Consider the following 57,671-nt stretch of genomic DNA (forward strand, 5'->3'; position numbering starts at 1 on the left):
CAAGACCGCGCTCGACCGCCACCTGGCCGCGGTCGAACGCCGGTCGGGGGAGGACGACCCGGCCGTCTACGAGGCGTTCAACGAGCTGGCCGGGGCCGCTGAGGCGTACGACGAACTGCTCTACGACCGCTACGACGAGGTGACCCCCTTCGAGATCCCCGCGGCCGAGGACGCCCTGCCGCCCTACACCGGCCCCGAGGAGCCCAGCGCGCTCAGCGTGCTGATCCGTCGCGACTACGCCGTCGCGGAGCCGCGGCGGCTGCTGGCGCACGCCCAGCGGATCGAGGCGGCGGACGACGAGGGCTCCGGCACGTCCGGCGCCCCGGGCACCGTCCACGGCGCGCTCGGCCTCCTGTTCGGTGAGTACGAACCGGACGAGATCGCCTCCCGGCACAAGGAGTTCGGCCTCGAGGAGGGAGACTCCACACTCTGGGTGACGGCATCGGACGAACCGGCGGAAGCCGGTGAATGGCTCGAGGCACCCTTCGAGCAGGCGGACCCGGCACAGGTCGTGTGCCGCTTCGACGTCAGCGCCGTCTTCGACGAAGATCCCGACGACGAGGCGGACGTCCTCGACGACGACCTCGACCTCGAGGACGGGCCGGTACCGGCCCTCGACGCCGACCGCTGATCACGCCCCGAGCCGGGCCCACGGGACCGGTGACGGCGGCAGGAGCGACACCGCCACCGCGGTCACCGTGACGGGTGGTGTCCCCGGTCAGCCGGCCGGTGCCGGTACCTGTGGTGCCAGCAGGACCGGAAGCCGGGTCGTGCGGGGCTTCGCCGCCACCTCGGCCACGGCACGCGGCAGGGCCTGCTCCACGCCGTGCACCACGGACAGGTGGCGGTCCGCCCTGCTGAACGCCGTGTACACCCACGGCCGGCTCAGCGCCTGTACGGCATCGCCGGGCAGCACCACGACCACGGCCGGCCACCGGCCACCGGCCGCCTGGTGCGCCGTCAGCGCCCAGCCGTGCCGTACCGACTGCTCCACCCGTTCCTGCGGTACGACGACGGCCTCGCCCGCGCAGGACAGGTGCAGCCCGTCCGCGTCGGCCTTCACCACCCGGCCCGGCATCGTACGCCCCCGGACGGGGGAGTAGGCGATCCGGTCGCCCGGGTCGAACCCGCCGAAGCGTCCCGGTCCCGGGTTCAGCCGCTCCTTCAACGCCGCGTTCAGCGCGCGCGTACCCACCGAGCCCCCGTGCCCCGGCGTGATCACCTGCGTCTCCTCCGCCGCTACCCCGATCGCGCGCGGCACCGAGTCGACCACGAGCTGCACCGTCCGGTGCACGGCCTCGCCCGGGTCCCGCACCGGCACGATGACGACCTCCTTGCCGGGCGCCGCCACCTGGTTCAGCTCACCGACCCCGATCCCGGAGACCAGTTCACCCAGTGGCCCCGGATCCGGCCGCCGGGAGGCGACCTGCGGACACGCGCGCGCCGCCAGCAGATCGGCGAACACCCGACCGGGACCGGCGGACCAGAGCACCCCGGGGTCCCCGGCCAGCAGCAGCCGGGCGCCGTCCGGCAGCGACTCCGTGACCAGCGCGGCCGCCTCGACGTCCAGCCGGGGAGCGTCCAGCACGACGAGCAGGTCCAGCAGCAGCGCCCCGTCGGCGTCCCGCCCCGGCCCCTCGGCACCGGACAGCATCCCGGCGACGGTGGCGACTTCGGGGCCCTCGGGCCCGGCCTCTTCCGCCACGTCTGCTTCGGCATCCGCATCCCCTGTGCCCGTGCCTGTGCCCGTGCCTGTGCCTGTGCCTGTGCCTGTGCCTGTGCCTGTGCCTGTGCCTGTGCCTGTGCCTGTGCCTGTGCCCGTGCCTGTGCCCGTGCCCGTGCCTGTGCCCGTGCCTGTGCCTGTGCCTGTGCCTGTGCCTGTGCCCGTGCCCGTGCCTGTGCCCGTGCCCGTGCCTGTGCCCGTGCCTGTGCCTGTGTCCGTGCCTGTGCCCGTGCCTGTGCCTGTGTCCCCGGCCGTGGCGGCCTCGAGCAGGGCCGCGAACCGGGTACGCCCGACGGGGGTGTGGGCGGCGGCCCAGGCGCGCAGCCCGAGACCGTGCGCCGCCCGGAGCAGGGCCGCCGGCTCGGCGAGCGACGCCTCCCCGCCCGTGTGCAGCACCAGCCCGTGACCGGCGACCGCGCGGATCAACTCCCCCGCGGAGCCGCCCGCCGAGGCTGCGGCCCGCTCCCACTCCGTACCCGAACCGCCCTGTTCGGGAGCGGAGTTGACGAGCCGGGCCAACCCGTCGGCGAGGCTCTCCTCGGCCATCGCATACCGCTCGAGCCCCACGAGTACCCTGACGGGCCGCTCCTCGTCCGCGTCGTCCGTCCCCTCCGCGCCGTCCGCCCCGTCCTCGCCGTTCCCGGAGCCGGCTCGCTGCGGTGCCGGGGCACCCGCCTGGGGCAGCGGGTCCTGGAAGACGAGGACATCACCCTCAAAGACCGCGGCCCGCACGGCCTCCTCGGCATCCGGTACCCCCTGCCGTGCCAGCGCCGAGGTCAGCACGGACATCTCCAGGGCGGTGTGCCCCGCCTCCGCGGCCTGCTCCAGCAGCCACCCGGTGACCGCCCGCTCCCGCCGCCCGTCCTTTGGCCCCGCCTCGCCGCCGAGCAGCGTCCGGGCGAAACCATCCGCCTGTTCGGGCCGCACGCCCGTCACCCGCAACAGCAGCCAGGGATCGTCCCGCAGCGCCTGCGCGGCCCCCTCACCCAGCACACCGGCCGCCCGCACGGCGAGCCCTGCGGGCGCGCCGCCCCGGGCGAGCACCCCGCGCACGGCCGCGACCGCGTCGGGGGCGGGGGCCTGCCCGGCGGTCGCCGACGGCGCCGGCCGCACCGGTTCAGGAACGGGCCGCCGTGGCGCGGGCCGGGGCTCCTCGAACACCTCGGCCACCGGCTTCTCGCCGCTCTCCACGGCCCGTACGGCGGCGAGCAGATCGGCCGCCGTGCCGCTCAGCTTGCCGCCGGCCTCGACCGGCCCCTGCCGCTCCGCCTTCCGCCGCTCGATCCGCTCCCGTTCGGCCCGCTGCGCCAGCAACTCGGCCTCGGCCTCGGACACCTGCTGGGCCCCGGGCGCCTGCTCACCCTCCGCCGCCGCGTTCCCCGGCTCCGTCGGGGTCTCCGCAGAGGCGTCCGTGGTGTCCGCGGCCTCGCCCGGCGTACCCGGCTCGGCGTCCTCCGTGGCCTCGGGCGGCTCCGTGCTCACAGCGTGCTCCAGTCGTGATCGGGATAGCGGTGCACGGGCGCCGACACGTCGTCGAGCGCCCGGCAGATCTCGTCAGGAAGACTAAGCGCCTCCACCGACAACGCCGCCGCGAGCTGCTGTGCGTTGCGCGCGCCGACGACGGGGGCGGTCACGCCCGGCCGGTCCCGCACCCATGCGAGAGCCACCTGGAGCGCGGTCACGGCGAGCCCGTCCGCCGCCGTCGTCACCGCGTCCACGATCCTGCTCGCCGTGTCGTCCAGATACGGCTCCACGAACGGCGCCAGATGCTCGGAGGCTCCCCGCGAGTCCGGCGGCACGGCGCCGCCCCGGTACTTGCCGGTGAGCACGCCCCGCCCGAGCGGCGACGAGGGAATCAGCCCGATCCCGGTGTCGAGGGCGGCCGGCAGCACCTCCCGCTCCACGCCCCGCTGGAGCAGCGAGTACTCCATCTGGGTACTTGCGAGCCGGGACCGCGTGCCGGGCGCGGCGAGCTGCCAGGTCGCCGCCCTGGCCAGCTGCCAGCCGCAGAAGTTGGACACCCCGGCGTAGCGGGCCCGCCCGCTGGCGACGGCGATGTCGAGGGCCTGGAGCGTCTCCTCGAGCGGGGTGGCGGGATCATAGGAGTGGATGTGCCACACGTCGACGTGGTCGGTGCCCAGGCGCGCGAGCGAGGCGTCCAGCGCGGAGAGCAGATGACCGCGCGAGCCGTCGACCCTGCGGTCCGGATCCGGCACGCTCCCGGCCTTCGTCGAGATGACGAGGTCACGGCGCGACACCAGCCCGCCCATGAGCTGCCCGAGCAGGTACTCGGCCTCCCCGTCGCCGTACACGTCGGCGGTGTCGACGAGGTTCCCGCCCGCCTCCCGGAAGGTCTTCAGGAGGTCCGCGGCGTCGTGCTCGTCGGTGTCCCGACCCCAGGTCAGGGTCCCGAGGCCGATCCGGGACACGCGCAGGCCGGTACGGCCGAGATGCCTCTGCTCCATGGACGCCGAGATTACTGGCCAGACCTTGTGGTGTGGGTACCTGTGGACGACGGATTTCCCCAGGCACCGAACCGCCCCGGCCCCGCCCGGCCGAAGGCGGCGGGCGCCGCCGCCCGCCGCCTTCGGCCCTCGCGGTATAAGGTCTCCGCACAAGCGACGTTACTGATCGGTAAGGGGAGACGGCCATGCAGCTCGGGATCAACCTCGGCTACTGGGGTGCCGGAATGGACGCGGACAACCTCGCCGTGGCGCAGGAGGCCGACCGCCTCGGGTACGCGGTCTGCTGGGCGGCCGAGGCCTACGGCTCCGACGCCGCCACCGTGCTCACCTGGGTCGCCGCCCAGACCGAACGCATCGACGTGGGCTCGGCCATCTTCCAGATCCCGGCCCGCCAGCCCGCGATGACGGCGATGACGGCCGCCACCCTCGACTCCCTCTCCGGTGGCCGGTTCCGCCTCGGTCTCGGAGTCTCCGGCCCGCAGGTCTCCGAGGGCTGGTACGGCGTCAAGTTCGACAAGCCGCTCGCCCGGACCCGCGAGTACGTCGAGATCATCCGCAAGGCCATGACGCGCGAGCGCCTCACCCACGACGGTGAGCACTGGACGCTGCCCCTCCCCGGCGGCCCCGGCAAGCCCATCAAGCTCACCGTGCACCCGCAGCGCGAGCACATCCCCCTCTACATCGCCGCGATCGGCCCGAAGAACCTCGAACAGACCGGCGAGATCGCCGACGGCGCCCTGCTGATCTTCCCCTCCGCCGACCACCTCGAGGACACCGCCGTCACGTACCTGAGGGCAGGCCGTGAGAAGGCCGGCAAGACCCTCGAGGGCTTCGACATCTGTCCCACCCTGCCCCTCGCCGTCGGCGACGACAAGGACGTCACCACCCTCGCCGACACCTTCCGCCCCTACACCGCGCTGTACGTCGGCGGTATGGGCAGCCGCCGGCAGAACTTCTACCACCAGCTCGCCGGTCGCATGGGCTACGAGCGGGAGGCCGCCGAGATCCAGGACAAGTACCTGTCCGGAGACAAGCAGGGCGCCGCCGCGGCCGTACCGCACGACCTGATCGACTCCACCACGCTCCTCGGCTCCGTGGACCGCATCGCGGACCGGATGAAGGCCTACGCGGCGGCCGGGGTCACCACCCTCACCCTCGCCCCGGCGGGCTTCACCCTCGACGAGCGACTCGTGTCGCTGCGCGCCGGCACCGAGGCCCTGGAGCGCGCCGGTCTCGCGTAGTACCGCCGGTACAGCAGCGAAGGTGCCACGGCCGTGGTGGGGGCTCGGAGGTCTTCCCCGCCACGGCCGTCACCCACAACAACGCCCGGCGTCCCCCGCGGTTACGCCCCGGCGTCCCCTCGTCCCTCCCCTCTTCGGCGCAGTTGTCCGCCGCTCCGGTTGCCGTGCGCCCCTCCTCGCATTTGACTCTTTCTTTGCGGGCCGCTTCCGACCACCGCGGGCACCACGGAGCGCCACGGACCTCGGCCGGTGACCGCAGCACTGCGGAACGTGCGGAATCCCTGCGGAGAGGGGACCATGATGCTTTCGGCCAAGAGTCTGTTCCAGGAGATCCTCGGCAACGACGAGTCCTTCGCGCTGTTCTGCTCCATCGCCGCCAGCGGCGAGTCCCAGGGCGGCTGGGAGAACGCCCGGATCGCCGCGCTGGTCCCCGCGTCCCAGAGCGCGCTCGCCCCCAAGATCACCCGGCACGGCGCCGACGAGGACAAGCACGGCCGCATCTTCACCGCGCTGATGAAGAAGCGCGGTGTGCGGCCCGTCCCCGTCCCGCCCGAGACCGACTACACGATGCTCCTCGAGCGCGGCGGCATCGGCCTGGCGCACGACAGGCTCAGGCACGACGAGCCGCTCACCGTCGAGGACATCGTCACCTACCTCGTCCACAGCCGGGTCACCGAACAGCGTGCCTCCGAGCAGATGGAACTGCTCCGCAAGCACTTCTGTGACCACCCCGACCTCGGCCGCGCGGTCAGGATGATCTCCGACGACGAGGACAGCCACCTCGCCTACTGCCACGAGGAGCTGCTGCGCTTCGCCTCCGAGGGACACGGCCGCGCCATCCAGCGCACCCTGCGCGCGAGCGCGCTCGCGGAGATCCGTGTCCACCGGGACGTCAGCCTTGCCGTGACGGACCGGATGGGCCGCATCCTCGGCTGGTCCCGGGCCAGGGCGGCCCTCCTGGCGACCGGTATCCACGCGGTGTACGTCTACGAGCGCCTGGGCGGCTGGCGCCGCATGGTCTCGCTGAGGATGCCGGACCGCCGCAACGCCCTGGGCGGCCCTGCGAGCCCGGAACCCGGGTTCGCCTGAGCCACCGGCGAAGCGGGACGCGGCCGCACCGCCTGCCGCGTCCCGCCTGCCGCCCCCTGTTCCGGTCCGCGGCCCGCTACATCCAGCCTCGCCGCTTGAACAGCCGGTACAGCAGCACCTCCAGTACGGCCATCGCCACGATCACCGCCGGATAGGACCCCTCCCACCGCAGCTCCGGCATGTGCTCGAAGTTCATGCCGTAGATCCCCGTCGGCAGCGTGGGGATCGCGGCCATCGCCGCCCACGCGGAGATCTTCCGCATGTCGTCGTTCTGCCGGACGCTCACCTGGGCCAGATGCGCCGAGAGGATGTCCGACACCAGCCGGTCCAGGTTCTCCACGGACTCGTTCACGCGCGTGAGGTGATCGTGCACGTCACGGAAGAAGGGCCGTGCCTTCTTGGACACGAAGGGCACCGCCGCGCCGAACGCGCCCGGCCCCGCCAGCCGCGCCATCGGCTGCGTCAGCGGCCCGGTCGCCCGGCGGAACTCCAGGACCTGCCGCTTGAACGTGTAGATCCGGGACGCGGTGTGCCGCGCACCGGCACCGTCCGGGCTGAAGACCTCGTCCTCCAGCTCCTCGAGGTCGGTCTGCAGCTCGGTCGCCACGTCGAGATAGTGGTCGACGGCCGCGTCGGCGATCGCGTACACCACCGACGTCGGCCCCTTCCCCAGCAGCTCCGGCTCGTGCTCCAGCCGGCTCCGTACGGCGTTCAGCGGAGAGCCCTCGCCGTGCCGGACGGTCACCACGAAAGCGTCACCCAGGAAGATCATGACCTCGCCGCTGGAGACGGTGTCGCTGTCCGGCTCGTAGGCGACCGGTTTGAGGACCATGAACAGCGAGTCGTCGTACACCTCCAGCTTGGGCCGCTGATGCGCCTTGAGGGCGTCCTCGACCGCCAGCGGATGCAACCCGAACTCCTGGGAGACCAGGCCGAACTCGTCCTCCGTCGGCTCGTGCAGCCCGATCCACACGAAGCCGCCCGAGGCCCGGGCCTCCTCCAGTGCGCCGGAGAAGTCGCCGGGCCCCTCCGTCCGGTGCCCCTCCCGGTAGACGGCACAGTCGACGCTCACAGAGCACGCGCTCCCTTCACCGGCCGGCCGGCGCGTCCGGCCCCACCGCACCGGGCGGCGCACCTCGCGACGCGCCCGGCCACACACCCGCGCGTACGCCTACCCTGGGCCGCATGCCCACATTGCTCCTGGTCCGGCACGGACGATCCACCGCCAACACCGAGGGCCTGCTCGCCGGCTGGACGCCCGGCGTCGCCCTCGACGAACGCGGGGCCGCACAGGCCGCCGACCTGCCCGGACGGCTCGCCGCCCTGCCCCTCTCCGAGGTCGTCGCCAGCCCTCTCCAGCGCTGCCAGGAGACGATCCGGCCGCTCCTGGAGGCCCGGCCCGGCCTCACCGCCCACACCGACGACCGCATCGGGGAGTGCCACTACGGCGACTGGACGGGCCGCAAGCTCGCCGAGCTGAAGGACGAGCCCCTCATGGAGGTCGTCCAGGCCCATCCGTCGGCCGCCGCCTTCCCCGGCGGGGAGTCCATGCGCGCGATGCAGACACGTGCCGCCGAGGCGGTACGTGAGTGGGACGCGCGCGTGGAGCGCGACCACGGCGGTGACGCCGTCTATCTCATGTGTTCGCACGGGGACATCATCAAGTCCCTCGTCGCCGAAGCACTCGGACTTCATCTCGACCTCTTCCAGAGGATTTCCGTCGATCCCTGTTCCATCACCGCGATCCGGTACACACGACTGCGCCCCTACCTCGTCCGGCTCGGGGACACCGGCGACTTCGCCGCCCTGGCCCCCCAGGGCGAGCCGCCCGCCGCCGACGCCACGGTGGGCGGCGGCGCGGGCGCACCGTGATCGTGGGCCGCAGTAGGGTGAAGCCGTCGCGGCAGTGCCGCGGATACAGGTACCCACAACTCTCAATGGAGACAGGACGTGTCCCGTCAGGTGTTCCTCTACGACCAACCGGAACGTTTCGTGGCCGGTACGGTCGGACTGCCAGGGCGCCGTACGTTCTTCCTCCAGGCCTCAGCCGGCTCCCGGGTGACCAGCGTGGCCCTGGAGAAGACCCAGGTCGCCGCCCTGGCCGAGCGCATGGACGAACTCCTCGACGAGGTCGTACGCCGTAGCGGGGGCAACGCCGCCGTGCCCGCCGTGGCACCGACGGAGATCGCCGACACGGCCCCGCTGGACGCCCCGGTGGAGGAGGAGTTCCGCGTCGGCACCATGGCGCTCGCCTGGGACGGCGAGGAGGAGTGCATGGTCGTCGAGGCGCAGGCGCTCGTCGAACTGGATGCCGAATCCGAGGAGGACCTCGCCGACGCGGAGGAACGGCTGCTCCAGGACGAGGAGAACGGGCCCCCGATGCTCAGGGTCCGGCTCACCGGCGTCCAGGCCCGCGCGTTCGCCAAGCGTGCCCTCGAGGTCGTCCACGCGGGCCGGCCACCGTGCCCGCTGTGCAGCCTCCCCCTCGACCCGGAAGGGCACGTATGTCCACGGCAGAACGGATACCGACGCGGAGCGTGACCACCGACGACTCCGCCGACCCCATCGACCCTGCCGCCGCGGTGCTGCTGCTCGCCGAGGGCGAGCTGACCGTGCGCGGACGCATCCGTGAGGCGTCGAACGCGGCGCTGTACTGCACCGTGACCCACGAGGGCCGCGAGGTCGCCTGTGTCTACAAGCCCGTCGCGGGGGAGCGGCCCCTGTGGGACTTCCCGGACGGGACGCTCGCCGGGCGCGAGGTCGCGGCGTACCTGGTGTCCGAGGCGACCGGCTGGGGACTGGTGCCGCCCACCGTGCTGCGGGACGGGCCGCACGGCGAGGGCATGTGCCAGGTGTGGATCGAGACCGCCCCGGACGCGGAACTCCTCGCCCTGGTCGACCGGGAGGAACCCGGACCCGGCTGGAAGGCGATCGGGTTCGCCGAGGTGGGCGAGGGACGCACCGCGCTGCTCGTGCACGCCGACGACGCGCGACTGCGCCGGCTGGCCGTGCTCGACGCGGTGATCAACAACGCCGACCGCAAGGGTGGGCACCTCCTGCCCACCCGGGACGGCCGGCTCCACGGCATCGACCACGGAATCACCTTCAACGCCGAGGACAAGCTGCGCACCCTGCTGTGGGGCTGGGCGGGAGAGCCCTTGACCGAGGAGGCGCGCGAGGTCCTGGAGGCCCTCGGGAAGGCCCTCGCCGAGGGCGGCCCGCTGGCTGCCTCGCTGGCTCCGCACATCACCCCCGCCGAGATCGACGCCACACGCGCGCGCGTGGCATCCCTCCTCACCACCGGCACCCATCCGGTACCCGGTGGTGAGTGGCCGGCCATCCCCTGGCCGCCGGTGTGACCCGGGCTCACCGGTCTGCATCGAGCCCTCGGTCCGATCCGGGTCCGGTGGTTCGGATCCGGCCCGAGTCCGCCCGGACCGAGCCGGGGCAGCCCCCGCACTCTCCGCGCGTACGCCCCCTGCATCTTCGGCGGTGACGCGCAAGAGTGCCTTCCCGGTCGTCCGGCCTGCTCCGGTTCGTGTCCTGGACCATGGTCCGGTTACGCTCAGAACATGCATGCCTGGCCCGCTTCCGAGGTCCCCGCCCTGCCCGGTCAGGGACGCGACCTGAGGATTCACGACACCGCGACCGGGGGGCCGATCACACTCGACCCCGGCCCCGTAGCCCGTCTCTACGTCTGCGGCATCACCCCGTACGACGCCACCCACATCGGACACGCGGCGACGTACAACGCGTTCGACCTCGTGCAGCGCGTGTGGCTCGACACCAAGCGGCAGGTCCACTACGTCCAGAACGTCACCGACGTCGACGACCCGCTGCTGGAGCGGGCCGAGCGGGACGGCGTCGACTGGGCCGCGCTCGCCGAGCAGGAGACCCAGCTCTTCCGCGAGGACATGACGGCCCTGCGGATGCTGCCGCCGCGGCGGTACGTGGGTGCCGTGGAGGCGATACCCGGGATCGTCCCGCTCGTCGAACGGCTGTGCGACCTCGGTGCGGCGTACGAACTCGAGGGCGACACTTACTTCTCGGTCGAGGCCGACCCGCATTTCGGGCAGGTCTCGCATCTCGAGTCCGCCGCCATGCGGCTGCTGTCCGCGGAACGCGGCGGCGACCCGGACCGTCCGGGCAAGAAGAACCCCCTCGACCCGATGCTCTGGTCGGCCGCCCGTGAGGGCGAGCCCAGTTGGGACGGCGGGTCGCTGGGCCGGGGCCGTCCGGGCTGGCACATCGAGTGCGTGGCCATCGCCCTCGACCACCTGGGCATGGGCTTCGACGTCCAGGGCGGCGGCTCCGACCTGGTCTTCCCGCACCACGAGATGGGTGCCTCGCACGCCCAGGTGCTCACCGGCGAGTTCCCCATGGCCAAGGCGTACGTCCACGCCGGCATGGTCGCCCTGCACGGCGAGAAGATGTCCAAGTCCAAGGGCAACCTGGTCTTCGTGTCCCGGCTGAGGCAGGACGGCGTCGATCCGGCGTCGATCCGGCTGGCGCTGCTCTCCCATCACTACCGAGCCGACTGGGAATGGACCGACCAGGTCCTCCAGGACGCCGTGACCCGGCTCGGGCACTGGCGGGCCGCCGTCTCCCGCCCCGACGGCCCCTCCGTCGAGGTCCTCGTGGACGAGATCCGCGAAGCCCTGGCCAACGACCTGGACGCCCCGGCGGCCCTGACCGCCGTCGACCGCTGGGCCGTGACCCAGGAGCGGCAGGGAGGCACGGACGCCGGCGCGCCCGGGATCGTCTCCCGCGCGGTGGACGCGCTGCTCGGCGTGGCGCTGTAGGCGACAGGACCTGGCCGCCCGGAAACACAGTGGGGTGCCCCGTCCACCGACGGGGCACCCCACCACCGCACGCCGAGTTCTCTAGTCCTCCGAGGAATCCTCGCCGTCCGTGTCCGGTTTAGGGGGTTTGGGGGGGTTGGGGGGTTTCGGTGGGCGGGGTCGGCTGCCCGGGGTGTCCCGCCGGAACGACGCGCCGTCCCCGCCGTCGGCCGTGGCGTGGCCGCCGTGCTGCGGCGGGCCGGACGAGCCGTCACGGCGCCGCAGGTAGCGCTCGAACTCGCGGGCGATCGCTTCGCCCGACGCCTCCGGCAGCTCGGCCGTGTCCCGGGCCTCCTCCAGCGACTGGACGTACTCCGCGACCTCGCTGTCCTCCGCGGCCAGCTGGTCCACGCCCACCTGCCAGGCGCGCGCGTCCTCGGACAGTTCGCCCAGCGGGATACGCACGTCGATCAGGTCCTCCAGCCGGTTCAGGAGGGCCAGCGTCGCCTTCGGGTTGGGCGGCTGCGACACGTAGTGCGGGACCGCCGCCCACAGCGACACCGCCGGGACACCCGCGTGCGTGCACGCCTCCTGGAGGATGCCGACGATCCCCGTGGGTCCCTCGTACTTGGTCTCCTCGAGGTCCATGCGGCGGGCCAGGTCCGGATCGGACGTGGTCCCGCTGATCGGGACCGGACGGGTGTGCGGCGTGTCACCGAGCAGGGCGCCCAGGACGACCACCAGCTCCACCCCGAGTTCGTGGGCGAAACCCAGCAGCTCGTTGCAGAACGAGCGCCAGCGCATGGACGGTTCGATCCCGCGGACCAGCACCAGATCGCGTGGCTTGTCGCCACCGACCCGGACCACCGACAACCGCGTCGTCGGCCAGGTGATCCTCCGGACGCCGCCGTCCATGAACACCGTGGGCCGGTTGACCTGGAAGTCGTAGTAGTCCTCGGCGTCCAGCGCCGCGAACACCTCGCCCTTCCATTCCCTGTCCAGATGCGCGACCGCGGTGGAGGCGGCGTCGCCGGCGTCGTTCCAGCCCTCGAACGCGGCCACCATGACCGGGTCGACCAGCTCGGGAACCCCCTCGAGCTCGATCACCCAGTGCCTCCTTCCGACGTGCCCTCGCGTACCCCCCAACCTTACGGCGTGCCGGGGGAGTGCCCGCAGCCCCCTCACCGGGGGAATGCCCCAACTCTGCCCCGGCGGAGACCGGGAGACACCCCGCATCGATCCGAGCTGTCCCGCGAAACCACCCGCTCACGGGGCGGAACGGTCCGGCTCACGGCTCGGACGACGGGCTCTCACCGCGTGGACCGCAGCCACTGCTCGACGCTCGCGACGTGGACGGTGGCCCGTGACCGCGCCGCCTCCGTGTCCCGGTCCCGCAGCCCGGGGCTCGCGCAGGGTCCGGCCGACGGCGTCCTCCTGGGTGGGCCCTCGCCAGACGCGGGCCCGGGTGGTGGGACCTGACAGACCGTCGAGCAGGGAACGGAGCACGGAGTTGCCCGAACCCCGCACGATCCCCCGGTGGAAATCCAGATCGGCGGCCATCAGGGTCTCCACCGACGGTTCGGGACCCGGCCCGTCCAACTGCTCCGACAGCAGGCCCAGTTCCCGCTCGCTGATCAGGGTCGCCGCGGCGGCCGTCGCGGCCGGCTCCAGGATGCGGCGCACGGCGAGGAACTCCAGGACCGTGTCGTCCCGGTGGAAGGCCACGACGAAACTCGGCGCCTCCAACAGCAGTTGTGGATCCAGGCTGGTGACGTGCGTGCCGTCGCCCTGCCGCACGTCCAGGATCCGGGTCAGCGACAGCGCGTGCACCGCCTCCCGCAGGGAGTTGCGCGACAGCCCCAGTCCGGCCGCGAGTTCGCTCTCCTTGGGCAGCCGGTCGCCGGGACGCGGCGCGCCGGAGACGATCATCCCCCTGATCTTCCCTGTCGCTTCGTCGGTGACTGCCATCCCGGCCTCCCTGCGGATCCCCTACGGACCAGACGTCCGGTGTCTCCGGGGCAGCGGGCCCTCCGGCGCGAGCTCTCCGGGGCGGTCCCACCGCCGGGAAGGGGCGGCTTCGGACAGATCCGCAGGACCTGTCCGAAGCCGCCCCTTCCCGGCACCGTCTTCCGCGCGGGAGGACCGGTGACCGCGCGGTCACCTCTTGTCGAACAGGCCCTGGACCTCCGCGCGGATCTCATCCGTGGCAAGACCCCGGATCGTCAGCGTCGTACGGCGACGCAGCACGTCGTCCACCGTCTCGGCCCACTCGTGGTCCCGGGCCCAGACGACCTGCGCCCAGATCTCCGGGGCGTCCGGGTGGACGCGCCGGGCCAGCGCCGGGTCGTCGTTGGCCAGCCGGGCGATGTCGAAGGCCAGCGAACCGTAGTGGGTGGCCAGGTGCCGGGCGGTGTCCGCGCCCATGCGCGGGCCGGGCGCGGGGCCGTCCACCAGCAGCCGGTGGGCGACGGCGCGGGGGTTGGCGACCCCCGGCAGCGGCAGCTTGCTCGGCAGCGCCGCGACGGGCTCGAAGGCGTCGCCCAGCGGGTGGCCGGGCAGTTCCTGGAGCTTGCGCATCACCGTGCGGCCGATGTGGCGGAAGGTGGTCCACTTGCCGCCCGCGACGGACAGCATGCCGCCGCGCCCCTCACTGACGACCGTCTCGCGCTTGGCCTTCGAGGTGTCCCCGGGGCCGCCCGGCAGCACCCGCAGGCCCGCGAAGGAGTACGTGACCAGGTCACGGTCCAGCTGCTGGTCGCGGATGGAGAACGCGGCCTCGTCGAGTATCTGGGCGGTGTCCTTCTCGGTGACCGCGACGTCCGCCGGGTCGCCCTCGAACTCCTCGTCGGTCGTACCGAGCAGCAGCATGTCCTCCCAGGGGAGGGCGAAGGTGATGCGGTACTTGTCGATCGGCGTGGCCAGCGCGGCCCGCCACGGGGAGGTCCGCTTCAGGACCAGGTGCGCTCCCTTGGACAGACGGATGGACGGCGCCGCCTTCGGGTCCTCCATCCGGCGCAGGTGATCGACCCAGGGCCCGGTCGCGTTCAGCACCAGACGGGCGTCGACGCCGAACTCGTCGCCCGAGAGCCGGTCGCGCAGCTCGGCACCGGTCACCCGGCCCCTGGTGAACCGCAGACCGGTCACCTCGGCGTGGTTGAGGACGACGGTGCCCGACTCGGCCGCTGCGCGGACCGTCATCAGAGCCATCCGCGCGTCGTTCATCTGGTCGTCGCCGTACACGGCCACGGCCTTGAGGTTGTCCGTGCGCAGCTCCGGCACGTCCCGCGCGGCCTTGGCGGGGGAGAGCAGGTGGCCCACACCGTCACCGAAGGCCGACAGGGCCGAGTACGCGAAGACACCTGCTCCGAGCTTCGCCGCGCCGTGCGGCCCGCCCTTGTACACAGGGAGGTAGAACGTGAGCGGATTCGCCAGATGGGGTGCCACCTGACGGGAGACCGCACGGCGCTCGAAGTGGTTCTCCGCCACCAGCCTCACCGCGCCGGTCTGCAGATAGCGCAGACCGCCGTGGAGAAGCTTGGAGGAAGCGGAGGAGGTGGCGCCGGCGAAGTCGCCGGCGTCGACCAGAGCCACCCTGAGGCCGGACTGCGCGGCGTGCCAGGCGGTGGAGATGCCCAGGATGCCGCCGCCGATCACGAGGAGGTCGTACGACGCCTTGGAGAGCTGCTCCCGGGTCTCGGCCCGGCTCGGGTTCGAGCTGGAAGCCGGGTGCGTCCCCAGGGCAGGCACGGACTGCAGGGTGGACTGAGTGGTCATGGCGGGTCTTGCTCCTCGTCAGTCTTCGTCCTCGAGCCAGGCCATGGTCCGCTCGACGGCCTTGAGCCAGCTCTTGTACTCACGGGCGCGGATCTCCGCGTCCATGCGGGGGGTCCACTCGGCGGCCCGGCGCCAGTTGGCGCGCAGGTCGTCGGTGTTGTTCCAGAAGCCGACGGCGAGGCCGGCGGCGTAGGCGGCACCGAGGCAGGTGGTCTCGGCGACCATGGGGCGCACCACCGGCGCGTCCACGAAGTCGGCGAGGGTCTGCATCAGCAGGTTGTTGGAGGTCATGCCGCCGTCGACCTTGAGGGCGGTCAGCTCGACGCCGGAGTCCTTGGTCATGGCGTCGGCGATCTCCCGCGTCTGCCAGGCGGTGGCCTCCAGAACGGCACGCGCGATGTGCGCCTTGGTGACGTACCGGGTCAGGCCGGCGATCACACCGCGGGCGTCGGAGCGCCAGTACGGGGCGAACAGGCCGGAGAAGGCCGGTACGAAGTAGGCGCCGCCGTTGTCCTCGACCGAGAGCGCGAGGGTCTCGATCTCGGCGGCGGTGGAGATCAGACCCATCTGGTCGCGCATCCACTGCACCAGCGAACCGGTGACGGCGATGGAGCCCTCGAGGGCGTAGACCGGCTTCTGGTCGCCGATCTGGTAGCCGACGGTGGTCAGCAGCCCGCTGTAGGAGTTGATGAGCTTGTCGCCGGTGTTCATCACCATGAAGGTGCCGGTGCCGTACGTCGACTTGGTCTCGCCCTCGGCGAAACAGGTCTGGCCGAACAGGGCCGCCTGCTGGTCGCCGAGCGCGGAGGCGACCGGGATGCCGCCGAGCAGGTCGCCCAGGCTCCCGCCCTTGATCTCGCCGTAGACCTCGGCGGAGGAACGGATCTCGGGCAGCATTGCCGTCGGCACGCCGATGGACTCGGCGATCTTCTTGTCCCACTGCATGGTGTGCAGGTTCATCAGCATCGTGCGGGACGCGTTGGTGACGTCGGTGACGTGCTTGCCGCCGTCCACGCCGCCGGTCAGGTTCCAGATGACCCAGGTGTCCATGGTGCCGAAGAGGATGTCGCCGGCCTCGGCGCGCTCCTTGAGGCCCTCGACGTTGTCGAGCAGCCAGCGGGCCTTGGGGCCGGCGAAGTAGGAGGCGAGGGGCAGACCGGTCTCGCGGCGGAAACGGTCCTGCCCCACGTTGCGGCCGAGCTCGCGGCAGAGGGCGTCGGTACGCGTGTCCTGCCAGACGATGGCGTGGTGGACCGGCTCACCGGTGTTGCGGTCCCACAGCACGGTGGTCTCGCGCTGGTTGGTGATGCCGATGGCCTTGATGTCGTCCCGGGTGATGCCGGCCTTCTCGACGGCGCCGGCGACGACTTCCCGGACGTTGGTCCAGATCTCGGTGGCGTCGTGCTCGACCCAGCCCGGCTTGGGGAAGATCTGCTCGTGCTCCTTCTGGTCGACGGAGACGATGCGGCCGTCGCGGTCGAAGACGATGCAGCGTGACGAGGTCGTGCCCTGGTCGATGGCGGCGATGAACGGACCGTGGCCGTGGGAGGCGATGCCGGCGGTGTGGTCGTCGGTCACTGTGTGCTCCTGGAGGTTCCTTGGTTACGGGGCTGTGCGTACGGCGCTTCTACAAGACTGGGGGTTCTGCGGCGGCGGAGTCACCTTCAGGCGAAGGCGAGGTTGTAGACGCCCGCCGCGATCGCGCCGCCGATCAGCGGACCGACCACCGGGACCCAGGCGTAGGACCAGTCGGAGCCGCCCTTGTTGGGCAGCGGCAGGAGGGCGTGCACGATGCGCGGACCGAGGTCACGGGCCGGGTTGATCGCGTAACCGGTCGGCCCGCCCAGCGACAGACCGATGGAGACGACCACGAGGGCCGTGATCAGACCGCCCAGCACGCCGAGGCCGTTGCCCTCGTCGTTCAGGCCCTGGGCGAGCACCGCGATGATCAGCACGAAGGTGCCGATGATCTCCGTGGCGAGGTTCTGCACGGCGTTGCGGATCTCCGGGCCGGTGGAGAAGATGCCGAGCACCGGGCCTGCGCCCTTCTCCTGGGCCTCGACCGCCTTGACGTCGGCCTGCGTGCCCGGGTCGCCGACGATCTCCCTGTCGGTGAGATGTGCCTGGAACTGGCCGTAGTAGGCCAGCCAGACCAGGGCGGCGCCGAGCATCGCGCCGAGGAACTCTCCGGCGAAATAGACCGGAACGTTGCTCCAGTCGCCGTCCTTGATGGCGAGGGCCACGGTCACGGCCGGGTTGAGGTGGGCTCCGGAGAGTGGAGCCGAGATGTACACGGCCGTCATGACGGCGAAGCCCCACCCGAAGGCGATGGCGAGCCATCCGGCGTTACGGGCCTTGGAAGCTTTCAGGGTCACGGCGGCACACACGCCGCCGCCGAGCAGGATGAGTATGGCGGTACCGATGGTCTCGCCGATGAAGATGTCGGAGCTGGACACCCGCGACTCCTTTGTCCTTCGTCCAGGGAAGCCGACCCCCGGGTCCCGCCGGGGATTGGCGCCCTCAGAGATGAGAGCGATGTCGGCCTTTGGCGTTGTCACACTCTAACGCGTATTGCCGGTAAGTGTTCGACAATGCCGACCGATGGACGGGAGTCTTTCTCTGCTCTGCCTGCGCGTCAAGGGTCTGGTTGCCGGAAGCGCGATCGTTATCGATGGTCCCGGGATGTCGATCTATGGTATTCGATCCGCAGTGGTATGTCTCAATTGTCCGTCGGGGGTGCGACGACGGCCGGGACGCCCTGCGGCGCCCCGGCCCGGGGTCTCCTGCGTGCCGGTCGTGCCGGCCCTGTCCGCGCCGCGCTCAGAAGCGCCGGGCGCCCAGGTCCCGCGACACCGAGCGGGCGCAGTCGCGGACCGCCGCGATCAGTTCCGGCCGCAGCTCGCCGTCCTGCCGCAGCCGCTCCACCGCGCCCGTGACGCCGACCGCGCCGACCGGCATGCGCCGTCTGTCGTGGACGGGGGCCGCGACCGAGGCCACGCCCTCCCAGGTCTCCTCGACGTCCGCCGCGTATCCGCGCGCGCGGGTGAGGTCGAGGATCCGCTCGAAGGCCTCCGGGTCGCACGCCGTACGGTCGGTGAACGCCTTGCGGTCGGCCTCCAGCGCCTCGCTGTGGGCCACCGGGTCGTAGGCCGCCAGCACCTTGCCCAGGGCCGTGGAGTGCAGCGGCTGCATGGCCCCGATCTCCAGGACCTGTCGGCTGTCGTCGGGCCGGAACACGTGGTGCACGATCAGTACGCCCTGTTGGTGCAGCACACCCAGATAGACGCTCTCGCCGCTGGAGCGGGCCAGGTCGTCCGTCCACACCAGGGCGCGCGCCCGCAGTTCGTGCACGTCGAGATACGTGGTGCCCAGGCGCAGCAGTTCCGCGCCCAGCTGGTAGCGCCCGGAGGTGTCGTCCTGCTCGACGAAGCCCTCCTGCTGGAGGGTGCGCAGAATGCCGTGGGCGGTCCCCTTGGCGAGGCCCAGCGACGAGGCGATGTCCGACAGGCCGAGCCGCCGCTCGCCGCCCGCCAGCAGGCGCAGCATCGCTGCCGCCCGTTCGAGCGACTGGATGTTCCGTGCCATCCCCGTGCTGCCTCCGTCCCCTCCGACCGCCGCCCCGCGACGCTGCCACTGTTCGGCAATGCCGAACACTACCGTTCGGTGTCGGCCTCTCGCCAACGGTCCGCCGTCATCGGCCGTGATCCGTGGCCTGATCCGCTCCTTCACCCGTACGCGGGGCATTCCGGGCCCCGCCATCATGGTCCGCCCCGTGGACGCCCGGAACATCGGGGCGCAGTCCCCGATACCCTGGCGGCGTGCCCCTGCCCGGGAGGCTCCATCGGGGATCGTTCCGGGCAGCCGCAAAGCCGACAGCCGTCGCACCTGAGGGAGCCCTTTACATGGCCTCGTTGCCGCTGACCCCTTCCCCCGACAGCCGGGCCCGTGTGGCCGCGCTCCGAGAGGCCCTCGCCACCCGCGTGGTGGTCGCCGACGGAGCGATGGGCACCATGCTCCAGGCGCAGGACCCCACGCTCGAGGACTTCGAGAACCTCGAAGGCTGCAACGAGATCCTGAACCTGACCCGCCCGGACATCGTCCGCTCGGTCCACTCCGAGTACTTCGACGCCGGAGTCGACTGCGTCGAGACCAACACCTTCGGCGCCAACCACAGCGCCGCGTCCGAGTACGACATCGCCGACCGTGTGCACGAGCTCTCCGAGGCGGGCGCCCGCCTCGCCCGGGAGGCCGCCGACGAGCACGCCGCGCGCGACGGCCGCACCCGCTGGGTACTCGGCTCCATCGGACCCGGCACCAAGCTGCCGACCCTCGGTCACATCGGCTACGGCACGATCCGCGACGGCTACCAGGCCAACGCCGAGGGCCTGCTCGCGGGCGGTGCCGACGCGCTGATCGTCGAGACCACCCAGGACCTCCTGCAGACCAAGGCCTCGGTCCTCGGCGCCCGCCGCGCCATGGAGGTGACCGGCGTCGAGGTGCCGCTACTGGCCTCCATGGCGTTCGAGACCACCGGCACCATGCTCCTGGGCTCCGAGATCGGCGCAGCGCTCACCGCCCTGGAGCCGCTCGGCATCGACATGATCGGCCTGAACTGCTCCACGGGCCCCGCCGAGATGAGCGAGCACCTGCGCTACCTCACCCGGCACTCCCGTATCCCCCTGCTGTGCATGCCCAACGCCGGCCTGCCGGTCCTCACCAAGGACGGCGCCCACTTCCCGCTCGACCCCGAGGGCCTGGCCGACGCCCAGGACACCTTCGTCCGCGACTACGGCCTGTCCCTGGTCGGCGGCTGCTGCGGCACCACCCCCGAACACCTGCGCCAACTCGTGGAACGCGTGCGGGACGTCACCCCACCCCAGCGCACCCCCCAGCCGGAGCCGGGCGCCGCCTCCCTCTACCAGAGCGTGCCCTTCCGTCAGGACACCTCGTACCTCGCGATCGGCGAGCGCACCAACGCCAACGGCTCCAAGAAGTTCCGCGAGGCCATGCTCGAGGGCCGCTGGGACGACTGCGTGGAACTGGCCCGCGAACAGATCCGCGAGGGCGCGCACATGCTCGACCTGTGCGTCGACTACGTCGGCCGCGACGGTGTCGCCGACATGGAGGAACTCGCCGGCCGGTTCGCCACCGCCTCCACCCTGCCGATCGTGCTCGACTCCACCGAGGTCCCCGTCCTGCGGGCCGGCCTGGAGAAGCTCGGCGGCCGGGCGGTCGTCAACTCGGTGAACTACGAGGACGGCGACGGCCCCGAGTCCCGCTTCGCGCGCGTCGCGCAGCTGGCCGGGGAGCACGGAGCGGCGCTGATCGCGCTGACCATCGACGAGGAGGGCCAGGCCCGCACCGCCGGGAAGAAGGTCGAGATCGCCGAACGTCTCATCGACGACCTGACCGGCAACTGGGGCATCCACGAGGAGGACATCCTCATCGACTGCCTCACCTTCACCATCTGCACCGGCCAGGAGGAGTCCCGCAAGGACGGCATCGCCACCATCGAGGGCATCCGCGAGCTGAAGCGCCGCCACCCCAAGGTGCAGACCACCCTGGGACTGTCGAACATCTCCTTCGGCCTCAACCCGGCCGCCCGCATCCTGCTCAACTCCGTCTTCCTCGACGAATGCGTCAGGGCCGGACTGGACTCGGCGATCGTGCACGCGTCGAAGATCCTGCCCATCGCCCGCTTCAGCGAGGAGGAGGTCACCACCGCCCTCGACCTCATCCACGACCGGCGCCGCGAGGGCTACGACCCGCTGCAGAAGCTCATGCAGCTCTTCGAGGGCGCCACCGCCAAGTCCCTGAAGGCCGGCAAGGCCGAGGAACTGGCCGCGCTGCCGCTGGACGAGCGCCTCAAACGGCGGATCATCGACGGCGAGCGAAACGGCCTGGAGGCCGACCTCGACCAGGCGCTCGAGACCCGCAAGGCCCTCGACATCGTCAACGACACGCTGCTGGGCGGCATGAAGGTGGTCGGTGAGCTGTTCGGCTCCGGCCAGATGCAGCTCCCGTTCGTGCTCCAGTCCGCAGAGGTGATGAAGAACGCGGTCGCCCACCTGGAACCGCACATGGAGAAGACCGACGAGGACGGCAAGGGCACCATCGTGCTCGCCACCGTCCGCGGCGACGTCCACGACATCGGCAAGAACCTGGTCGACATCATCCTGTCGAACAACGGCTACAACGTGGTCAACCTCGGCATCAAGCAGCCCGTCTCGGCGATCCTGGACGCCGCCGCTCAGCACCGGGCCGATGTCATCGGCATGTCCGGACTGCTGGTGAAGTCCACAGTGATCATGAAGGAGAACCTGGAGGAGCTCAACCAGCGCGGCCTGGCCGCCGACTTCCCGGTGATCCTCGGCGGCGCCGCACTGACCCGCGCCTACGTCGAACAGGACCTGCACGAGATCTACCAGGGCGAGGTCCGCTACGCCCGCGACGCCTTCGAGGGCCTGCGCCTGATGGACGCACTCATCGGCATCAAGCGCGGCGTGCCCGGCGCCCAGCTGCCGGAGCGGAAGCAGCGCCGGGTCCGCGCGGCCACCGTGGAGATCGACGAGCGCCCCGAGGCCGGTCACCTCCGCTCGGACGTCTCCGTCGACAACCCGGTCCCCGAACCCCCGTTCTGGGGCACCCGTGTGATCAAGGGCATCCAGCTCAAGGAGTACGCGTCCTGGCTCGACGAGGGTGCCCTGTTCAAGGGCCAGTGGGGCCTGAAGCAGGCCCGCGCCGGCGACGGGCCGACGTACGGGGAACTCGTGGAGACCGAGGGCCGGCCCAGGCTGCGCGGCCTGCTGGACCGGCTCCAGACGGACAACCTGCTCGAGGCGGCCGTGGTGTACGGCTACTTCCCGTGCGTCTCCAAGGACGACGACCTGATCGTCCTGGACGACGCGGGCAACGAACGCACCCGCTTCACCTTCCCCCGCCAGCGTCGCGGCCGCCGGCTGTGCCTGGCCGACTTCTTCCGCCCGGAGGAGTCCGGCGAGACCGATGTCGTCGGCTTCCAGGTCGTCACCGTCGGTTCCCGCATCGGCGAGGAGACCGCGCGGATGTTCGAGGCCAACGCTTACCGTGACTACCTGGAGCTGCACGGGCTGTCCGTGCAACTGGCCGAGGCGCTCGCCGAGTACTGGCACGCGCGCGTGCGTTCCGAACTGGGGTTCGCCGGTGAGGACCCGGCCGTGATGGAGGACATGTTCGCCCTGAAGTACCGGGGCGCCCGCTTCTCACTGGGCTACGGCGCCTGCCCCGACCTGGAGGACCGCGCCAAGATCGCCGGGATGCTCCGGCCGGAGCGCATCGGCGTCCACCTGTCCGAGGAGTTCCAGCTGCATCCTGAACAGTCCACGGACGCCATTGTGATCCATCACCCGGAGGCCAAGTACTTCAACGCCCGCTGACCCTGCAGGCTCTGTCCGGCACGATCCGCCGGACGGGCCCGAGGGGGGCGGCCGACGCCCCCTGCGCCTGCTCCTGCACCGCCTCACGGCACGGCCCCACGCCGGGGGCCATGAGGCGCCGGAAGCGGTCGTGGCGCGCACGACGTACAATGGTCGGTCCACCGCAGGCCGGTTCCCCTTCAGGGGAACCGGCCTGATCGTCCCTTAGACGGAGGTATGTGGATGACCAGTACGGTTCCCGCGCCCGGCGCCCTTTCCCCGTCCCTCCGGTCCGGCAGACCGCGGGGGCCCCGCGCGGCCGGAGGATCCCCCCTCCAGGCCGTGTTCCTGGACATGGACGGCACCCTGGTCGACACCGAGGGTTTCTGGTGGGACGTCGAGGTCGAGGTGTTCGCCTCCCTCGGCCACACCCTCGACGACTCCTGGCGCCACGTCGTGGTCGGCGGCCCCATGACCCGCAGCGCGGGCTTCCTCATCGAGGCGACCGGGGCCGACATCCCCCTCGCCGAACTGGCGGTGCTGCTCAACGACGGCTTCGAGGAGCGTATCGCCGACACCCTGCCGCTCATGCCCGGCGCAGCCCGGCTGCTGGCAGAGCTGGCCGAGTACGACATCCCCACAGCCCTGGTCTCCGCCTCGCACCGGCGCATCATCGACCGGGTGCTCACCTCGCTGGGACCCCAGCACTTCGCACTGTCGGTCGCCGGCGACGAGGTCCCGCGCACCAAGCCGCACCCCGACCCGTATCTGGCCGCCGCCGTCGGACTCGGCGTGAACCCCCTGCGGTGCGCCGTCGTAGAGGACACGGCGACCGGTGTCGCCTCCGCCGAGGCCGCGGGCTGCCACGTCGTCGCGGTGCCCTCGGCGGCTCCGATCGAGGCGGCCGCCAGGCGAACCGTCGTCCCCTCGCTGGAAGCCGTCGACCTCACCTTTCTGCACGGCCTGATGACGGAAGTGCGCCAGGGGTTCACCGAGCGTGGAGCGACGTAAGCGCAGGAATTCCAAGGGCTCGTGCCCCGGCCGCCCCGGAGGGTGCCCCAAGGAATTCGGACGGCTACCGAACGTTGAATTCCGGTCCCGCCGGGCCGGATTTCGTGTGTGATGTTCACCACTTTTCAGAGTCTCGACAGGGAGGTCATCATGTGCTGTCCGCCCTATTTCGGCAAGCCTTCGCGTGCCCTTGTGTCCTGATTGGTGGATCACTGCACCAATCTTGCCGTGCCGACGTTCGCCGGTGCGTTCGCGCCCGGTTCCACTCCGTGATGAAGGCTCAACTCCGGCCGCGGCGCTCCTTCGCGCGGGTGCGGACTAATCTCGTCGCGAGAACATCGCCCCCATCCCCGTGATCGGTAGCACCACCCCCTGTATGCCGTATACACGGAGTCGACAGCTCTGGAGAAACTCGAGCATGAACCGCAAGACTTTGGTGCTGGCGGCCACGATCGGACTGCTCGCGCCGGTACTCGCCGGCTGCGGCGACACCGATGGCGGGAGCGGCGGCGACGCGATCGTCGTCGGCACCACGGACCGGTTCACCGCCACGGAGGACGCGCCCGCGCCGGTCGACCCCGCGTACGCCTACGACATCGGTACCTGGAACATCCTGCGCCAGACCCTGCAGACCCTGCTCATCCAGCCGCGCGGCGACGGTGAACCGGTGCCCGAGGCGGCCGAGACCTGCGGCTTCACCGACTCCGGCAACGAGCGGTACAGCTGCACCCTGCGCGAAGGCCTGAAGTTCTCGAACGGTGACTCCATCACCGCCGCCGATGTGAAGTACTCCATCGACCGTGCCCTCGCCGTGCAGTCCGACAGCGGTGTGTTCGCGCTGCTGTCCACCATCGACACCGTCGAGACGCAGGGCGACCGTGAGGTGATCTTCCACCTCAAGTCGGCGGACGCCACCTTCCCGTACAAGCTGTCCACCCCGGTCGCGGGCATCGTTCCCGAGGACTCCTACGACAGGGACAAGCTGCGCGAAGGGTTCGAGATCGACGGGTCGGGCCCGTACACCTTCGAGACCAAGGTTGAGGGCGGTGAACTGGTCAGTGTCACCTATGCCAAGAACCCCTTCTACAAGGGTTCCCTGAAGGTCGGCCACGACAAGATCGAGATGCGCTCCTACGAGAGCGCCGAAGCCATGGGCGAAGCACTCGAGGCCGATGACATCGACGTCATGACCCGCAGCATGTCGCCGGAGCAGATCCAGGAGCTTGCCAACGCCTCCGAGGGCGCCGTCGACCTGGTCGAGTCGCCGGGTCTGGAGATCCGCTACCTGGCCTTCAACACCAAGGCCCCCAGCGTGGAGACCAAGGCCGTCCGCCAGGCCATGGCCCAGACCGTCAACCGCAGCGAGCTGGTCGCCAAGGTCTACGGCTCCCAGGCCGAACCGCTGTACTCGCTGGTTCCCGCGTCCGTCACCGGTCACTCCAACGCGTTCTTCAACAAGTACGGCGACCCCGACGTCTCCAAGGCCCGCGAGCTGCTGGAGGAGGCCGGGATCACCACCCCGGTGAAGATGACGCTGCACTACACGACCGACCACTACGGTCCCGCCACCAAGGCGGAGTTCGAGCAGCTCAGCGAACAGCTCAACGACAGCGGCCTGTTCGACACCGACATCAAGGGCGCGGCCTGGGACACCTTCCGGCCGGACGGCCAGAAGGGCAAGTTCGACGTCTACGGCATGGGCTGGTTCCCCGACTTCCCGGACGCCGACGCGTTCATCGCGCCGTTCCTGGACGAGGACAACTTCCTCAATTCGCCGTACGCCAACTCCGAGATCCGCAAGGAACTGATCCCGGAGTCCCGCCGTCAGGCCGACCGGCTGTCCGCCGCCGACAGCCTGAACCAGATCCAGGACATCGTGGCCGAGGACGTGCCCGTGCTGCCCCTGTGGCAGGGCAAGCAGTACGTCGCCGCGCACGACGACATCATCGGGACCGCGTACCTGGTCAACTCCTCCTCCTCGCTCCAGCTGTGGGAGCTGGGACGCGGCGTGAGCGGCTGACACGACAAGGACCCGGACCGGGCCCGCGTACTCCGAGGGCGCCTGTGCCTCCCGCAAGCCGGGAGGCACAGGCGCCCTCGGAGTCTGTCGTACCGGCGGGTGGGCGCTACTGCGCCCCCGGACACACCAGCCCGCTCTCGTACGCGTACACCGCGGCCTGCACCCGGTCGCGCAGTCCGAGCTTCGTCAGGACATGACCGACGTGTGTCTTCACCGTCGTCTCGCTGACGAACAGGTCCGCGGCGATCTCCGCGTTGGACAGTCCCCGCGCCACCAGCTTCAGCACCTCGACCTCACGGTCGGTCAGCGTGTGCAGCGTGTCCGGCACCGGCTCGTCACCGGACGGCAGATGCGTGGCGTACTTGTCCAGCAGCCGGCGCGTGATGCTCGGGGCGAGCATCGCCTCACCGTCGGCCACCACACGGATCGCCTGCACCAGCTCGTTGGCCGGGGCGTCCTTCAGCAGAAAGCCGCTGGCGCCCGCGCGCAGCGCCTCCACCACGTACTCGTCGAGATCGAACGTCGTCAGAACCAGGACCTTCGCCGGGCCGTTCCGCTCGGGGCCGGTGATCTGCCGGGTCGCCTCCACACCGTCCATCCGCGGCATGCGGATGTCCATCAGCACCACATCGGGCTGCAGCGCCCGCACCTGATCCTGGGCCTGGAGGCCGTCCCCGGCCTCGCCGACGACCGCGATGTCCTGCTCGGCCTCCAGAATCATCCGGAAGCCGGTGCGCAGCAGCGGCTGGTCATCGACCAGTAGGACGCGGATGGCCACGTAAGTCTCCTTCGTTAGTCCACCCTCATTCTGCCCTGCGTCCCCTGTCCCGCCCGGGTCCGGGGGCATCTCAGCCCACGGCGGGCCCGGTCGTCCGCACCGGCAGCGGATAAGGCGGGGGAGTGCCGCCGAACTCCGGGCAGTGCGCCTGGTGGTCGCACCAGCCGCACAGTTTGGTGGGGCGAGGCCGCCAGTCACCCGTCTCCGTGGCCTGCCGGATCGCCTCCCAGAGCGCCAGCAGCTTGCGCTCGACGCGCTCCAGATCCGCGCGGACGGGGTCGTACGTCAGCACATCCCCGCTGCCCAGGTACACCAGCTGCAGCCGGCGCGGGATCACCTGCTTCAGCCGCCACACCACCAGGGCGTAGAACTTCATCTGGAACAGCGCGCCCTCCGCGTACTCCGGCCGCGGTGCCTTGCCCGTCTTGTAGTCGACGATCCGCACCTCGCCGGTGGGAGCCACATCCACCCGGTCGATGATGCCGCGCAGCCGCAGCCCGGAATCCAGCTCGGCCTCCACGAACAGCTCCCGCTCGGCGGGCTCCAGGCGGCTCGGATCCTCCAGGCTGAACCAGCGCTCCACCAGCTGCTCCGCCTCCGCCAGCCAGCGCGCCAGCCGCTCACCCTCCGGATCCTCGGCGAACAGCTCCACGACCTCCGGACGCGACTTCCGCAGCCGGTCCCACTGCCCCGGGACCAGAGCCTTCGCCCGCGGCACGGTGCGCTCGGCGGCCGGAGCGTCGAACAGACGCTCCAGCACCGCGTGCACCAGCGTGCCCCGCGTCGCCGCCTCGCTCGGCTTCTCCGGCAGCCGGTCGATGACCCGGAACCGGTACAGCAGCGGACACTGCATGAAGTCACCGGCGCGCGACGGGGACAGCGAGGCGGGCGGCGCGGGGGGCCGCGCGGCAGGCGCCGCGGTGGCTCCGGTCGCCATCGCCGTGTCCCCTCCCGTTGCCGCCTCCCCGGCCGTGACCGGCGCATCCGCAGCCACGACAGGCATGCTCTCGGACCGCCCCGCGGCCCCGGTGCTCGTCTCCATGTCCACGACCTTACGGCCCGGCACCGACAGTGACCGCACACGGCAGGGTGACCAAAGGGGGAGAAGGGGAAGGAGAGGGGGAGCAGGCGCGGTGACGGAGGGGAACGGCGAGGGGTGCCGAGGCGAAACGTGCGGCGAGGGCCGCATACCATCGACTCGAGACCCTCCCGTCCGGCAGGCGCGGGAGACGCAGCGACGAGGGGACACCGGTGGACGCAAGCGGCGGACGCGGGCAGCCGCGCTCCGGCAACGACGAGTCGACCGAGCGCCACGCGGGGTCCCCGGTGGGCGAACCCTCCACGGACGGAGACCGCCCCGGCCCGGCCGAGCCCACCCCGACCACCTCGGACACCTTCGACGATATGGGCAACACGGGCAACACGGGCAACACGGGCAACACGGGCAACACGGGTAATGCGGGTAATGCGGGCAACACGGGCAACACGGGTAATGCGGGTAATGCGGGCAACACGGGTAATGCGGGTAATGCGGGTAATGCGGGTAATGCGGGCAACGGGGGCAACGTGAACGGTGCGGACGGTGTGGACGGCCGGACTGCCGCGCCGCCCGCCGAGCACACTCCGGCGAGCTCCGGAAACGGTGTGTCACAGACCCGCAGCACCCCGGCGGAGACCGGGAGCACGGCTCGGAACGGAACACCCGGGCAGCACTCCGCCCCGGTGCGGCCTGCGGTGAACCGTGACCCGCGGAGCCCGGACGAGAGCGTCGCCCAGGGCGACGCGCCTGAGGGCCACGCCGGCCGCCGGACCGACCCCGGCCAGTCCCGCCGGCCCGACCCGTTCCACAAGCCTCAGCGGCACCCCGACCGCATCCACGCCCACGCGGCGCCCGGCAAGGAAGCCGTACCGCGGCGCCCGCCGGAGCAGCAGAGGCGCGGAGGACTGCTGATGGGGCGCCCGTTCGGTGTGCCCGTCTACGTCGCCCCCAGCTGGTTCCTCGTCGCCATCCTCATCACCTGGGTCTTCGGCGGTCAGATCGACCGAGTGCTGCCCGAACTCGGCGCCGCCAGCTACCTGGTCTCACTGTTCTTCGCCGTCGCCTTCTACGCCTCGGTCCTGGTCCACGAACTCGCCCACACACTGGCCGCCCTCCGCTTCAAGCTCCCGGTGCGCCGCATCCAGCTCCAGTTCTTCGGAGGCGTCTCCGAGATCGAGAAGGAGGCCGAGACACCCGGACGGGAGTTCGTGCTCGCCTTCGTGGGACCGCTGCTCTCCCTCGTCCTGTCCGGCCTGTTCTACCTCGGACTGCTCGCGGTGGACCCCGGCTCCGTGCCCGGCGTCCTGCTGGCCGGCCTGATGATCTCCAACCTCATCGTCGCCGTCTTCAACCTCCTGCCCGGCCTCCCCCTCGACGGCGGACGCATGCTCCGCGCGGTCGTCTGGAAGATCACCGGCAAGCCGATGAGCGGCACCGTCGCCGCCGCCTGGGTCGGCCGCGCCCTCGCCATCTCGGTCCTGATCGGCCTCCCCCTGCTCACCCAGTCCGGAGCCCTCGGCTCCGACGCCGCCGACAGCGTGGGCATGGACACCGTCCTCGACGCCCTGCTCGCCGCCATCCTCGCGGCGATCATCTGGACCGGCGCCGGCAACAGCCTGCGCATGGCCCGCCTGCGCGAGCACCTGCCGGAACTGCGCGCCCGCGCCCTGACCCGCCGCGCGGTGCCCGTCGAGACCGACACCCCCCTCTCCGAGGCGCTGCGCCGCGCCAACGTCGCCGGAGCCCGCGCTCTCGTCGTCGTCGACCTCGACGGCACCCCGCTGTCCCTGGTGCGCGAGGCCGCCATCGTCGGCGTACCCGAGCACCGTCGCCCCTGGGTCGCGGTCGGCGGGCTCGCCCAAGACCTCACCGACGGCATGCGCGTCTCCGCCGAACTCGCGGGGGAGGAGCTCCTCGAAGCCCTGCGGGCCGCTCCCGCCACCGAGTACCTGGTCGTCGAGGCGACCGGCGAGATCTACGGCGTCCTGTCCGCGGCCGACGTCGAGCGCGCCTTCGTCAAGGCCATGGCCCGCCCCGCCTGACGCCCCCCGCTGCCCTCCCCCGTACCCCCGGGGTGGTCAGCGGCCCGCGTCGGGACCGGTAGGCTGCTCACATGTCCGAACCGACCGGTGCCGCCCGCCGCCGCGGGCCCTTCAAGGTCGGGGACCAGGTACAGCTGACCGACCCCAAGGGCCGCCACTACACGTTCACGCTCGAGGCCGGGAAGAACTTCCACACCCACAAGGGTTCCTTCCCCCACGACGAGCTGATCGGCGCACCCGAGGGCAGCGTTGTCCGCACCACCGGGAACGTCGCCTACCTCGCGCTGCGCCCCCTGCTCCCCGACTACGTCCTGTCCATGCCCCGTGGGGCAGCCGTCGTCTACCCGAAGGACGCGGGACAGATCCTCGCCTTCGCCGACATCTTCCCCGGCGCCCGCGTGGTGGAGGCCGGGGTCGGCTCCGGCTCACTCAGCAGCTTCCTGCTGCGCGCCATCGGCGACCAGGGCATGCTGCACAGCTATGAACGCCGCGAGGACTTCGCCGAGATCGCCCGGGCGAACGTGGAGCGCTACTTCGGCGGCCCGCACCCCGCCTGGCAGCTCACCGTCGGCGACCTCCAGGACAACCTGTCCGACACCGAGGTCGACCGGGTCGTCCTCGACATGCTCGCCCCCTGGGAATGCCTGGAGGCCGTCTCCAAGGCCCTCGTCCCCGGCGGCATCCTCTGCTGCTACGTCGCGACCACCACCCAGCTCGCCCGGACCGTCGAGTCCATCCGCGAGATCGGCTCCTTCAACGAGCCGACCGCCTGGGAATCGATGATCCGCAACTGGCACGTCGAAGGTCTCGCCGTCCGCCCGGACCACCGGATGATCGGCCACACCGGTTTCCTGCTCACCGCCCGCCGCCTCGCCGACGGCGTGGAGCCCCCCATGCGCCGCCGCCGCCCCGCCAAGGGCGCCTACGGCGAGGACTACTCGGGGCCCAACGCCGACGCGGGCACCGCACGCTGACACGGCCCGCCGTCGCGTCAACGCACGAGCGCCGTGGCGCAGTTCCCCGCCCACACGGGGAACTGCGCCACGGCGCTCCCGTGTTGACGCGACGGCATCGGACGGTGCCTCCCCGTCACCACCGCACACCCCGCCGTTCCCCCGCACTGTGACGTGTGGCACGATGCTGGCCACCCCACCGGCACAGCTCTCACAGGAGACACTCCTCGTGCAGTCATCCGCCGTCCCGGAGCTCGCGCACACGCACACCCGCCCGATCCACTGGGTCGCCACCGCCACGGCCGTCGCAGGCGTGGTGGCGCTCTCCTCCCTGATGCAGCCCAGAGCCGCGACGGCGGCCCAGACGCCCGCCCCGGAGACGAAGAGCGCCCCCGCGCACACGGCACCGCCCGACCCGGCGGCCGTGGAGTTCCCGCTCAAGTGCGGTCCGGCGGACGTGGTGGTCAAGAAGCACGCGGCCGGCGACCTGGACGGCGACGGCCGCCCCGAGACGGTGGCGGCCGTCCACTGCGACGCCTCCATGGGTACCCCGCCCGACGGCATGTACGTGCTGACCCAGGCCGCCGGAGCCGCCACGCCCCGCGTCGTGGCCACCCTCGTCGACCCCCAGGACCGCACCAACGTCGACGACTTCGCCGTGCGTGACGGCGACATCACCGCGGCACTCCTCGGCTACTCGTCCCCCGACGTACCCCGTTGCTGCCCCGACGTGCGCACGAGCGTGAAGTGGCACTGGGACAACGGGGCGTTCGTCCAGTCCGAGCCCTCCGGCGCCCGGAGCGTCTGAACCGGGCACGGGCAGACCACGCGGAACCCGAAGAGCACGTCCCGGTGCACGCACATACGCGCTCCGGAGCACCGGAGCGCGTGTGAGGAAGCGGACAGGGTGACGAGTGGTACGGAACCGGTCACCAGGCGTCCGGGCCGTACACCTCCACGCCGTCCGCCACCCGACGCACGTGGATGCACTCGCCCGGGCACTCCTTCGCGGAATCGACCACATCCGTGACAATCGGCAGCGGCACGTGCGTCGCCGCCCCCGCGGCCTGCAACAACTCGTCGTCCGGACCCTTCACATACGCCAGCCCGTCGATGTCCAGCTCGAACACCTCGGGCGCGTACTGTGCGCAGATGCCGTCGCCGGTACACAGGTCCTGGTCGATCCAGACCTCCAGGTCCTCGCCCTCGGCTCCGGCCTCCTGCTGCACGCTCATCTCTCCTGACGTCTCCCGGTGTCCCGGTCCCATGTGTCGGGCCGCACGGGAATCCGGCCAGCTCCGACGGGTGTTGAACACATCGACCCTACCTTTGCCGGGGTTCCCGTCACCCTCGGTGGGTATTCCCCTGGCGTGAGGGAGAGCGCAAGGGTGAAGATCGGACACACCCCGACCGTCTTTGTGATCTAGGGGTTTCAATCGACACCCGCCCAGGTAGGGTCTGGAAGCGTCCAGCTCCCCTTGGAGGAGGTGAGGACCGTGGCAGCCCACGACGACGACATGAACCGCGGCATCCGCCCGGGACGCGGGTCCGAGGACCCGGCCGGGCAGATTGCCTATCTCGAGCAGGAGATCGCCGTCCTGCGCCGCAAGCTCGCCGACTCTCCGCGACACACGAGGATTCTCGAAGAGCGGATCGTCGAGCTGCAGACCAACCTGGCCGGCGTGTCCGCCCAGAACGAACGACTCGCCGGCACGCTCCGCGAGGCCCGCGACCAGATCGTGGCCCTCAAGGAGGAGGTCGACCGGCTCGCACAGCCCCCGGCCGGCTTCGGGGTCTTCCTCATGGCGAACGAGGACGGCACCGCCGACATCTTCACCGGCGGCAGAAAACTCCGGGTGAACGTGAGCCCCGGCGTCGACCTCGACGGGCTCCGGCGTGGCCAGGAAGTGATGCTCAACGAAGCGCTCAACGTGGTCGAGGCCATGGAGTTCGAGCGCGTCGGCGACATCGTCACCCTCAAGGAGATCCTCGAGGACGGCGAACGAGCACTCGTCCTCGGCCACACCGACGAGGAGCGTGTGGTCCGGCTCGCCGAGCCGCTGCTGGGCGTCACCATCCGCCCCGGCGACGCGCTCCTGCTCGAACCCCGCTCCGGGTACGTCTACGAGGTCGTCCCCAAGAGCGAGGTCGAGGAGCTCGTCCTCGAGGAAGTCCCCGACATCGGTTACGAGCAGATCGGCGGCCTCGGCAACCAGATCGAAGCCATCCGCGACGCCGTCGAGCTGCCCTACCTCTACCCGGACCTGTTCAAGGAGCACGAACTGCGTCCGCCCAAGGGTGTCCTGCTCTACGGGCCCCCGGGATGCGGCAAGACGCTCATCGCCAAGGCCGTGGCCAACTCGCTGGCCAAGAAGGTCGCCGAAGTGACCGGAGTGGCCGCCGGCAAGAGCTTCTTCCTCAACATCAAGGGCCCCGAGCTCCTCAACAAGTACGTCGGCGAGACCGAGCGGCAGATCCGCCTCGTCTTCCAGCGGGCCCGCGAGAAGGCCAGCGAGGGCACCCCCGTCATCGTCTTCTTCGACGAGATGGAATCCCTCTTCCGCACCCGCGGCTCCGGCGTCAGCTCCGACGTGGAGAACACGATCGTCCCGCAGCTCCTCGCCGAGATCGACGGCGTGGAGGGCCTGCAGAACGTGGTCGTGATCGGTGCCTCCAACCGTGAGGACATGATCGACCCCGCCATCCTGCGACCCGGCCGGCTCGACGTGAAGATCAAGATCGAACGTCCGGACGCCGAGGCGGCCAAGGACATCTTCGGCAAGTACCTCACCCAGCGACTCCCGCTGCACGGCGACGACCTCGCCGAGCACGGCAGCGATCGGGACGTCACGGTCCAGAGCATGATCCAGACCGCCGTGGAACACATGTACGCCGAAACCGAGGAGAACCGCTTCCTGGAAGTCACCTACGCCAACGGAGACAAGGAAGTCCTCTACTTCAAGGACTTCAACTCCGGCGCCATGATCGAGAACATCGTCGGCCGCGCCAAGAAGATGGCGATCAAGGACTTCCTCGAGAAGAGCCAGAAGGGCCTCCGCGTCTCCCACCTGCTCCAGGCCTGCGTGGACGAGTTCAAGGAGAACGAGGACCTGCCCAACACCACCAACCCCGACGACTGGGCCCGGATCTCCGGCAAGAAGGGCGAACGGATCGTGTACATCCGCACCCTCATCACCGGAAAGCAGGGCTCGGACACCGGACGCTCCATCGACACGGTGGCAAACACCGGTCAGTACCTGTAAAAAGCAGGGCGGCTGCGGGTGCCCTCGGTGGGTACCCGCAGCCGACTGTTTTCTGCAGTCGCCAGCGGAACGCAGCAATGACGCAAATGATCTCCCCACCAGCGCAAAGGCGTTCTAGGCTCTTCGGTACCGCCGAGTCGCACAGTGCGGGGACGGGCACCGCACACGCACCGGAGCGCCAGCGGTACTTCAGCAGTGCCCCCGACCGGGGACGCCGCCGAGCAAGGAGGGCCGCATGACCGTACGGCGAGTAATGGGCATCGAGACGGAGTACGGGATCTCCGTCCCCGGCCGCCCCAACGCCAATGCCATGCTCACCTCGTCCCAGATCGTGAACGCCTACGCGGCGGCGATGCACCGGGCCCGCCGAGCCCGCTGGGACTTCGAGGAGGAGAACCCGCTGCGGGACGCGCGAGGCTTCGACCTCGCCCGCGAGGCCGCCGACTCCAGCCAGCTCACCGACGAGGACATCGGCCTCGCCAACGTCATCCTCACCAACGGTGCGCGGCTCTACGTCGACCACGCACACCCCGAATACAGCGCCCCCGAGGTCACCAACCCCCGCGACGCCGTCCTCTGGGACAAGGCCGGCGAGCGGATCATGGCCGAGGCCGCCGAACGGGCCGCGGCGCTGCCGGGCGCGCAGCCCATCCACCTGTACAAGAACAACACCGACAACAAGGGCGCTTCCTACGGCACCCACGAGAACTACCTGATGAAGCGGGAGACGCCCTTCTCGGACATCGTCCGCCACCTCACCCCGTTCTTCGTCTCGCGCCAGGTGTTCACCGGCGCAGGACGCGTCGGCATCGGCCAGGACGGCCACGAACACGGCTTCCAGCTCAGCCAGCGCGCGGACTACTTCGAGGTCGAGGTCGGCCTCGAGACCACGCTCAAGCGGCCCATCATCAACACCCGCGACGAACCGCACGCCGACGCCGAGAAGCACCGCCGGCTCCATGTGATCATCGGCGACGCGAACCTGTCCGAGATCTCGACCTACCTGAAGCTCGGCACCACCGCGCTCGTCCTGTCGATGATCGAGGACGGCTTCATCGCCGTGGACCTCGCGGTCGACCAGCCCGTACGGACGCTGCACCAGGTCTCCCACGATCCCACCCTCAAGCGGCTGGTCACGCTCCGCAGCGGCCGCACGCTCACCGCCGTCCAGCTCCAGATGGAGTACTACGAACTCGCCCGCAAGTACGTCGAGGAACGGTACGGAGCCGACGCCGACGACCAGACCAAGGACGTCCTGACCCGCTGGGAGGACACCCTCAACCGTCTGGAGAACGACCCCATGAGCCTGGCCGGCGAGCTGGACTGGGTCGCCAAGCGGGAAGTCATGGAGGGCTACCGGCGCAGGGACGGCCTGGACTGGGACGCCGCCCGGCTGCACCTCGTCGACCTCCAGTACGCCGACGTACGCCCCGCCAAGGGGCTCTACAACCGTCTCGTCGCCCGCGGCCGCATGAAGCGGCTGCTGGACGAGACCGAGGTCGAGCGGGCCCGCACGAAGCCGCCGGAGGACACCCGCGCCTACTTCCGCGGACGCTGTCTGGAGCAGTACGCGGACGACGTCGCGGCGGCCTCCTGGGACTCGGTGATCTTCGACCTGCCGGGCCGGGACTCGCTCCAGAGGGTCCCAACCCTGGAACCGCTTCGCGGAACGCGTAATCACGTCAAGGAGCTCCTGGACCGCTGCCGCACGGCGGAAGACCTGGTCAGGGTGTTGTCGGGCAACTGAGCCGATTCACACGGCCGGGCCGCCGGACAGGGTGGAAAGTCCGGCGAAAGGGAATCATCGAAGTGGCCGCCGTACGTTGGAGGAACTGCGGGGCCCATGTCGGATCCTGCTTGTAGGGTCTGATCAAGAACGTCGAACCGAGCGGGGTGAGGGTTATGGCGACCAAGGACACCGGCGGCGGACAGCAGAAGGCGACGCGTTCCTCGGAGGAGGTCGAGGAGGCGCCCGAGGCGCAGGCATCGGAAGACCTCAAGGAGCGCCAGGAGAAGCTGAGCGACGACGTGGACGACGTCCTCGACGAAATCGATGATGTGCTCGAGGCCAATGCCGAGGATTTCGTGCGAAGCTTCGTGCAAAAAGGTGGGCAGTAAAGCCCTGCCTGGTCGCTTCTCCTTTGGACCAAAGGTGTCGGGGGGAAGGGTGGCTGGCGAGTCGAGGGTGAAGCGGTGCGGGAAGTGCACACGTGAGCTTCCCGCGGCTGTGTCCGCGCGCGACAGGAATCGACGTGATGGCCCCCCGGCGCCGCCGGGGGGCCATGGGGAAGACCGTGCGCGAGGAGGTGGACGTCCCGGCGGGACACAGGCTCTGCCGGACGTGCGGCGGGACCGGACCGCGCAGCGAGTGGCACCGTGACGCGAACGCGTCCGACGGTCTCCCGACGCGCTGCAAGGCGTGTGGGGCGGTCCGGGAATGGCAGGACCGCCTGAAGCACCGGTACGGCATCACCGAGGCCGAGCGCGACGAACCGATCGCCTCGCAAGGAGGCGCCCGCCGCACCTGCTTCGTCCGCCCCGGCCGCACAGGTGGATCACTGCCACGGGACGGGTAGGGTCCGTGGCGTACTGTGCTTCAGCTGCAATGCCGCGCTGGGGCAGTTCAAGGATCGGCCCGATGCCATAAGGCGGGCTGCTGCTTACGTGGAAGGAATCGCGTGGAAGCCAACACTCGTAGCACCGGGCGTCTACCAGCTGCCTTCCTGACGCCTGGTTCGTCGTCCTTCATGGACTTCCTCTCCGAGCACCAGCCCGAGATGCTCCCGGGGAAGCGGCAACTGCCGCCGCTCCAGGGTGTGATCGAGGCGCCGCACGGCACCACGATCGTGGCCGTGAGCTTCCCCGGCGGGGTGGTGCTCGCCGGTGACCGCCGGGCCACCATGGGCAATGTCATCGCGCAGCGGGACATCGAGAAGGTGTTCCCCGCGGACGAGTACTCGGCGGTGGGCATCGCCGGCACGGCGGGACTCGCCGTGGAGATGGTGAAGCTGTTCCAGCTGGAGCTGGAGCACTTCGAGAAGGTCGAGGGCGCGCAACTGTCTCTGGAGGGCAAGGCGAACCGGCTGTCGACCATGATCCGTTCCAACCTCGCGATGGCCATGCAGGGGCTGGCCGTGGTCCCGCTGTTCGCCGGGTACGACGTGGACAGGGAGAAGGGGCGGATCTTCTCCTACGACGTCACGGGCGGGCGTTCGGAGGAACAGGGGTACGCGGCCACCGGTTCCGGGTCGGTCTTCGCGCGCAATGCCATGAAGAAGCTCTTCCGGGGTGATCTGAGCGAGGCCGAGGCGACCACCCTGGTGGTGCAGGCCCTCTACGACGCCGCGGACGACGACTCGGCGACCGGCGGTCCCGATGTGGCCCGGCGGATCTACCCGATTGTCACGGTGATCACCGAGGACGGCTTCCGTCGGCTCTCCGAGGACGAGGCGTCCGAGGTCGCCCGGGCAGTGCTGGAGCGGCGGCTGGAGCAGCCCGACGGTCCGCGCGCCGCGCTGCTGTAGGCGCGGTTCGCCGGTGACGGCCCTCCATCCAGTGACTTCGACAGAAAGGGACGGTTGACCCGTGTCGACGCCGTTCTATGTCTCACCCCAGCAGGCGATGGCCGACCGGGCGGAGTACGCCCGCAAGGGCATCGCGCGTGGCCGCAGTCTGGTCGTGCTGCAGTATGCCGACGGCATCGTGTTCGTCGGTGAGAACCCGTCCCGTGCGCTGCACAAGTTCAGCGAGATCTACGACCGGATCGGCTTCGCGGCCGCCGGCAAGTACAACGAGTACGAGAACCTGCGGATCGGCGGTGTGCGCTACGCCGATCTGCGGGGTTACACCTACGACCGGGACGACGTGACGGCCCGGGGCCTGGCGAACGTGTACGCGCAGACGCTGGGCACGATCTTCTCGAGTGCGGCGGAGAAGCCGTACGAGGTGGAGCTGGTGGTGGCCGAGGTCGGTGAGACCCCGGAGGGCGACCAGATCTATCGGCTGCCGCACGATGGCTCCATCGTCGACGAGCACGGCTCGGTGGCGGTGGGGGGCAACGCGGAGCAGATCAGCGGCTATCTGGACCAGCGGCACCGGGACGGCATGACGCTGGCCGAGGCGCTGGCGCTGGCGGTGCAGTCGCTGTCGCGGGACACGAACGGCAGTGAGCGGGAGATTCCCGCGGAGCGGCTGGAAGTGGCCGTGCTGGACCGTACACGGCCGCAGCAGCGGAAGTTCAAGCGCATCACCGGCCGGCAGCTGGCGCGGCTGCTGGCGGCCGACGGCGCGGAGACGGCGTCCGAGGCGGAGGCCGATGTGCAGGCGGAGGACGAGGCCGGAGGCGCTCCGGAGGGCAAGGAGTAGAACCGGCCGATGCCCGGCTCGTTCGGGTGAGGTGGCGGGTCTGTGAGGCCCGGTGGGGGTGCGCGTCCGCGGCGCGGGCGGGCGTCCCCCTCCGGCCTGCTCGGCGGATCGTGCCGGAGGGCGGGGTCCGGCGCGTACTTCGTCCTCCGCCTTGCAGCTGCAAGCACCGGCCCCGGCCGGCCCCGGCTGGAAGGACACCGCCGGTCACCTCCGCCTCCGCTCCGCCGGGCAGGACCTGGTGCGTCAGGGGCGCGTGCCGGGCGGGGCCGTCGAGCCCCGGGTCACCAGGTGGACGGGGATGTCGCCGGCTTCGGGGGTGCGGTGGTCGAGGACCGCGAGGAGGGCTTGCATGCCGCGTTCGCCGAAGAGCTCCGCGTCGAGGCGGACCGTGGTCAGCTCCGGGTCGAGGGCCGTGGCCAGGGCCAGGTCGTCGAGGCCGGTGACGGAGAGGTCGTCGGGGACGCGCAGGCCGAGGCGGCGGGCCGCCTTGTAGGCGCCGGCCGCGAGCTGGTCGTCGTCGCAGACGACGGCGGTGGGCCGGCCCGGGGCGGCCAGGGCGGTGTGGGCGGCGGTGACGGCGCCCTGGATGGAGATGGGTGAGCGGGCGGTGCGCAGGGTGCTGCCGGGGACGGCGGCCAGGCGGGCGGCCAGTTCGCGGGCGCGGACGTCGAAGGTCCAGGAGGGGATGCCGGCCGCCAGGTGGAGGAAGTCGCGGTGGCCCAGGTCCAGGAGGTGGCGGGTGATCTGGCGGACGCCGTCGGCGATGTCGAGGTTGACGGTCGCGGCGTCCGGGTTGCTCGTGGGGTCACTGTCCAGCATGACCAGGGGGAGTTGGTCGCCGCGGATGGAGGTGAGGGCGTCGGCGGCCATGGAGGACGCGATGACGCCGTCGAGGGCGGCCTGCGCGGAGGCGAAGGGGTTGCGGGCGGGGCCGATGCCCTCGGGGGAGGGGTAGAGGACAACGCCGAAGCCGTGCCGGGCGGCGACGCGCGCAGCCCCGGTGTAGACGCCGGCGAAGAACTCGGTGGTGAGGGCGGGGACGACCAGGAGGACGGTACGGGTGTGGCCGAGGCGCAGGTTGCGGGCGGCCAGGTTCGGGCGGTAGCCGAGGGTGTGCGCCGCCTCGCGTACGCGCTGTGCGGTGGTCTCCGAGACGCGGCCGCGCCATTTGTCGCTCATGACGAGGGAGACGGCGGCCTGGGAGACGCCGGCTGCCTGCGCGACGTCCCGGCTCGTGGGGCGGGTCTGGGCTCGGGCCACCGTGGGACCGCTCCTTCGACTGGACTCCGTCTGGACTGGTGAACAGCGGACATGGTACGTATGAGGGCCGAGGTTATACGTACAACGTCTAGGTTCCGAGAGGCCTCGACGGGTGAATGGAGGGTGCCGCATGGCCACGGGATACCTGGAGATTCTCCGGGTGCGGCACGCGACCCGGCTCCTGGTGGGCACGCTGGTGGGCCGGCTGCCCAACGCGACCGCGGCCATCGCGATCGTGCTGTTCGTCCGCGCGGAGGGCGGTTCGTACAGTCTGGCAGGGGCTCTGGCGGCGGTGTACGGCGTGGCCAACGCGGTGGGGCAGCCGGTGCTGGGGCGGCTGGTGGACCTGCGGGGTCAGCCGCTGGTGCAGTTGCCGGCCGCGGTGCTGTCGGCGCTGGCGATGGCGGCCTTCGCGTTCGCGGGGATCGAGCCGAGGGCGGTGGCGTACGGGGCGGTGGCCGCCGCGGGGCTGTTCACGCCGCCGCTGGAGGGCGGCCTGCGGGCCCTGTGGTCCTCCGTGCTGCACCGTGAGGACCACGTGCACCGGGCCTACGCGATGGACGCGGTGGCCCAGGAGGTGATGTTCACCGTCGGGCCGCTGCTCGTCACGGTGTGCGCGTCGCTGTGGTCGCCGCAGGCCGCCCTGCTGGTGCTGAACGGGCTGGGAGTGCTGGGCGCCCTGTCCGTGGTGGTGTCGAAACCCTCGCGCGCGTGGCGGTCGGCGCCGCGCGCGGCGCACTGGCTGGGCGCGCTGCGCTCGCCGGGGCTGCTGGCTCTGCTGGGCGCCTTCCTGTTCGTCGGCATCGCGATGGGATCCATCACCGTGGCCGCGGTGCCCTACGGGGACGAGAACGGCGGTGCCCACGTGTACGGCTGGCTGATGGCGGGCCTGGGATTCGGCGCGCTCGCCGGCGGCACGGCCTACGGGGCGCGCCAGTGGGCGGGGGAGCCGACGCGGCGGCTGCAGGCGCTGGTGGCGTTCCTGGCGGTGTGTTATCTGCCGCTCACGCTGACGCCGGGTCCGGTGGCGATGACCCTGCTCGCGGTGGTCGCCGGTCTCTTCCTGGCTCCGGCGATCGCGTGTGCGTTCGTGCTGATCGACCGGCACGCGCCGGCGGGCACGGTCACGGAGGCGTTCTCGTGGCTGGTGACGACGTTCACAGTGGGCGCGTCGGTGGGAACGGGCCTGGCCGGGCCGGTGGTCGAGGCGGGCGGCGCGCAGGGGGGTTTCGCGATCCCGGCTGTCGCGGGTGGCGCGGCTCTGCTGGTTTTGATGTCGACCGGAAGGGTATTGGCGGTTCCCGCAGGCGGGGCCCTGGTTGCGGCAGGTTCGGAAAATGATCCGAACCGTGCCGTCGAACCCCGTTTGGGTTCGCGGGATCGGGCGTAATGTTCAGTCATGGACCGCCGCATTTTCGGGCTGGAGAACGAGTACGGCGTCACGTGCACGTTCAGGGGACAGCGCCGCCTGTCTCCTGACGAGGTGGCGCGGTACCTCTTCCGCCGTGTCGTGTCATGGGGCCGTAGCAGCAATGTCTTTCTGCGTAACGGTGCCCGCCTCTATCTCGATGTGGGTTCGCATCCGGAATACGCCACACCCGAATGCGACAACGTGACCGAGCTGGTCACCCACGACAAGGCCGGGGAGCGCATTCTCGAAGGACTCCTGGTGGACGCCGAACGACGCCTGCACGAGGAAGGAATCGCGGGCGACGTCTACCTGTTCAAGAACAACACCGACTCGGCGGGTAACTCGTACGGGTGTCATGAGAACTATCTGGTGGCCCGGCACGGGGAGTTCTCCCGGCTCGCGGACATCCTCATCCCGTTCCTGGTGACCCGCCAACTGCTGTGCGGCGCCGGAAAGGTGCTGCAGACGCCGCGTGGCGCGGTGTACTGCGTCAGCCAGAGGGCCGAGCACATCTGGGAGGGCGTCTCGTCGGCGACGACCCGGTCCCGGCCGATCATCAACACGCGTGACGAGCCGCACGCGGACGCCGAGCGGTACCGCCGGCTCCATGTCATCGTCGGCGACTCGAACATGTCCGAGACGACCATGCTGCTCAAGGTCGGTGCCACCGATCTGGTGCTGCGCATGATCGAGGCGGGCACGGTGATGCGTGACCTCACGCTGGAGAACCCGATCCGGGCGATCCGTGAGGTGAGCCACGACATCACGGGCCGCCGCAAGGTCCGCCTGGCGAGCGGCCGTGAGGCCTCCGCCCTCGAGGTGCAGCGGGAGTACTACGAGAAGGCGCTGGACTTCTGCGAGCGCCGCGGCACCCGCACCGGCACGGTCGAGCAGGTGCTCGAGCTGTGGGGCCGCACCCTGGACGCGATCGAGGCCGAGGACCTCGACCGTATCGGCACCGAGATCGACTGGGTGATGAAGTACAAGCTGCTCGAGCGGTACCGGGCCAAGCACAACATGACCATGTCGCATCCGCGGGTCGCGCAGATAGACCTCGCCTACCACGACATCCACCGCCGTCGTGGTCTGTACTACCTGCTCGAGAAGAAGGGGCAGGCCGCCCGGATCTGCAACGACATGAAGATCTTCGAAGGCAAGTCCGTTCCGCCGCAGACCACCCGGGCGCGGCTGCGGGGTGACTTCATCCGCCGCGCGCAGGAGCAGCGGCGGGACTTCACCGTCGACTGGGTGCACCTCAAGCTCAACGATCAGGCGCAGCGGACGGTGTTGTGCAAGGACCCGTTCCGTGCGGTGGACGAGCGGGTGGAGAAGCTGATCGCCGGTATGTGAGACGCGTCGTTCTGCGGTTCTCCCGAACAGCGGAACGCCACACGGGCGCCGTACGTTACTCAGTGCGGCGCCCTTCTCACGCCGTAGAGTTGCGCGGACGCCACCGACACGATCGATGATTACGAGGCCCCACCGTGCGCCGACGCTCACTTCTCATTGCCGTACCCGCTGGACTGGCCGCCCTCGCCGCGTGCGGCGACGGCGGGTCCGATTCGAGCAAGGCCAGCGAGAGTGCCTCACCGTCCGCGCCCGACGCGTCGGCCGCGCCCCCGCCGAAGATCGTCGACGGTCCGCTGCCGGCGATCACCGAGGGCGTGAAGTTCGGTGAGAAGCCCACCGTGGCCAAGGGCAGCGGTGACCCGTCCAAGGACCTCGCGGTGAAGACGGTCATCGCGGGCGGCGGCAAGGCCATCGCCGAGAACGACTTCGTGGTGGCCCACTATCTGGGCCAGGTGTGGAGCACCGCGAAGGTGTTCGACAACTCCTACGACCGCAAGGCCCCGCTGGCGATCCAGCTGGCGCAGGGCAGCATCATCGACGGCTGGCGGTACGGGCTGACGGGGAAGAAGGCCGGCAGTCGGGTCCAGATGGCGGTTCCGCCCACCTGGGGCTACGGCACGCAGGGCAACGAGCAGGCGGGGATCAAGGGCACCGACACGCTGGTGTTCGTGGTGGACGTGCAGGACACGTTCAACGCGAGGAGTTCCGCCGAGGGCAGCGAGGTCGCTCAGGACAACGTCGACCTGCCGAAGGTCGGCACGAACACGGACGGTGAGGCGCCCTCCATCGAGGTGCCCGACACGAAGGCCCCGACGAAGCTGGTGTCGAGCTACGTCCTCGAGGGCGACGGCGAGGAGGTCGGCGCCGACAACAGTGTGCTCGTGCAGTACAGGGGCGTCCTGTGGGACGGCGGCAAGGAGTTCGACTCGACGTACGAGCGGGGGCAGTTGACCTCGTTCTCGCTTCAGCAGGTCGTCAAGGGATGGGCGCAGGGGCTGACCGGCAAGAAGGTCGGCAGCCGGGTCCTCATCGTCATCCCGCCGGAGCTTGGGTACGGCGACACGCCGCCGCAGGGCAGTGACATCAAGAAGGACTCCACGCTGGTCTTCTCGGTCGACATCCTCGCCAAGTTGTGACCGCGTGTGATGTAAGACTGTGTGTGTTCGCCTTTCCGTAGACAAGCAGGAGCGTTAGACGTGAGCATCGACAAGCCCGAGATCGACTTCCCGGGCGGCGAGCCCCCGGCGGACCTCGAGATCAAGGACATCTGGGAAGGCGACGGAGAGGTGGCGCAGGCGGGTCAGACCGTCACCGTCCACTACGTCGGTGTCTCCTTCAGCACGGGTGAGGAGTTCGACGCCAGCTGGAACCGCGGTGCTCCGTTCCGCTTCCCGCTGGGCGGCGGCCGGGTCATCCAGGGCTGGGACCAGGGCGTGCAGGGCATGAAGGTCGGCGGCCGTCGCCAGCTGACCATCCCCGCACACCTGGCCTACGGCGACCAGAGCCCGACTCCGGCGATCAAGCCCGGCGAGACGCTGATCTTCGTGGTCGACCTGCTCGGGGTCTGATCACTCGCCCGACCGCAGATCGGCTGCCCGTGCGACGTCATGTCGCGGTTGTGACCGGACTCGATCACCTGGGGTCCATGCCTGTCCGGGCATGGGCCCTCGGCTTTTGCCGCGCCACCACGGGGCGGTACGGTCATCGGACTGAGCAGTATGAGGAGGCGAAGGGCGTCGATGGCCATTGCCAAGGCCGAGCGGCTGATGAACCTGGCGCTGTGCCTGCTGGGCACGCGGCGGCCACTGAGCAAGCGTGAGCTGCGCGAGTCCGTCGAGGCCTACCTCGAGGCGGCCTCGGACGACGCGTTCAACCGGATGTTCGAGCGCGACAAGGACGATCTGCGCGAACTCGGGCTCGTCATCGAGACGGTGGAGAACCTCGAGGGCGAGGTCGGCTATCTGGCCCGGAGGGACAGCAACCGTCTGCCGCCCATCACCCTCGACGCCGAGGAGGCCGCCGCCCTGGGGCTGGCGGCCAAGGTGTGGCAGCAGGCCAGACTGGCCGGAGCGGCCAGTGGCGCTCTGCAGAAGCTGCGCGCGGCGGGACTGCCCGAGGACGTCGACCCGTACGGGGCCCACAGCGCGCTCGAGCCGCGCATCCCGGTGCACGAGGCCGCCTTCGAACCGCTGATGCTGGCCTGCCGCGACCGCCGTTCCGTCGTCTTCCACTACCGCAAGGCCAACGCCGCGCAGCCCGAACCGCGCCATGTCGAGCCGTGGGCGCTGGAGTGCTGGCGCGGCCACTGGTACCTGGCGGGCTGGGACCGCGACCGGGGCGCCGAGCGGGTCTTCCGGCTGTCCCGGATCACCGGCAAGGTGCGCTCGCGCGGCACCCCCTGCACCGCCCCGGTGCCGGACGTCGTCACCGTGCGCGAGACGGTGGCGAGCTGGGCGGGGGAGAGCGCGGAGCGCACCGCGCGGATCCGGCTGCGCACCGACGCGGGGTACCCCCTTCGGGCGAAGGCCACGTCGGTGCGGGAACTCGGCGGAGGCTGGGAAGAGTTGGAGATTCCGTACGGGCACGGCCTGGACGCCTGGCTGGTGGAGTTCGGGGCGGACGTGGTGGTTCTGGAGCCCGCCGGGCTGCGGGCCGACGTGGTGGACCGGCTGCGCGCCGTGGCCAAGGGCTGAGGGGGACGGGACAAGAACGTGGCAGGCAAACCGGTCAGGCCAGTGAACGCCATCGACCAGACCCGGCGGATGCTCTCCCTGGTCACCTACCTGAGGGAGCGTCCCGGGGCCCGGATCGAGGACGTGGCGCGCGCCTTCGGCATCACCGAGGACGAGCTGGTCTCGGACCTCGACGTGCTGCCCATGTGCGGCACCAGTTTCCGCGGCGGCGACCTGCTGGACATCGACACCGACGGGGAGCGCATCTGGTGGCACAACCCGGCCGCGCTCGGCGCGGAGGCCGCGGAGCCGCTCCGTCTCGCCGCGGACGAGGCCACCGCGCTGCTGGTCGCCGCGCGCGCCGTGACCACCCTGCCCGGACTGCGCGAGAGCGACCGGCAGGCGCTGCTGCGGGCCACCGCCAAGGTGGAGGCCGCGGCCGGAGAGGCGGCGGGCGCCAGCGCCCGGCTGTCGGTGACCTTCGAGTCCGAGGGCGGTGTCTTCGCGGACGTCGACCGGGCCATCGCCGAGCGCCGCCGACTGTGGATCCGCTACTACTCGCCCGCCCGCGACGAACTCAGCGAGCGCGAGATCGACCCCATCCGCCTGGTCAGCGTCGGGCACACCTATGTGGAGGCCTGGTGCCGCCGCTCCGAGGCGCGCCGCACTTTCCGGCTCGACCGGGTCGCCGAGATCAGGATCCTCGACGAGCCGTCCGCGCCGCCCGAGGTCGAACTGCGGGACCTGTCGGAAGGACTGATGCAGCCGGCGGCGGAGGATCCGGAGGTCGTGGTTGAGGTCGGGCCGGGCGGCCGCTGGGTCGCCGAGTACTACCCGCACGACAGCGCGGATGAGCTGCCGGACGGCGGGCTGCGTATCACCTTGCGGACACCCGACCCGACGTCGCTCAAGCGGCTGGCGCTGCGGCTCGGGCGGGACGGCCGGATCGTCACACCGGACGACCTCGCGGACAGCGCCCGGCGGGCGGCCCGCGAGGCGCTGGCGGCGTACGACGGCGCCGGGACGGCCGGATGAGCGGGCCGCACACGGTGTGCGCGGTCCGGGGTGGGCAGGACGACAGGCAGGAGCGAGGACTGTGAGCAAGTCGGCGACCCCTGGAGCACCGACCCCTGAAGTACGCGGCATGACGGTGGCGTCCGCGTTCTCCGGGATGAGAGGCGTGGCGCCCGTCGTGTTCCGGGCGGGCTGCCCGGACTGCAGAGGGCGTTTCGAGCTGGGCGCGAGCGCGCTGCGCCTGGTCATAGGGGCCAGCAGCCGTACCACCTTCTACTCGTTCACCTGCCCCGCGTGCGAGACGGCGGTCCGTAAGCCGGCGGGGGAGCGGGTCGTCGAACTCCTCACCGGCGGCGGGGTCAGCACCCTGCGGCTGCACTCGACGGCGTAGAGGCCGCCCGGCTCGTGCCCCGGCGCCCCGCGGTTCCCTTCCCGGGTGCCGGGCGTTCCGCGCGGGTGGGGACCGTCTAGGCTCGCCCCATGTTCTGGGCGATGTTCGCGATTGCTGTGGGGTTTCTGGGGCTCGTGGTGCTCGGGGTGTTCGCCGTACGGGTCTTCGTCGAGGCGGAGCGGCTCGGCAGACAGGTCGCGGACTCGGCGGGCCGTATCGGCCGGGCCGCGGAGGACCTGGAGCGGGCGGCCGTCGGCGCGGCCCGCTCCGCACAAACGCTCTGACTCGATCCGGAACGGCCGCCCGGGTCCGCACGTCCTGTCGGGTTGCCGACCCGGGCGGGTACGCTGCTGACCGCGGCCCGGAGAAAGAGGCCCGGATCGCGGACGGGAGTACGCACGGGGATTGCCCTATGTTCACCCCTTAGCGTTACGATCGCTGACAGCGTGGTCATCGGACGCGTGTCCGAACGGCCGGACAGGACAGCACCCCAGCAGCCTCGGTGAGAAGGTAAAGAAATGTTCGGAAGGCTCGGAGCTCCCGAGATCATTCTCATCCTCGTCGTCATCATCCTGCTGTTCGGCGCGAAGAAGCTTCCGGACATGGCACGGTCGCTCGGCAAGTCCGCCCGCATCCTCAAGAGCGAGGCCAAGGCGATGAAGGAGGACAAGGACAAGTCCTCCGCCCCCGCCGACCCGCCGGCCCCCGGCGACGACTCCCCGGCGCAGCGCACCATCCAGGCCGCCCCCGGTGACGTGACCAGCTCCCGCCCGGTCACGGAGCCGACGGACACGACCAAGCGCTGACGCAGGGCCGGACGCCGTCCGGCCCGCCGCACGAGATGGGAACGTGGGTTGCTCAAGTCTGCCCGCAAGCAGGAGAGGGATCCCGATGGGCGGATGCCCCTCGCGGAGCACCTTCGTGAACTCCGCAACCGGCTCGCGAAGGCGCTGCTGGCCATCGTCCTGGTGACGATCGGCGCGGCCTTCTTCTACAACGAGATCATCAACTTCTTCACCGACCCGGTGCTCAAGTCGGTCGGCTGCGCGAAGTCCTTCGAGGAACTCGCCGCCTCGGCACGCGACGAGGACCCCTGCGCGCAGATCACCATCAACGGTCTGCTCACGCCGTTCACCCTGGCGCTGAAGGTCTCCCTGATGGCCGGTGTCGTCCTGGCCTCGCCGGTCTGGCTGTACCAGCTGTGGTCGTTCGTCGCGCCGGGCCTGCACAAGCACGAGAAGAAGTACGCCTACGCGTTCGTCGCGACGGGTTTCCCGCTCTTCCTCGCCGGTGGCTACTTCGCCTACCGGGTGCTGCCGACGACGGCGAAGGTGCTCATCGAGTTCACCCCGTTCGGCGTCGACAACCTGCTGCCGCTGGACGACCTGCTCGACCTCGTCACGCGCATGGTGATCGTCTTCGGGCTCTCCTTCGAGCTGCCGCTGCTGCTGATCATGCTCAACTTCACCGGGGCGCTGACGGGCAAGCGCATGCTCGGCTGGTGGCGCGGCATGATCATGAGCATCACGCTGTTCGCGGCCCTGGCCACGCCGAGCACCGACCCGCTGACCATGATGGCCCTCGCCGGACCGATCTGGATCCTGTACTTCCTGGCTGTCGGCGTCTCCCTGTTCAACGACCGCCGCAGGCGCCGTCTGGAGGCCATGGGCCCCGCCGACGACGAGGCCTCCGACCTGGACCTCACCCCCGAGGACATCGGCGAGGCCGAACCCGTGCCGGCCAGGCGTGCCCTGCCCGAGCAGGCGAGCACAGACCGGGTCAACGGTTATGACGACGTGACCTGAAGACCGGGCGGAGGCTCGTAGGGGCACGGAGTGACCAGCGAGATCACCCTCTTCGCCAACCCCACCGCGGGTCGCGGCCGGGGCGTCCGAGCGGCGCGGCCGGCCGCTTGCGCGTTGCGCGCGGCCGTGCGCGCCGTGCCGTCGAGGAGAGCACCGGAGCCCTGGTCGCCGTCGGCGGCGACGGCATGGCGAACCTGGCCCTGCAGGTCGTGGTCGGCACCGGCACCCCGCTCGGCCTGATCGCCGTCGGCACGGGCACCCCGCTCGGCCTGATCGCCGTCGGCACGGGCACCCCGCTCGGCCTGATCGCCGTCGGCACGGGCACCCCGCTCGGCCTGATCGCCGTCGGCACGGGCACCCCGCTCGGCCTGATCGCCGTCGGCACGGGCACCCCGCTCGGCCTGATCGCCGTCGGCACGGGCACCCCGCTCGGCCTGATCGCCGTCGGCACGGGCACCCCGCTCGGCCTGATCGCCGTCGGCACCGGCAACGACTTCGCCCGCTCACTCGCCATGCCACTGAAGGAGTCGGCCGCGGCCGGCCGGATGATCGCCGACGCCCTCAAGTGCGGACGGGTACGCGACATCGACCTCGGTCGGGCCGGCGGCCGCCGGTTCGGTACCGTCCTCGCCTCCGGCTTCGACTCCCGCGTCAACGACCGCGGCAACCGGATGCGCCTGCCCGCGGGGCGTTTCACGTACGACCTCGCCGTGGTCGCCGCACTCGCGGCCCTGCGCCCGATCCCGTACCGGATCACCCTCGACGACGGCGACGTCCGCGAGGCCGAGGCGACGCTGGCCGCCGTCGGCAACGGAGCCTCGTACGGGGGCGGCATGCGGATCTGTCCGGGTGCCGACCTCACCGACGGGCTGTTCGACGTCACGGCGGTCGGCGACTGCGGCCGGGCCGCGCTGCGGATCTTTCCCACCGTGTACCGCGGAACACACGTCGGCCGGCCCGAGGTGAGCGTGTTCCGGGCGTCGCGGGTGGAGCCGACCGCCGAACAGGTCACCGGTTACGCGGACGGCGAACCGCTCGGGCCCCTGCCGCTGACCGCGAGCTGCGTACGCGGCGCGGTGCGGGTCGTGGGCCCCCGAGGGGCCGCGTCCGCTCCCGGATCCGGATAATGATCGTCCTGTTGTCAGCGCGGCCCGGTACGCTCGAAAGCACGATGACAGAGCACCTCTCACCGGCCGAGCGGTACGCGGCAGCACGCAGGCGCGCTGCCGAGCAGGCCACCGCACTCGCCTCCTTCCGCGAGATGTATGACTTCGGCCTCGACCCCTTCCAGATCGAGGCCTGCCAGGCGCTCGAAGCGGGGAAGGGCGTGCTGGTGGCCGCGCCCACCGGCTCGGGCAAGACGATCGTCGGCGAGTTCGCCGTCCACCTGGCCCTCCAACAGGGCAAGAAGTGCTTCTACACGACGCCCATCAAGGCGCTGTCGAACCAGAAGTACGCCGACCTGTGCCGCCGCTACGGCGCCGACAAGGTCGGCCTGCTCACCGGCGACAACAGTGTCAACTCCGGTGCCCCCGTGGTCGTGATGACCACCGAGGTGCTGCGGAACATGCTGTACGCGGGCTCGCAGACGCTCCTCGGCCTCGGGTACGTGGTGATGGACGAGGTGCACTACCTCTCCGACCGCTTCCGGGGCGCCGTCTGGGAGGAAGTGATCATCCACCTCCCCGAGTCGGTGACCCTGGTGTCCCTCTCGGCGACGGTGTCGAACGCGGAGGAGTTCGGCGACTGGCTGGACACCGTCCGCGGCCACACCGAGGTCATCGTCTCCGAGCACCGGCCCGTGCCGCTGTTCCAGCACGTACTCGCCGGGCGCCGGATCTACGACCTGTTCGAGGAGGGCGAGGGCCAGAAGAAGGCCGTCAACCCCGACCTCACGCGGATGGCCCGGATGGAGGCGACCCGCCCGGCGTGGGGCGACCGGCGCCGCGGCCGGAACATGCGCGAGGCGGACCGGGAGCGGGAACGCAGACAGCGCACGCGGGTCTGGACGCCGGGCCGGCCCGAGGTGATCGAGCGGCTCGACGCCCAGGGCCTGCTGCCCGCCATCACCTTCATCTTCAGCCGCGCAGCCTGCGAGGCCGCCGTCCAGCAGTGCCTGTACGCGGGGCTGCGGCTCAACGACGACCGGGCGAGGGAGCAGGTCCGCTCCCTCGTCGAGGAGCGCACCGCCTCCATCCCCACCGAGGACCTGCACGTCCTCGGCTACTACGAGTGGCTGGAGGGTCTGGAGCGCGGCATAGCGGCCCACCACGCGGGCATGCTGCCGACGTTCAAGGAGGTCGTCGAGGAGCTGTTCGTCCGCGGTCTGGTCAAGGCGGTCTTCGCGACCGAGACCCTCGCCCTGGGCATCAACATGCCCGCCCGCTCGGTGGTGCTGGAGAAGCTTGTCAAGTGGAACGGCGAGCAGCACGCCGACATCACCCCCGGCGAGTACACCCAGCTGACCGGCCGGGCCGGCCGGCGCGGCATCGATGTCGAGGGCCATGCGGTCGTGCTGTGGCAGCGCGGCATGAACCCCGAGCACCTCGCGGGGCTGGCCGGCACCCGCACCTACCCGTTGCGCTCCAGCTTCAGGCCGTCGTACAACATGGCGGTCAACCTGGTCGAGCAGTTCGGCCGGCACCGCTCGCGCGAGCTGCTGGAGACGTCGTTCGCCCAGTTCCAGGCGGACCGTTCGGTGGTCGGCATCTCGCGGCAGGTGCAGCGCAACGAGGAGGGCCTCGAGGGCTACCAGGCCTCCATGACGTGCCACCTCGGCGACTTCGAGGAGTATGCGCGGCTGCGCCGCGACCTGAAGGACCGGGAGACGGAGCTGGCCCGCCAGGGCGCGGCCCAGCGGCGCGCGGAGGCGGCCGTCGCCCTGGAGAAGCTCAAGCCCGGCGACATCATCCACGTACCCGCAGGCAAGTACGCCGGGCTGGCGCTGGTCCTCGACCCGGGCCTGCCCGCGGGCCGTGCGGGCGGCCACCGCGGCGTCGAGTACCACGACGGGCCGCGCCCCCTGGTGCTGACCGCGGAGCGGCAGGTCAAGCGGCTGGCGTCGATCGACTTCCCGGCGCCCGTCGAGGCGCTGGAGCGGATGCGGATCCCGAAGTCGTTCAACGCGCGCTCGCCGCAGTCCCGCCGCGACCTGGCCTCCGCGCTGCGGACCAAGGCCGGGCACATCGAGCCGGAGCGGCACCGCAAGCGGCGCTCCCAGGCGGCCGACGACCGGGAGATCGACCGGCTGCGCAAGGCGATCCGTGCCCACCCGTGCCACGGCTGCGACGACCGGGAGGACCACGCCCGCTGGGCCGAGCGCTACCACCGGTTGCGGCGGGACACCAAGCAGCTGGAGCGGCGCATCGAGGGCCGGACGAACACCATCGCCCGTACCTTCGACCGTATCGTCGCCCTGCTGACCGAGCTGGACTACCTGCGCGGCGACGAGGTCACCGAGCACGGCAAGCGGCTCGCCCGGCTGTACGGCGAACTCGACCTACTGGCCAGCGAATGCCTGCGGGAGGGCGTCTGGGAGCAGCTCGGCCCGGCCGAACTCGCCGCCTGTGTCTCGGCCCTGGTGTACGAGGCCCGGGTCAGCGACGACGCGGTGGTGCCCAAGGTGCCCTCCGGCGGGGCGAAGGCCGCGCTCGGTGAGACGGTCCGCATCTGGGGGCGGCTGGACGCCCTGGAGGAGGACTTCCGGATCACCCAGACCGAGGGTGTGGGCCAGCGTGAACCCGACCTCGGCTTCGCCTGGGCCGCCTACATGTGGGCATCCGGCAAGGGCCTCGACGAGGTGCTGCGCGAGGTGGAGATGCCGGCGGGGGACTTCGTGCGCTGGTGCAAGCAGGTCATCGACGTCCTCGGCCAGATCTCGGCCGCGGCTCCGGCGGTGGAGGGCTCCACGGTCGCGAAGAACGCCCGCAAGGCGGTCGACGGACTGCTGCGCGGAGTGGTGGCCTACTCGTCCGTGGGGTGACGGCGGACGGGTCCGGCCCGTCCCCCACCGGTGAAGCCCGGCGCGCTCGGTGCGCGCCGGGCTTCCGCGCCCCCCCCAGCGCCCCGCCGGCAACAGGACCGGATGATTCCGCGGCCGTCGGCCGCGTACTTCACCCTTCACAGTGAGTGAGTTTCGCACATCCATGCGCCGTCACCGATTGTGTGCGAATGGACTCCGCGCGTGCAAAAGGGCTCGAGCGCACTCCCTGCCCCAGGGGTCGTTTCCGGCACTTGCCGAAGATGGCACGACGTTGATCCTGTCGGCCTAAGCCCGCCCGCAGCGCACCGTTTTGGGGTGAATTCGTGCGCCTGTTCCCTGTTGTGCGGATGGGTCCCGCGATTTCCCGGTCCGTCCCCACCCGCACGTCCCCGACCACCAGCCGATTCGTTTTCAGAGGCCTACAGGGTGAGTGTCCAGTCCCCACCCGGTCGACGTGAACTTCCCTCCGCGTGCGTGCTGTTGCTGCCGGCCATGCTGATATGACCATGGTGCTCTCTGCCGACGGCCTGCGCATCGCCCGCTTCGGCGGCGAGCCGGTCGCCGCCGACCGGGTCGCCGCCACCTGTGCCGGCGTGCAGAGCCTTGCCGGTGCCGTCGCCGGGGAACTTCCGCGCAGCGACGGCGAAATGAAAATGGTGGTCATCGAGATCAACGGCGGCTACTTCTACCTGATGGCCGCCGGCGCCAACGCCTATCTCGCGGTGCTCTCCGACATGACCTGTGAACCCGGGCGGACGGGGGCCATGATGCGCGACCTCGTCGTCCGTATCGGCGCCCACCTCACCAGCCCGCCCCGCCGGAACGGGACGACCGTATGACTCCTCCGCAACGTCAGAGGCGCTCTCCGCAGGAGGCCCCTCCTCCGCCACCGGCCACGGACAAGACGGAGGACGAACGGCCCAACCCGGAGCGGCTGTACGTCGTCACCGGCGCGGACGGGAACCGCGCGGACCTCGACCCCGTGACGCTGATCGTGGCGCGCGTCGAGGATCCCCCGCGCTCCGCCACGCCGGAGCAGGCGGCACTGCTCCGGCTCTGTGCCGCCCCCCTGTCCGTGGCCGAACTCTCGGCCTGCCTCAGCCTGCCGTTCGGCGTGGTGACCGTACTGCTCACCGAGATGCTGGCGGCGGAACTGGTGCAGGCGCGCTCCCCGATCGTCCGGAAGGCGCTCCCCGACCGTTCCCTTCTCGAAACGGTGATGCATGGACTCCAAAGGCTCTGAGACAGTCCCGGGCCCACGGACCGAGGGCCGGCTGCCGCACACGGCCGAGGCCGCGGCGAAGATCGTGATCGTGGGTGGCTTCGGGGTCGGCAAGACGACCATGGCCGGGTCGGTCAGTGAGATCAAACCGCTGACCACCGAGGAGACCATGCCCCAGGCCGGCGTCGGAGTCGACGACAACTTCGGTTCCGCGTCGAAGACGGCCACCACGGTGGCCATGGACTTCAGCCACGTCAAGATCACCGAACGGCTGGTGCTCTACCTGGGGCCGGCTCACCGCCCGTCGCCGGCTGGAACCGCAGGACGACTTCGCCAGCCATCTCATCACCCACCCACCCACCCACCCACCCACCCACCCACCCACCCACCCACCCACCCACCCACCCGGCCGGACTGACCGACGACGAGGTCAGGGAGCACCTGCGGGTGGTGCTCATCGCCGCCTACGAGTCGACCGCCAACCTCCTCGCCAACGTGCTGCGGACGGTGCTCGTCGCTCCGCGCTTCCGGGCCCAGCTCAACGCCGGCCAGATGACCGTGCCGGAGGCCGTGGAGCAACTGCTGTGGTGCGAGCCGCCGTTCAGCACCATCTTCGCCTACTTCGCCAAACAGGAGACGGAACTCGGCGGCCGGCGCATCCGCCGGGGCGACGGACTGCTGCTCGCCCCGGCCCGGTCAACGTGGACCTGCGGGTACGCCCGGACCCGACCGCCCACCTGCAGGGCAACCGCTCCCACCTGGCCTTCAGCGGCGGTCCGCGCGAGTGCCCCGGGCAGGACATCGGGCGTGCCATCGCCGAGACCGGCGTCGACGTGCTGCTGATGCGGCTGTCCGACCTCGAACTCGACGTCGACGCCGAGGATCTGCGCCACACCGAGCCGATCGCCTCACGTCATCTGGGCGAGCTGCCGGTCGGTTCACGCCCAGGCCGCCGCAGGACATCACCGAGCGGCCGAACCACGACGCCCAGCCGACGGCCCCGCGCCGCGACTGGCACGTCGGCAGCTCCGCACCGGGGGAGCCGGCACCGCCGTCCACCACCCGCCCCGATCCGTTCGGGCACCACGACGTCCCCGCCCCGCGGCCCGTGGAGCCGGACGGGACACCGGAGTCACGGCCGGGTCCAGAGTCGGCAACCCGGTCGGCCGAACCACCGGCCGCCGCCGGCCCTGCGGAACCGGCCCGCGCCGGGCGTCTGGCAGCGCTTCCTGCGCTGGTGGCGCGGCTACTGGCCAGAGGCGAGGGGGGCTGAGGGCGGCCCGTGAGCAGCGGACCGGGCCGTGGTGGTCCGCGCCTCGGCGGTCCGGCCGTCTGGAGCGCGGTCGCCGTCGGCACGGTCGTCCGCGGCCCAGTCCTCGTACGACGTCCACGCCGTGAGCGTCCGGCCACTGCGCAACCGGTGCCGTGCCCCCGTCACCGGGTCGGTGAACTCCAATGCCCGCGCGAGCAGTTGCAAAGGGTGCCGGAAGTCACCGGCCGGGACGGGGCCGGTCACCTCCGGATACAGGGGGTCGCCGAGGATCGGCACGCCCAGGGCGTTCATGTGTACCCGCAGCTGATGGGTCTGCCCGGTGCCGGGCACCAGCCGGTACCGGGCGAGGCCGTCGGCCCGGTGGACCAGGAGCTCGACCCGGCTGAGCGCGTTCGGCTCGCCCTCGACCTCGCGGGCGGCCAGCACTCCATGCTCCTTCACGATCCGGCTGCGCACGGTCCGGGGCAGGGTGAGCGCCGGATCGTGGGGCGCGACGGCCTCGTACTCCTTGTGGATCAGCCGGTCGCGGAACAGCGTCTGGTACGCGCCCCGCTCCTCCGGCCGCACGGTGAACAGCACCAGCCCGGCGGTGAGCCGGTCGAGACGGTGCGCGGCGCCCAGCAGCGGGATATCCAGCTCGCGGCGCAGCCGGGCCAGCGCGGTCTCGGCGACATGGCTGCCGCGCGGGGTGGTGGCCAGGAAGTGGGGCTTGTCGGCGACGACGATGTGCTCGTCCCGGTACACGATCTCCAGCGGGAACGGCACCGGCACCTCGGCCGGCAGCTCCCGGTGGAACCACACGAACAGTCCTGGCACACAGGGGGCGTCGGCCGGCACGGGCCGCCCGTCCGCGCCCACGATCAGTCCCGCGTCGAACATGGCGTCGACGACACCGGAGCCGGCCGGGAGCCGGGCCACGAGATGGTCCCGCACGGTGGCCCACGCCCCCGCGCCGGGCAGCCGCACCCGCACCGGGTCCACACCGTCGCGCTGCGGCAGCGGGGAGGGCGGGACGGTCCTGCGTCTGCGGGTCACGAAGGTCGAGGCTACGCTTCCGCCCCGCCCTGTTCCTCATGCCGCACCACCCGCCTGACCTCGGCCTCGACCGCATGGCGCGTTTTTCCCTCGGCCCGCGCGAACTCGCTCACCGCCACCTGGACGTCACGGGCGAGGTCGCGCCAGGCCCGCCAGGCCGTCTCCCATGTGGTGGTCTGCCTGCTGCTCCACTTGGTGCCCGTGGGAGATCCGTACGTCTTCCGCAGATGGCGCACGCGCACATGCGCCTCGTCCGCCGCACGCTGCTTGGCCACGAGTTCTTCGAAGGTGACTGTCACGCGCCCGGATCCTCGGGCAACGGGCGGGGGCGGGACACCGCGCCACGCCGCCCGCCGCGGCGCGGGGGCCGGGGTTCACCCGACCGGCGCCGTCACGTGTGCCGGCCGGGATGCCGGCTCGGGCGGGGCAGCGGATCAGTGGTGGTCCGAGGACGACTCAGATGCGGTCCAGGGGTGACTCGGTGGCTGCCCGGCGACGGCTCATCCGGCCGCGGCCGCCGACTCCGGCTGCTCCTGCTCCGCCTCGACCCGTGCGTTCCACTCCTGCTTCGAGGCCTGCCAGCCGTCCTCGTTGTGGCCGCGCCTCAGATGCGGTCCAGGGGTGACTCGGTGGCTGCCCGGCGACGGCTCATCCGGCCGCGGCCGCCGACTCCGGCTGCTCCTGCTCCGCCTCGACCCGTGCGTTCCACTCCTGCTTCGAGGCCTGCCAGCCGTCCTCGTTGTGGCCGCGCCGCCAGTAGCCGGAGACCGAGAGGTCCTCGCGCGCGATCTGCCGCTCGACCCGCAGCAGATGGCGCAGCTCCTTGACGAAGTGCGCCTCGCCGTGGACGAAGGCATGCACCCGGCCCTCGGGGAACTCCAGGTCCTGCACGGCCTCCACCAGAGCCTCGCCGACCGGACGATCCCCCCGGTGCAGCCAGGTGACCGCCACCTCGGAGTCGATCTTCTGCTCCTCCCGGGACCCCTCGACCTCCACGAAGGCATACGCCCTGGCCCCGCTCGGCAGGGCCTCCAGCGACCGGGCGATCGCGGGCAGCGCGCTCTCGTCGCCCACCAGCAGATGCCAGTCGGCGCCAGGGTCGGGGGCGTAGGCGCCGCCGGGGCCGAGGAAGAACACGGTCTCGCCCGGCAGGACCCGCCGGGCCCAGGGGCCTGCCAGCCCTTCGTCACCGTGGATCACGAAGTCCAGCGTCAGCTCGAGCTGCCCGGCGTCCCAGTGGCGCACGGTGTACGTCCGGGTCACCGGCCACTGGTCGCGCGGGAACTCCTCGCGGATCCGCTGCATGTCGAACGGCTCGGGGTAGGTGACGCCCTCGGCGGGGAACAGCAGCTTCACATAGTGATCGGTGCAGGTGTCCGCCGTGAAGTCGGCCAGGCCCTCACCGCCCAGCACCACCCGCTGCATGTGCGGGGTCAGCCGCTCGGTGCGGAGCACCTGCCCGGAGTGGGGCTTGCGCGGCTGGCGTCCCGGTCGCTGTGCCATGGGGTCTCCCTGTCACTCGGTTAGGTATACCTAAGTTAACACTCCCGTTCCCTGATCACCCGGCGCACCGGCGGTGTTCCTCCCGTGCGAGGGTGGTCAGCAGCCGCTCCAGGGAGCCGCCCAGACCCCAGCGGGCCGCCAGTTCCCGTACGGCCTCCGGGTCGCGCGGCATCCGCGGCAGAGCCGTGTCGACCTCCGGGATCGGGACGTCGTCCGCGACCCGCACGACCTTCGGGGCGACCGCCAGATACGGGCCCGCCTCGGTGAGGCGCCTTCGCTGGGTCGGGGTGAGCCTGGCCTGCGGATCGTCGACCGCCGCCAGAATCCCGGCCAGGTCGCCGAACTCGGCCAGCAGCTTGGCGGCCGTCTTCTCACCCACTCCCGGTACGCCCGGCAGGCCGTCGCTCGGGTCGCCCCGCAGCAGGGCCAGATCCACGTACCCCGGGCCGCCCACCCCGTACCTCTCGCGCAGCACGGCCTCGTCGGTGATCTGGAGCGTGCCGACGCCCCTGAGCGGATACAGCACCCGCACCCCGCGCGCGTCGTCCACCAGTTGGTACAGGTCACGGTCCCCGGTGACGATGTCCACCGGGCCGCGCGCCCGCGCCGTGAACGTGCCGATCACGTCGTCCGCCTCGTACGCGGCGACGCCCACGCGCGCGATACCGACGGCGTCCAGCACGGCCTCGATGACCGGCACCTGCGGAGACAGAGTGTCGGGCACCTTCTCCTCGTCGGGGCCCGACGGGCGCTCCCCGGCCACGCGGTGCGCCTTGTAGGAGGGGATCAGTTCCACCCGCCACGCCGGGCGCCAG

The 57,671-nt window shown here is 71.0% G+C and carries 49 protein-coding genes and 3 pseudogenes (2 of these 52 running past the window's edge); 35 read left to right on the plus strand and 17 right to left on the minus strand.

Annotated features, from left to right (window positions below; translation table 11 throughout):
• Nucleotides 1-631: the 3' portion of a hypothetical protein gene (locus tag HUV60_RS27535; protein ID WP_257849877.1), read on the plus strand. The gene continues 56 nt to the left of window position 1, outside the view; the window shows 631 of its 687 coding nt (coding positions 57-687); its start codon lies beyond the left edge, outside the window; the stop codon is at nucleotides 629-631.
• Between the two features lie 87 nt (nucleotides 632-718).
• Here the strand turns inward: HUV60_RS27535 and HUV60_RS27540 are convergent, their stop codons facing one another.
• Together HUV60_RS27540 and HUV60_RS27545 are read right to left on the minus strand one after the other, a co-directional pair.
• Nucleotides 719-3,205: an ATP-binding domain-containing protein gene (locus tag HUV60_RS27540; RefSeq protein ID WP_269441242.1), complete on the minus strand. Its 2,487-nt coding sequence runs from the start codon at nucleotides 3,203-3,205 to the stop codon at nucleotides 719-721.
• A complete protein-coding gene (locus tag HUV60_RS27545; RefSeq protein WP_257849879.1) occupies nucleotides 3,202-4,188 on the minus strand; it encodes an aldo/keto reductase in 987 nt (328 codons plus the stop codon). The genes HUV60_RS27540 and HUV60_RS27545 overlap by 4 nt, the downstream gene beginning before the upstream one ends.
• 185 nt (nucleotides 4,189-4,373) lie before the next feature.
• Here HUV60_RS27545 and HUV60_RS27550 point away from each other — a divergent pair, with 185 nt between their 5' ends.
• Both HUV60_RS27550 and HUV60_RS27555 read left to right on the plus strand, forming a co-directional pair.
• Complete coding sequence (locus tag HUV60_RS27550; RefSeq protein WP_257849880.1) at nucleotides 4,374-5,429, plus strand: LLM class F420-dependent oxidoreductase; 1,056 nt, start codon at nucleotides 4,374-4,376, stop codon at nucleotides 5,427-5,429.
• A gap of 300 nt (nucleotides 5,430-5,729) precedes the next feature.
• Entirely contained in the window at nucleotides 5,730-6,518 is a 789-nt protein-coding gene (locus HUV60_RS27555) for a ferritin-like domain-containing protein (RefSeq protein WP_257850284.1), read from the plus strand.
• 76 nt (nucleotides 6,519-6,594) lie between these two features.
• Here HUV60_RS27555 and corA read toward each other — a convergent pair whose 3' ends face one another.
• A complete protein-coding gene (corA, locus tag HUV60_RS27560; RefSeq protein WP_257849881.1) occupies nucleotides 6,595-7,590 on the minus strand; it encodes a magnesium/cobalt transporter CorA in 996 nt (331 codons plus the stop codon).
• A gap of 113 nt (nucleotides 7,591-7,703) precedes the next feature.
• Here corA and HUV60_RS27565 point away from each other — a divergent pair, with 113 nt between their 5' ends.
• The 4 genes from HUV60_RS27565 (at nucleotide 7,704) to mshC (ending at nucleotide 11,320) form a co-directional block, all read left to right on the plus strand.
• Complete coding sequence (locus HUV60_RS27565; RefSeq protein ID WP_257849882.1) at nucleotides 7,704-8,390, plus strand: histidine phosphatase family protein; 687 nt, start codon at nucleotides 7,704-7,706, stop codon at nucleotides 8,388-8,390.
• A 78-nt stretch (nucleotides 8,391-8,468) separates the two neighbouring features.
• Nucleotides 8,469-9,059, plus strand: coding sequence for a DUF3090 domain-containing protein (locus tag HUV60_RS27570; RefSeq protein WP_257849883.1), 591 nt, complete (start codon nucleotides 8,469-8,471; stop codon nucleotides 9,057-9,059).
• Nucleotides 9,023-9,877 carry an SCO1664 family protein gene (locus tag HUV60_RS27575; protein ID WP_257849884.1) on the plus strand — a complete coding sequence of 285 codons (855 nt, stop codon included), beginning with the start codon at nucleotides 9,023-9,025 and terminating at the stop codon, nucleotides 9,875-9,877. The genes HUV60_RS27570 and HUV60_RS27575 overlap by 37 nt, the downstream gene beginning before the upstream one ends.
• A 213-nt stretch (nucleotides 9,878-10,090) precedes the next feature.
• Nucleotides 10,091-11,320 (plus strand): cysteine--1-D-myo-inosityl 2-amino-2-deoxy-alpha-D-glucopyranoside ligase, encoded by a 1,230-nt coding sequence (gene mshC / locus HUV60_RS27580; RefSeq protein ID WP_257849885.1) that lies wholly within the window; start codon nucleotides 10,091-10,093, stop codon nucleotides 11,318-11,320.
• A gap of 81 nt (nucleotides 11,321-11,401) precedes the next feature.
• Here mshC and HUV60_RS27585 read toward each other — a convergent pair whose 3' ends face one another.
• From HUV60_RS27585 to HUV60_RS27610, 6 genes and pseudogenes are all read right to left on the minus strand, one after another.
• Nucleotides 11,402-12,406, minus strand: coding sequence for a PAC2 family protein (locus HUV60_RS27585; RefSeq protein ID WP_257849886.1), 1,005 nt, complete (start codon nucleotides 12,404-12,406; stop codon nucleotides 11,402-11,404).
• 203 nt (nucleotides 12,407-12,609) lie between these two features.
• Nucleotides 12,610-13,267 (minus strand): annotated as a pseudogene (locus tag HUV60_RS27590) (FadR/GntR family transcriptional regulator).
• Between the two features lie 189 nt (nucleotides 13,268-13,456).
• Nucleotides 13,457-15,073, minus strand: a complete 1,617-nt coding sequence (locus tag HUV60_RS27595) for a glycerol-3-phosphate dehydrogenase/oxidase (RefSeq protein ID WP_257849887.1) — start codon at nucleotides 15,071-15,073, stop codon at nucleotides 13,457-13,459.
• A gap of 18 nt (nucleotides 15,074-15,091) precedes the next feature.
• A complete protein-coding gene (gene glpK, locus HUV60_RS27600) occupies nucleotides 15,092-16,651 on the minus strand; it encodes a glycerol kinase GlpK (protein ID WP_443047434.1) in 1,560 nt (519 codons plus the stop codon).
• 86 nt (nucleotides 16,652-16,737) lie between these two features.
• Entirely contained in the window at nucleotides 16,738-17,529 is a 792-nt protein-coding gene (locus tag HUV60_RS27605) for an MIP/aquaporin family protein (protein ID WP_257849888.1), read from the minus strand.
• Between the two features lie 364 nt (nucleotides 17,530-17,893).
• Nucleotides 17,894-18,658 carry an IclR family transcriptional regulator gene (locus tag HUV60_RS27610; protein ID WP_257849889.1) on the minus strand — a complete coding sequence of 255 codons (765 nt, stop codon included), beginning with the start codon at nucleotides 18,656-18,658 and terminating at the stop codon, nucleotides 17,894-17,896.
• A gap of 317 nt (nucleotides 18,659-18,975) precedes the next feature.
• On the opposite strand from HUV60_RS27610, the gene metH reads away from it, so the two are divergent.
• The 3 genes from metH to HUV60_RS27625 all read left to right on the plus strand — a co-directional run bounded on the left by metH (nucleotide 18,976) and on the right by HUV60_RS27625 (nucleotide 25,498).
• Complete coding sequence (gene metH / locus HUV60_RS27615; RefSeq protein ID WP_257849890.1) at nucleotides 18,976-22,488, plus strand: methionine synthase; 3,513 nt, start codon at nucleotides 18,976-18,978, stop codon at nucleotides 22,486-22,488.
• A gap of 222 nt (nucleotides 22,489-22,710) precedes the next feature.
• Nucleotides 22,711-23,478 carry an HAD family hydrolase gene (locus HUV60_RS27620; RefSeq protein ID WP_257849891.1) on the plus strand — a complete coding sequence of 256 codons (768 nt, stop codon included), beginning with the start codon at nucleotides 22,711-22,713 and terminating at the stop codon, nucleotides 23,476-23,478.
• 418 nt (nucleotides 23,479-23,896) lie between these two features.
• A complete protein-coding gene (locus HUV60_RS27625) occupies nucleotides 23,897-25,498 on the plus strand; it encodes an ABC transporter substrate-binding protein (RefSeq protein WP_257849892.1) in 1,602 nt (533 codons plus the stop codon).
• 106 nt (nucleotides 25,499-25,604) lie between these two features.
• Here HUV60_RS27625 and HUV60_RS27630 read toward each other — a convergent pair whose 3' ends face one another.
• Nucleotides 25,605-26,276, minus strand: coding sequence for a response regulator (locus HUV60_RS27630; RefSeq protein ID WP_257849894.1), 672 nt, complete (start codon nucleotides 26,274-26,276; stop codon nucleotides 25,605-25,607).
• A gap of 70 nt (nucleotides 26,277-26,346) precedes the next feature.
• Nucleotides 26,347-27,318: a RecB family exonuclease gene (locus HUV60_RS27635; RefSeq protein WP_257849895.1), complete on the minus strand. Its 972-nt coding sequence runs from the start codon at nucleotides 27,316-27,318 to the stop codon at nucleotides 26,347-26,349.
• Nucleotides 27,319-27,527: 209 nt separating this feature from the next.
• Between HUV60_RS27635 and HUV60_RS27640 the strand changes: the two genes are divergently transcribed.
• From HUV60_RS27640 to HUV60_RS27650, 3 genes are all read left to right on the plus strand, one after another.
• On the plus strand, nucleotides 27,528-29,357 hold the full coding sequence (locus tag HUV60_RS27640) for a site-2 protease family protein (RefSeq protein ID WP_257849896.1): 1,830 nt from the start codon (nucleotides 27,528-27,530) through the stop codon (nucleotides 29,355-29,357).
• Between the two features lie 71 nt (nucleotides 29,358-29,428).
• Nucleotides 29,429-30,331: a tRNA (adenine-N1)-methyltransferase gene (locus HUV60_RS27645; RefSeq protein WP_257849897.1), complete on the plus strand. Its 903-nt coding sequence runs from the start codon at nucleotides 29,429-29,431 to the stop codon at nucleotides 30,329-30,331.
• Between the two features lie 208 nt (nucleotides 30,332-30,539).
• Nucleotides 30,540-31,118, plus strand: a complete 579-nt coding sequence (locus HUV60_RS27650) for a hypothetical protein (protein WP_257849898.1) — start codon at nucleotides 30,540-30,542, stop codon at nucleotides 31,116-31,118.
• A gap of 121 nt (nucleotides 31,119-31,239) precedes the next feature.
• On the opposite strand, the gene HUV60_RS27655 is transcribed toward HUV60_RS27650, so the two are convergent.
• Nucleotides 31,240-31,545 (minus strand): ferredoxin, encoded by a 306-nt coding sequence (locus HUV60_RS27655; RefSeq protein WP_257849899.1) that lies wholly within the window; start codon nucleotides 31,543-31,545, stop codon nucleotides 31,240-31,242.
• A 261-nt stretch (nucleotides 31,546-31,806) separates the two neighbouring features.
• Here HUV60_RS27655 and arc point away from each other — a divergent pair, with 261 nt between their 5' ends.
• From arc to prcA, 6 genes are all read left to right on the plus strand, one after another.
• Nucleotides 31,807-33,573, plus strand: coding sequence for a proteasome ATPase (gene arc, locus HUV60_RS27660; RefSeq protein ID WP_257849900.1), 1,767 nt, complete (start codon nucleotides 31,807-31,809; stop codon nucleotides 33,571-33,573).
• A 235-nt stretch (nucleotides 33,574-33,808) separates the two neighbouring features.
• Complete coding sequence (gene dop, locus HUV60_RS27665; protein WP_443047435.1) at nucleotides 33,809-35,320, plus strand: depupylase/deamidase Dop; 1,512 nt, start codon at nucleotides 33,809-33,811, stop codon at nucleotides 35,318-35,320.
• Between the two features lie 155 nt (nucleotides 35,321-35,475).
• Complete coding sequence (locus HUV60_RS27670; protein WP_257849901.1) at nucleotides 35,476-35,691, plus strand: ubiquitin-like protein Pup; 216 nt, start codon at nucleotides 35,476-35,478, stop codon at nucleotides 35,689-35,691.
• 432 nt (nucleotides 35,692-36,123) lie between these two features.
• The gene (locus HUV60_RS33665; RefSeq protein WP_331462025.1) at nucleotides 36,124-36,300 is read left to right on the plus strand and encodes an endonuclease domain-containing protein; all 177 of its coding nucleotides are present in this window, start codon (nucleotides 36,124-36,126) and stop codon (nucleotides 36,298-36,300) included.
• The gene (prcB, locus tag HUV60_RS27680) at nucleotides 36,252-37,097 is read left to right on the plus strand and encodes a proteasome subunit beta (RefSeq protein WP_257849902.1); all 846 of its coding nucleotides are present in this window, start codon (nucleotides 36,252-36,254) and stop codon (nucleotides 37,095-37,097) included. Before HUV60_RS33665 ends, prcB begins: the two co-directional genes overlap by 49 nt.
• Before the next feature lie 61 nt (nucleotides 37,098-37,158).
• Nucleotides 37,159-37,938 carry a proteasome subunit alpha gene (gene prcA / locus HUV60_RS27685; RefSeq protein WP_257849903.1) on the plus strand — a complete coding sequence of 260 codons (780 nt, stop codon included), beginning with the start codon at nucleotides 37,159-37,161 and terminating at the stop codon, nucleotides 37,936-37,938.
• Nucleotides 37,939-38,181: 243 nt separating this feature from the next.
• On the opposite strand, the gene HUV60_RS27690 is transcribed toward prcA, so the two are convergent.
• Nucleotides 38,182-39,198 (minus strand): LacI family DNA-binding transcriptional regulator, encoded by a 1,017-nt coding sequence (locus tag HUV60_RS27690; RefSeq protein WP_257849904.1) that lies wholly within the window; start codon nucleotides 39,196-39,198, stop codon nucleotides 38,182-38,184.
• A 130-nt stretch (nucleotides 39,199-39,328) separates the two neighbouring features.
• Between HUV60_RS27690 and HUV60_RS27695 the strand changes: the two genes are divergently transcribed.
• From HUV60_RS27695 to HUV60_RS34100, 16 genes and pseudogenes are all read left to right on the plus strand, one after another.
• The gene (locus HUV60_RS27695; protein WP_257849905.1) at nucleotides 39,329-40,588 is read left to right on the plus strand and encodes an MFS transporter; all 1,260 of its coding nucleotides are present in this window, start codon (nucleotides 39,329-39,331) and stop codon (nucleotides 40,586-40,588) included.
• Nucleotides 40,589-40,597: 9 nt separating this feature from the next.
• Complete coding sequence (pafA, locus tag HUV60_RS27700) at nucleotides 40,598-41,959, plus strand: Pup--protein ligase (protein WP_042168492.1); 1,362 nt, start codon at nucleotides 40,598-40,600, stop codon at nucleotides 41,957-41,959.
• 134 nt (nucleotides 41,960-42,093) lie between these two features.
• A complete protein-coding gene (locus HUV60_RS27705; RefSeq protein ID WP_257849907.1) occupies nucleotides 42,094-43,095 on the plus strand; it encodes an FKBP-type peptidyl-prolyl cis-trans isomerase in 1,002 nt (333 codons plus the stop codon).
• 60 nt (nucleotides 43,096-43,155) lie between these two features.
• On the plus strand, nucleotides 43,156-43,527 hold the full coding sequence (locus HUV60_RS27710) for an FKBP-type peptidyl-prolyl cis-trans isomerase (protein ID WP_257849908.1): 372 nt from the start codon (nucleotides 43,156-43,158) through the stop codon (nucleotides 43,525-43,527).
• A 171-nt stretch (nucleotides 43,528-43,698) separates the two neighbouring features.
• Complete coding sequence (locus tag HUV60_RS27715) at nucleotides 43,699-44,652, plus strand: helix-turn-helix transcriptional regulator (RefSeq protein ID WP_257849909.1); 954 nt, start codon at nucleotides 43,699-43,701, stop codon at nucleotides 44,650-44,652.
• Between the two features lie 18 nt (nucleotides 44,653-44,670).
• The gene (locus tag HUV60_RS27720; protein ID WP_257849911.1) at nucleotides 44,671-45,666 is read left to right on the plus strand and encodes a helix-turn-helix transcriptional regulator; all 996 of its coding nucleotides are present in this window, start codon (nucleotides 44,671-44,673) and stop codon (nucleotides 45,664-45,666) included.
• Between the two features lie 109 nt (nucleotides 45,667-45,775).
• Nucleotides 45,776-46,036: a hypothetical protein gene (locus tag HUV60_RS27725; RefSeq protein WP_257850288.1), complete on the plus strand. Its 261-nt coding sequence runs from the start codon at nucleotides 45,776-45,778 to the stop codon at nucleotides 46,034-46,036.
• An 89-nt stretch (nucleotides 46,037-46,125) separates the two neighbouring features.
• A complete protein-coding gene (locus tag HUV60_RS27730; RefSeq protein WP_257849912.1) occupies nucleotides 46,126-46,320 on the plus strand; it encodes a hypothetical protein in 195 nt (64 codons plus the stop codon).
• Between the two features lie 234 nt (nucleotides 46,321-46,554).
• Complete coding sequence (tatA, locus tag HUV60_RS27735; protein ID WP_042168478.1) at nucleotides 46,555-46,842, plus strand: Sec-independent protein translocase subunit TatA; 288 nt, start codon at nucleotides 46,555-46,557, stop codon at nucleotides 46,840-46,842.
• A 48-nt stretch (nucleotides 46,843-46,890) separates the two neighbouring features.
• Nucleotides 46,891-47,841: a twin-arginine translocase subunit TatC gene (tatC, locus tag HUV60_RS27740; protein WP_257849913.1), complete on the plus strand. Its 951-nt coding sequence runs from the start codon at nucleotides 46,891-46,893 to the stop codon at nucleotides 47,839-47,841.
• A gap of 107 nt (nucleotides 47,842-47,948) precedes the next feature.
• Entirely contained in the window at nucleotides 47,949-48,968 is a 1,020-nt protein-coding gene (locus HUV60_RS27745; RefSeq protein ID WP_257849914.1) for a diacylglycerol kinase family protein, read from the plus strand.
• A complete protein-coding gene (locus HUV60_RS27750) occupies nucleotides 48,968-51,823 on the plus strand; it encodes a DEAD/DEAH box helicase (protein WP_257849915.1) in 2,856 nt (951 codons plus the stop codon). Before HUV60_RS27745 ends, HUV60_RS27750 begins: the two co-directional genes overlap by 1 nt.
• A 497-nt stretch (nucleotides 51,824-52,320) precedes the next feature.
• A pseudogene (locus tag HUV60_RS27755) lies at nucleotides 52,321-52,662 on the plus strand (roadblock/LC7 domain-containing protein); the annotation flags it as partial.
• Nucleotides 52,659-53,066 (plus strand): DUF742 domain-containing protein, encoded by a 408-nt coding sequence (locus tag HUV60_RS27760; RefSeq protein ID WP_257849916.1) that lies wholly within the window; start codon nucleotides 52,659-52,661, stop codon nucleotides 53,064-53,066. The pseudogene HUV60_RS27755 and the gene HUV60_RS27760, both read left to right, overlap by 4 nt.
• Nucleotides 53,047-53,331: pseudogene (locus HUV60_RS27765) on the plus strand (ATP/GTP-binding protein); the annotation flags it as partial. The gene HUV60_RS27760 and the pseudogene HUV60_RS27765, both read left to right, overlap by 20 nt.
• Nucleotides 53,332-53,492: 161 nt before the next feature.
• Nucleotides 53,493-53,888 carry a hypothetical protein gene (locus tag HUV60_RS34100; protein ID WP_443047436.1) on the plus strand — a complete coding sequence of 132 codons (396 nt, stop codon included), beginning with the start codon at nucleotides 53,493-53,495 and terminating at the stop codon, nucleotides 53,886-53,888.
• 403 nt (nucleotides 53,889-54,291) lie between these two features.
• On the opposite strand, the gene HUV60_RS27775 is transcribed toward HUV60_RS34100, so the two are convergent.
• The 4 genes from HUV60_RS27775 to HUV60_RS27790 all read right to left on the minus strand — a co-directional run.
• The gene (locus tag HUV60_RS27775; protein WP_257849917.1) at nucleotides 54,292-55,353 is read right to left on the minus strand and encodes an RluA family pseudouridine synthase; all 1,062 of its coding nucleotides are present in this window, start codon (nucleotides 55,351-55,353) and stop codon (nucleotides 54,292-54,294) included.
• Nucleotides 55,354-55,364: 11 nt separating this feature from the next.
• On the minus strand, nucleotides 55,365-55,652 hold the full coding sequence (locus HUV60_RS27780) for a hypothetical protein (RefSeq protein WP_257849918.1): 288 nt from the start codon (nucleotides 55,650-55,652) through the stop codon (nucleotides 55,365-55,367).
• Nucleotides 55,653-56,001: 349 nt separating this feature from the next.
• Complete coding sequence (locus HUV60_RS27785; RefSeq protein WP_257849919.1) at nucleotides 56,002-56,856, minus strand: siderophore-interacting protein; 855 nt, start codon at nucleotides 56,854-56,856, stop codon at nucleotides 56,002-56,004.
• A gap of 55 nt (nucleotides 56,857-56,911) precedes the next feature.
• Nucleotides 56,912-57,671: the 3' portion of a 5'-3' exonuclease gene (locus HUV60_RS27790; protein ID WP_257850289.1), read on the minus strand. It continues 194 nt past the right edge of the window; only the last 760 of its 954 coding nucleotides appear in the window; its start codon lies off the right edge, out of view — the gene reads right to left on this strand; it ends in the stop codon at nucleotides 56,912-56,914.

The sequence above is a fragment of the Streptomyces sp. KMM 9044 genome, assembly GCF_024701375.2.
Classification (GTDB): domain Bacteria; phylum Actinomycetota; class Actinomycetes; order Streptomycetales; family Streptomycetaceae; genus Streptomyces.

What these genes read in the sequence shown, in the direction of transcription:
- HUV60_RS27625 (WP_257849892.1), top strand. Translation starts at nt 23,897, where the DNA reads ATGAACCGCAAGACTTTGGTGCTGGCGGCCACGATCGGACTGCTCGCG.
- HUV60_RS27645 (WP_257849897.1), top strand. Translation starts at nt 29,429, where the DNA reads ATGTCCGAACCGACCGGTGCCGCCCGCCGCCGCGGGCCCTTCAAGGTC.
- HUV60_RS27610 (WP_257849889.1), bottom strand. Translation starts at nt 18,658, where the DNA reads ATGGCACGGAACATCCAGTCGCTCGAACGGGCGGCAGCGATGCTGCGC.
- HUV60_RS27715 (WP_257849909.1), top strand. Translation starts at nt 43,699, where the DNA reads ATGGCCATTGCCAAGGCCGAGCGGCTGATGAACCTGGCGCTGTGCCTG.
- HUV60_RS27670 (WP_257849901.1), top strand. Translation starts at nt 35,476, where the DNA reads ATGGCGACCAAGGACACCGGCGGCGGACAGCAGAAGGCGACGCGTTCC.
- HUV60_RS27595 (WP_257849887.1), bottom strand. Translation starts at nt 15,073, where the DNA reads ATGACCACTCAGTCCACCCTGCAGTCCGTGCCTGCCCTGGGGACGCAC.
- metH (WP_257849890.1), top strand. Translation starts at nt 18,976, where the DNA reads ATGGCCTCGTTGCCGCTGACCCCTTCCCCCGACAGCCGGGCCCGTGTG.
- HUV60_RS27565 (WP_257849882.1), top strand. Translation starts at nt 7,704, where the DNA reads ATGCCCACATTGCTCCTGGTCCGGCACGGACGATCCACCGCCAACACC.
- HUV60_RS27760 (WP_257849916.1), top strand. Translation starts at nt 52,659, where the DNA reads ATGACTCCTCCGCAACGTCAGAGGCGCTCTCCGCAGGAGGCCCCTCCT.
- HUV60_RS27695 (WP_257849905.1), top strand. Translation starts at nt 39,329, where the DNA reads ATGGCCACGGGATACCTGGAGATTCTCCGGGTGCGGCACGCGACCCGG.
- pafA (WP_042168492.1), top strand. Translation starts at nt 40,598, where the DNA reads ATGGACCGCCGCATTTTCGGGCTGGAGAACGAGTACGGCGTCACGTGC.
- HUV60_RS27635 (WP_257849895.1), bottom strand. Translation starts at nt 27,318, where the DNA reads ATGGAGACGAGCACCGGGGCCGCGGGGCGGTCCGAGAGCATGCCTGTC.
- tatA (WP_042168478.1), top strand. Translation starts at nt 46,555, where the DNA reads ATGTTCGGAAGGCTCGGAGCTCCCGAGATCATTCTCATCCTCGTCGTC.
- dop (WP_443047435.1), top strand. Translation starts at nt 33,809, where the DNA reads ATGACCGTACGGCGAGTAATGGGCATCGAGACGGAGTACGGGATCTCC.
- mshC (WP_257849885.1), top strand. Translation starts at nt 10,091, where the DNA reads ATGCATGCCTGGCCCGCTTCCGAGGTCCCCGCCCTGCCCGGTCAGGGA.
- HUV60_RS27730 (WP_257849912.1), top strand. Translation starts at nt 46,126, where the DNA reads ATGTTCTGGGCGATGTTCGCGATTGCTGTGGGGTTTCTGGGGCTCGTG.
- HUV60_RS27555 (WP_257850284.1), top strand. Translation starts at nt 5,730, where the DNA reads ATGCTTTCGGCCAAGAGTCTGTTCCAGGAGATCCTCGGCAACGACGAG.
- HUV60_RS27655 (WP_257849899.1), bottom strand. Translation starts at nt 31,545, where the DNA reads ATGAGCGTGCAGCAGGAGGCCGGAGCCGAGGGCGAGGACCTGGAGGTC.
- HUV60_RS27550 (WP_257849880.1), top strand. Translation starts at nt 4,374, where the DNA reads ATGCAGCTCGGGATCAACCTCGGCTACTGGGGTGCCGGAATGGACGCG.
- HUV60_RS27575 (WP_257849884.1), top strand. Translation starts at nt 9,023, where the DNA reads ATGTCCACGGCAGAACGGATACCGACGCGGAGCGTGACCACCGACGAC.
- HUV60_RS27620 (WP_257849891.1), top strand. Translation starts at nt 22,711, where the DNA reads ATGACCAGTACGGTTCCCGCGCCCGGCGCCCTTTCCCCGTCCCTCCGG.
- HUV60_RS27725 (WP_257850288.1), top strand. Translation starts at nt 45,776, where the DNA reads ATGACGGTGGCGTCCGCGTTCTCCGGGATGAGAGGCGTGGCGCCCGTC.
- HUV60_RS27785 (WP_257849919.1), bottom strand. Translation starts at nt 56,856, where the DNA reads ATGGCACAGCGACCGGGACGCCAGCCGCGCAAGCCCCACTCCGGGCAG.
- HUV60_RS27750 (WP_257849915.1), top strand. Translation starts at nt 48,968, where the DNA reads ATGATCGTCCTGTTGTCAGCGCGGCCCGGTACGCTCGAAAGCACGATG.
- HUV60_RS27545 (WP_257849879.1), bottom strand. Translation starts at nt 4,188, where the DNA reads ATGGAGCAGAGGCATCTCGGCCGTACCGGCCTGCGCGTGTCCCGGATC.